Below are 41199 nucleotides of genomic sequence, written 5' to 3' on the forward strand. Positions count from 1 at the left end.
ATAAACAAGTACCAGTAGTACAAAAAACAGAACCTTTAAAGTCATTATTTTTAACGATGGCCGTTTTACATTATTCATGTAGAATTGCATCGTCTTACGACATCGCTCCAGAAAGGAGGTGTTCCAGCCGCACCTTCCGGTACGGCTACCTTGTTACGACTTAGCCCCAATTACCAGTTTTACCCTAGGACGCTCCTTGCGGTTACGTACTTCAGGTACCCCCGGCTTTCATGGCTTGACGGGCGGTGTGTACAAGGCCCGGGAACGTATTCACCGCGCCATGGCTGATGCGCGATTACTAGCGAATCCAGCTTCACGAAGTCGGGTTGCAGACTTCGATCCGAACTGAGAGAGGTTTTTGGGATTAGCATCCTGTCGCCAGGTAGCTGCCTTCTGTACCCCCCATTGTAACACGTGTGTAGCCCCGGACGTAAGGGCCGTGCTGATTTGACGTCATCCCCACCTTCCTCACATCTTACGACGGCAGTCTCTCTAGAGTCCTCAGCATCACCTGTTAGTAACTAAAGATAAGGGTTGCGCTCGTTATGGCACTTAAGCCGACACCTCACGGCACGAGCTGACGACAACCATGCAGCACCTTCACATTTGCCTTGCGGCTAACCTGTTTCCAGATTATTCAAATGCAATTTAAGCCCGGGTAAGGTTCCTCGCGTATCATCGAATTAAACCACATGTTCCTCCGCTTGTGCGGGCCCCCGTCAATTCCTTTGAGTTTCACCGTTGCCGGCGTACTCCCCAGGTGGAATACTTAATGCTTTCGCTTGGCCGCTTACTGTATATCGCAAACAGCGAGTATTCATCGTTTACTGTGTGGACTACCAGGGTATCTAATCCTGTTTGATACCCACACTTTCGAGCATCAGTGTCAGTTGCAGTCTAGTGAGCTGCCTTCGCAATCGGAGTTCTTCGTGATATCTAAGCATTTCACCGCTACACCACGAATTCCGCCCACCTCTACTGTACTCAAGACTGCCAGTTTCAACTGCAATTTTACGGTTGAGCCGCAAACTTTCACAACTGACTTAACAATCCACCTACGCTCCCTTTAAACCCAATAAATCCGGATAACGCTCGGATCCTCCGTATTACCGCGGCTGCTGGCACGGAGTTAGCCGATCCTTATTCATATGGTACATACAAAATTCCACACGTGGAATACTTTATTCCCATATAAAAGAAGTTTACAACCCATAGGGCAGTCATCCTTCACGCTACTTGGCTGGTTCAGACTCTCGTCCATTGACCAATATTCCTCACTGCTGCCTCCCGTAGGAGTTTGGACCGTGTCTCAGTTCCAATGTGGGGGACCTTCCTCTCAGAACCCCTATCCATCGTAGTCTTGGTGGGCCGTTACCCCGCCAACAAACTAATGGAACGCATCCCCATCGATAACCGAAATTCTTTAATAGTAAAACCATGCGGTTTTAATATACTATCGGATATTAATCTTTCTTTCGAAAGGCTATCCCCGAGTTATCGGCAGGTTGGATACGTGTTACTCACCCGTGCGCCGGTCGCCATCTTTAGTTTGCAAGCAAACTAAAATGCTGCCCCTCGACTTGCATGTGTTAAGCCTGTAGCTAGCGTTCATCCTGAGCCAGGATCAAACTCTTCATTGTAAAAGTATCTTTTTCATCTGTTAAGATGATTTTTTTGCTCTGTTCAGGATGCCGTAAATTTATTGACCTTATTCAAATACCTATCGTTTCTTCGAACATTGCTGCTCTAAAAAACAAGTATTGACGGTTCTATTTTTTTACTTGTACTACTTGTATTGTTTATCAATATTTCAAAGAACTAACGTGGCTTCCGCCGCGCCTGCTTTCTTTGCGAAAGCGGATGCAAAGATAAGGACTTTTTCAGATAACTTCCAAACTTTTTCGAGGTTTTTTTGTTTTTATTTTCTGATGCCTTAATCTTGTAGCAGAATGTCAACCATTAGGCTCTGTCTCTCTAGCAAAGCGGGTGCAAAAGTAGACAACTTATCAATAACATCCAAATATATCTGACTATTTTTCGGCTCTTTCTTGAAACTTTTTTGTAACTCATTGATTGATAACGATGTCATAGAGTATGTTTTTTCAGATAGACACATCCTTATATGGAACACCTATACATTATTATATAGCGTACCCAAATGTAAGTTCTATTTTCCTATACCTAACAGAAATTCTATATACATTTAAGATTCCACGATCCACTTTTCGATATTACGAGTTTCTGCGCTGAAATTTACTCCTATTTTAAAAAGTTTTCGCCCATCCGTCTCGAAAGGTAAAGCATAATGCTTATCGTTAATCTGTTGCAAAGCCTCTTCTGCCGTGCCATTCAGTTTAAATTCCATTATATAAATAAATTTATCAGTCTGCAAGACAAGATCAATGCGCCCTTCACTCGTATGATACTCTACCTTGGTGTAGAAACCTAGCAGTTTAAAAACGATAAAAAGAACATTTTCGTAATGTAGTTCCTGTTCCCGAATCACTTCGTAAGTAGTGTCTGCAAAGAAACTTTGCAGGCGGTGGAAGAAAGAGTTATAATCACCCGCCTCCACTTCACGGACAAACTTCTGAATTTCAAACGGGGACTCGACCTTATTTACATTTGCATAATAGGGAAGCAAAAAACGGACAAACCCTTCTTCTACTTCACGGTTGGGAAAGCCTAAGCGATACATGCCAAAACGTTCATCATATCCCTTAATGGTTAGGTATCCACTCTGATAAATTACCGGGATGGGATTGGTGGATTCAGAATCTATACTGTTCAACACTTGGACATCGGTCTCTTCATGTGCCATCCGCTCCAGGTCATAATGATGTTTTTTTAGCAATTTCACCAAATAGGTAGGCGTGCCCGTTTCAAACCAATAACTACCAAACTCTTTACGCTTGAAAGCGTTCAGCAGACTGAACGGGTTGTACATGCCGATTGAATTGTGCGTAAAATGATAGCCGTCATAACACTCTCTCAAATCTTCACAGAGTTTGTCATACGTTATTCCACGTGCTGCAGCAAACTCATGTAGTTCTGTTTCCAGATTTTCATGGATTTCACGCTCGCTGACACCACAAATTTCGACGTACTCATTCCACATTGAAATATCATCCAAATTGTTCAAGTCACTGAATACACTGACTTTGCCAAACTTTGTCACGCCAGTGAGCAGAGCGAACTTTATATACCCGTCCTTCGTTTTCAAAGCGCCATAAAATGGCTTTAGGGTATTTCGGAATTGCTTTTGAAGTTCTTCATTGCCGATGGCTTGCAGCATAGGTTTGTCATACTCATCTACCAGAATAACTACACGTTGCCCCGTCTTTTCGCAAGCACGCTGAATGATACCGGCAAAGCGCAGGGAAAAGGATGTTTCAGACGGACGGGTGCCGTATTGACTTTCCCAATATTCAAGATTATCATTCAATATTTTATCCAGACTTTCCGGCGTGTCATACTTCTCGATATTCAGGTCGAGATGCAATATAGGATGCTTTATCCAATCCTTTTCCAACTTTTCCACAGCCAATCCTTCAAACAGTTCCTTTTTCCCTTGGAAATAAGCCTCCAAGGTAGAAATAAGCAGACTCTTTCCAAAACGGCGCGGACGACTCAAGAAGTAATAACTTCCGGTCTTGACCATTTGATACATCAATGCCGTCTTATCAATATAGAAATAACCGTCATTACGAATCTTTTCGAAATTCTGAATGCCGATAGGATAAATTTTATTGCTCATAATCTCTGCTTTTATAAATTAACGCCAGTCACCTGTCTTGCAAAGATATATATTTTTAATAGAACTCCTTCTCACGCAAGGTTAAAAGATTCTTTTCCTCAAGCCACTATTACCTCTAATTTTCCCTACAATAAAGTTTGAAAAATAAAAAAACATCTGCCACCTGCAACAAAATCGAAATAACAAACTGACTGATAAACAATTATAGCGTTGCAGATACCGTTGCAGATACGTTGCAGATAAAAACATCTGCAACACAGCGGTAAGAAGAAATGTTGCACACCAAGCATCAAAGTTTATTTTCCTATCATTGAAGCGCTCGTTTCCTGCGTCAGAACTCCGGTTCCCAGGCGGGAAACTACAGTTTCCGCGCATGGAAACGAGAGTTTCCAGCCAGAGATACTAGCGTTTCCCGCTAGAGACACTGGAGTTTCCATATAGAGAAACGACAGCGAAACCGTAGCTAAAGATTTTCAGAGAAGGAGATATACAAGACTAACCCCAGTTATAATCCTCCACGTAACCGTCGAAATACTCATCCAGACTAACGCCAAGCTCCTTGGCTACGGCAATAATCCGCCGTTGTTCGACCGGACTAAGGTTCATGTCTCCCCTACGTTTCAAATAATAGTTCTTTCTACCCATATATTCAATCATACGATAGCGAAAGGTATCTGCCACACGAACCGTAAGAGCACTAATCGTACGCATAAAGCCGCGTGCATAACGCACTTTCTCATTGGAACGGTAATAATCACAAGCACTTTTCATCGCTTTCAGCCGGTTGGGATTCATTATTGACAGGAAAACCCGCTCCGCCGGAGCATACTCTAAGGCGATATGCCGCAGACAAGTCGTGGCACGCGGACATTCTTCGGCTGCACACAAGCCGAAAGTATAAGGAACGATGGAATAATCGAATGGTTCTTTCATTGCTGTTTATCGGTTTTATTGTTATTAAATTCTACAAATGTACGGATAAAAAGGATAAACAGATAAAATATCCATGTTTATTTGCAAGAACGGGCAAATATGACTAACTTAGCAGAATATTATTAACAAAACAAAAGATGAAAATCACTCAATTAAGAGACAAGGACAAAACTACTGCGCTGACTACAATGGATATGGAAACGTGGATAGGAAAAACACGGACAGAAACAAAGACACAGCCTGTGTCCGCCTTCAGAGAAGTGTTGCGATATTCCCTGCCCGACTCACGCTGCTACGAAGCAGACAAGCTGCCGAAGATTCTTCCGGCTGCGGAATTCCGCAGGACGGAAGGTGGAAAACAAATGAAAAGTTATAACGGAATAGTTGAACTGACCGTCGGACCGTTGTCAGGCGGCCCGGAGATTACATTGGTAAAACAATTGGCATGGGAACAGCCGCAGACTCACTGCGTCTTTACCGGTTCGAGCGGACGGACAGTGAAAATATGGGCGAAATTTACACGCCCTGACAATTCGCTTCCACAGAAAAGAGAAGAAGCGGAGATATTTCATGCGCATGCCTATCGTTTGGCCGTGAAATGCTATCAGCCGCAAATTCCGTTCAGCATTTTACCCAAAGAGCCTAGTCTGGAACAGTACTCACGGCTATCACACGACCCGGAACTTATGTACAGACCGGATTCCGTTCCGTTTTATCTGTCGCAACCGTCAGGGATGCCCGAAGAACTGACTTATCGGGAAGCGGTACGCTCGGAAAAGTCACCGTTGACACGGGCCGTACCGGGATATGACACGGAGCGCGCTGTATTCATGCTTTTCGAAGCGGCTTTGAGAAAGACCCATGAAGAAATCTACGAAGCGGAAGATGAAGGTGCCCCCGAAAGAGGGGAAGACTTTCAGGCTATGGTGACACAACTGGCTGTCAACTGCTTCCATTCGGGCATTCCCGAAGAGGAAACGGTGAAACGTACTATTTTCCACTATTACCTGCGCCGTCAAGAGGTGCTCATCCGCCAGTTGGTTAAGAATGTATATGAAGAACAAAAAGGGTTCGGAAAGAAGAGTAGCTTAGGGAAAGAACAGTACCTGTCACTCCAGACAGAGGAGTTTATGAACAGGCGCTACGAATTCCGTTACAACACCCAAGTGGGAGAAGTGGAATACCGCGAGCGGAACTCATTCCATTTTTACTTCAATCCTATCAACAAACGGGTGCTGAACAGTATCGCACTAGATGCGCAAGCAGAGGGTATTCCACTATGGGACAGGGACATAAGCCGGTATATCTACTCCAACCGCATCCCCGTATTCAATCCGTTGGAAGATTTCCTCTACCATCTCCCCGTCTGGGACGGCAAAGACCGTATCCGCGGACTGGCGCAAACCGTTCCCTGCGAAAACAAGCATTGGGTCGACTTGTTTCACCGCTGGTTTCTCAACATGGTCATGCATTGGCGTGGGACGGATAAGAAATATGCGAATAATGTTTCGCCCCTGCTGGTAGGCCCGCAAGGTTGCCGTAAATCGACATTCTGCCGCAGCCTCATCCCGCCCGCCATGCGTGCATACTATACGGACAGCATCGATTTCTCACGAAAGACGGATGCCGAATTGTATCTCAATCGTTTTGCGCTCATCAACATTGACGAGTTCGACCAGATCAGCGCCACCCAACAAGGATACCTGAAACATATCCTGCAAAAACCGATTGTAAATATGCGCAAACCTTATGGAAACGCCGTACTTGAAATGCGCCGTTATGCTTCATTCATCGCAACGAGCAACCAAAAGGATTTGCTGACCGACCCTACGGGCAGCCGTCGCTTTATCTGTATCGAAGTAATCGGAACGATAGATACAAACAAGGCGATAGATTATGAACAGCTTTACGCGCAGGCCATGTATGAGCTCGACCACGGCGAACGTTACTGGTTCGACCAGTCCGAAGAACAGATTATGACCAAAAGCAACCGTGAATTTGAACAAGTTTCACTCGAAGAACAGTTGTTTTACCGTTATTTCCGTCCGGCCAAAGAGAAAGAGGACGGTGAATGGCTCTCACCGGCGGAGATTTTGGAAGATATAAAGAAAAACAGTGCCATACCGTTGTCAAACAAGCGGGTAAGTGTGTTCGGGCGAGTTCTCCGTAAACATGAAATCCCGTCGAAACGTGTACACAGAGGTACTGTCTACCATGTTGTACGAGTTTTATAAGACCAACAGATGCGTTGCAGATACTACATCTGCAACGTATCTGCAGCAGGTATCTGCAACGATGTAATACGTTTATTTTCAATAAGATAATTCAATTTCGTTGCAGGTGGCAGATAAAACAGCACTTTACAAACTTATGTGTAGGTAAAGCTATCTTTCTGTTAAATTCTCAATGAGCCATAAACAAAAATCTCCCCTGCCTGTTACATAGGCAACTTAAACATAGTAACCTAAACATAAAAATTATGGCTAGAGAAAGTGTAAAAATTCTACAAGGGAAACTAGATGTAGAAAGTTTGATCGCACAGTTGAACGCAGCATTAGCTGAAGAATGGTTGGCATACTATCAATATTGGGTAGGTGCATTAGTAGTGGAAGGTGCCATGCGCGCCGATGTACAGGGTGAATTTGAGGAACATGCCGAAGAAGAGCGCAGACATGCGCAACTGCTCGCTGACCGTATCATCGAGTTGGAAGGAGTTCCGGTGCTTGACCCTAAGCAATGGTTTGAGTTGGCAAGATGCAAATATGATGCTCCGCAGGGGTTCGACTCTGTCAGTTTGCTGAAAGACAATGTAGCTTCCGAACGCTGCGCAATCCTTCGTTATCAGGAAATTGCAGATTTTACCAATGGGAAAGATTTCACTACCTGCGACATCGCCAAACATATTCTTGCCGAAGAGGAAGAACATGAACAGGATTTACAAGATTATCTGACGGACATCGCCAGAATGAAGAAATCATTCCTCGACAAGTAAATTCTAATATAATAATTAGGCAAAAGAGGGTGTATCCTGCAGGGGATATTCCCTCTTTTATCTATTATAGTACGATAAAAACAAAACTATTTTAGAGTAAATCAAGAAGAAATCTTTCTTTTTTCGTATTTTTGTCCCAATATGCACGTTTAATCCAAGTAGATAACGAACATTAGCAAAAAAAGAATGAAAGTAATTGATTTAATACATAGCAACAAGAAAACTGCTTTTTCTTTCGAGATACTTCCACCGCTGAAAGGAACGGGAATAGAAAAGTTATATCAAACAATCGATACGCTTCGGGAATTTGACCCGAAATATATCAATATCACTACTCACCGCAGCGAATATGTGTATAAAGACCTCGGTAACGGATTGTTTCAGAGAAACCGCTTGAGAAGGCGTCCAGGAACGGTTGCCGTGGCTGCCGCCATCCAGAACAAATACAATATTACGGTAGTCCCGCATATTTTGTGCAGCGGATTCACACGTGAAGAAACCGAGTATGTGTTGCTCGACCTGCAATTTCTGAATATCACGGAATTACTGGTATTGCGTGGTGACAAAGCGAAACATGAGTCGGTATTTACACCGGAAGGTGACGGTTATCATCATGCTATCGAGTTGCAGGAACAAATCAATAATTTCAATAAAGGTATTTTTGTGGATGGTTCGGAGATGAAAGTCAGCAGTACGCCATTTTCTTACGGGGTGGCTTGTTATCCGGAGAAGCACGAAGAAGCGCCTAATATCGAGACTGACCTTTACTGGCTGAAGAAAAAAGTGGAGAACGGGGCGGAATATGCCGTGACACAGTTGTTCTACGATAACAGGAAATATTTTGAATTTGTGGAGCAGGCGAAGGCGGCAGGTATCAATATACCTATAATTCCGGGAATCAAACCGTTCAAGAAGCTGTCTCAATTGAGCATGATTCCAAAGACTTTCAAAGTGGACTTGCCGGAAGACTTGGTGAAAGAGGCTTTGAAATGCAAGAATGACGCGGAAGCCGAGCAGGTAGGTATCGAATGGTGTGTAGCCCAGTGCAAGGAGTTGATGGCTCACGGAGTGCCGAGTATTCATTTCTACTCTATCGGAGCAGTAGACAGTATCAAAGAAGTAGCCAAAATCATTTATTGATATGTTTTTCAGAGACGTAATCGGACAGGAAGAAATCAAGCAACGGCTCATTCAGGAAGTGAATGAGGGGCGTATTCCACATGCCCAGCTTATTTGCGGCCCGGAAGGGGTCGGGAAAATGCCGTTGGCTATTGCATACGCACGTTACATCAGTTGCACTAATCGGGGGGAGACTGATGCCTGCGGAACGTGTCCGTCCTGCGTGAAATTCAATAAACTGGTGCATCCCGACGTACATTTCGTATTCCCTATCGTGAAAAGCGCAAAGGGGAAAAAGGAAGTATGCGATGATTATATAGCCGACTGGCGACCGTTTGTTATCAATCATCCTTACTTTAATCTCAATCACTGGTTGGGAGAGATGGATGCGGAGAACTCACAAGCATTGATCTATGCCAAAGAGAGTGACGAGATTCTGAAAAAACTTAGTTTGAAATCCAGTGAAGGGGGATTTAAGATTACGATTGTATGGCTGCCGGAAAAAATGCATCCGGTGTGTGCCAACAAACTGCTGAAGTTGCTTGAGGAACCGCCCGAAAAAACGGTTTTCTTATTGGTATCGGAAGCGCCGGACATGATTCTGCCCACTATCCTAAGCCGTACCCAGCGCATGAATGTACGGAAGATTGATGAAGCCAGCATCGACCGGGTATTACAGACGAAATATAACATTTTGCCTGCCGACAGTATTTCCATTGCCCATCTGGCAAACGGGAATTTTATCAAGGCACTCGAAACAATTCATTTGAATGAAGAGAACCAGTTGTTTTTTGACTTGTTTGTCAGCCTGATGCGGTTGTCTTACCAACGGAAAATCAAGGAAATGAAAATGTGGAGCGAGCAAGTGGCGGGCATGGGACGTGAACGTCAGAAGAACTTCCTGGAATATTGCCAGCGCATGATTCGGGAGAATTTTATCTTCAACCTGCACCAGCGCAATTTGACGTATATGACGATTAATGAACAGAATTTTGCAACCCGCTTTGCGCCTTTTGTCAACGAACGGAATGTGATGGGTATCATGGACGAATTAAGCGAAGCGCAACTACATATAGAACAGAATGTAAATGCTAAAATGGTATTCTTCGACTTCTCGCTGAAGATGATTGTACTGTTGAAGCAATAATAAATATATAAACTTATGGAATATAAACTTCATAATGGAAGCGGTGGCCTTTGCTGCAAAGGATGCTCCCGACAAGATAAAAAGCTGAACACCTACGATTGGCTGGCGGACATTCCGGGCAATGCGGAAGAGAGTGACATGGTGGAAGTGCAATTCAAAAATACCCGGAAGGGATATTTTCGAAACAGCAACAAGATTAAACTGGAAAAAGGAGATGTAGTTGCCGTTGAAGCGGCTCCCGGCCATGACATCGGCGTGGTTACATTGACCGGCCGGCTCGTTCCCCTGCAAATGAAGAAAGCAAACTTCAAAGCAGATACGGAAATCAAACGTGTCTATCGGAAAGCTAAGCCGGTAGATATGGAAAAATTCAACGAAGCCAAAGCCAAAGAACATGCAACGATGATTCGTGCGCGTCAGATTGCGTTGAATCTCAATCTGGATATGAAAATCGGTGATGTGGAGTATCAGGGAGATGGCAACAAAGCTATTTTCTACTATATCGCCGATGAGCGGGTAGACTTCCGGCAACTGATTAAAGTATTGGCCGAAGCATTCCGCGTACGTATCGAAATGAAACAAATCGGTGCCCGTCAGGAAGCAGGACGTATCGGCGGGATCGGCCCTTGCGGACGCGAACTTTGCTGCGCTACATGGATGACGAGCTTCGTCTCTGTTTCTACCAGTGCAGCCCGTTTTCAGGACATCTCATTGAATCCGCAGAAACTTGCCGGACAGTGCGCTAAGCTGAAATGCTGTCTGAACTACGAAGTGGACTGTTATGTGGAAGCTCAAAAACGTCTCCCATCGAGAGAGATAGAGTTGGAAACGAAAGATGGTACTTTCTATTTCTTCAAAGCGGATATTCTAAGCAATCAAGTTTCTTATTCTACGGATAAAAACTTCCCAGCCAACCTGGTCACCATCAGCGGAAAACGTGCGTTTGAAGTAATCTCCATGAATAAGAAAGGGATGAAACCGGACAGCTTGCTCGAAGAAGAAAAGAAACCGGAACCGAGAAAACCAGTTGACTTGCTGGAACAGGAAAGTGTTACCCGTTTCGACCGCAGCCGGAATAATAAAGAGGGCGGCAATAACGCTAACCGGAATAATAAAAAGAAGAAAAAAGGAAACAATAATAACGGAAACCGCCCGCAACAGCAAGCAGAAGGCGGCAATCGTCCGCAACAACCTCAACGGGAAAATGAAAACCGCCCGCAACAGTCAGAAAACGGCAACAGAGGGGAAAGAGACAACCGCCCGAGAAATAACAATAACAACAACCGGAACAGAGGACAGAACCAGGGACGGAACAACGAAAACAGACGTCCGGAAAGAGGATCAAATCAGGAACGTCCGCAAGGTCAGGAACGTCCGCAACAGCAAGACCGTCAACGCGAACAGCAAGGACAGGAACGTCAAGAACGTCGTCCCAACCACGAGCGTCCTTCCAGACCGGAAAGAAATCAGAATCAGGAGAAACAGTCAACTAATGAAAAGCCTACTCAAGAATAGTATATTGAGTCTATTCAGCGCTTGCTTACTGACAGCCTGCAATGAACATACAGTGTATCACTCTTATCAATCCCTTCCCAACAAGGGATGGGGAAAGAGTGATACACTCTCTTTTCATATTCCCATAACTGACAGCGTTCCCACTACTCTCCGGCTTTTTGCGGAAGTCCGCAACAGTATCGAATATCCTTATCATGACCTCCATTTATTTATCAGTCAGAATCTACAGGATTCTACGGTATGGCGCACTGATACTATTGCTTTCTGCCTGGCTGACTCTACCGGAAGATGGACGGGACACGGATGGGGAAGCATTTACCAATCGGAAACTTTTATTACATCTGTCCGCCCTTTACATCCTGCAAATTATACTATTAAAATTATGAGCGGAATGAAAGATGAAAAGTTACAAGGATTGAGCGATGTAGGTATCCGTATTGAGAAGCAGTAAGATTAAAGTCTTCTGCCACGTCCTGCATCAATGCGCAGGAAGATAAACAGCAATATCGTAAATCCCCATAAAGAAGAACCTCCATAGCTGAAGAAAGGCAATGGAATACCGATAACCGGGGTTAACCCCAGCACCATACCGATATTAATAAATAAGTGGAAAAGGAAAATACTGACGACCGAATATCCATAAACCCGCCCAAAGTTGGAAGTCTGCCGTTCGGACAGGAAGATTAATCGTAAGATCAAAATCAGGAAAGCCAACAGGACAGCAGCCGAACCGACAAATCCTTGCTCCTCACCCACTGTACAGAATATAAAGTCGGTATCCTGTTCGGGCACGTACTTTAATTTTGTTTGCGTACCATTCAGGAACCCTTTTCCTGTCAACCCACCGGAACCGATGGCAATCTTGGACTGATTCACGTTGTATCCGGCACCGGTCAAATCTTCTTCCAAACCGAGCACTACTTTGATACGGACTTGCTGGTGAGGTTCGAGCACATTATCAAATACATAGTTACTGGAATACAGGAAGCCGACAGAACCGATTGTAAACAGGGCAATCAGGAAATAAGTACGCTGCCGCTCACTTAATGCCAAATAAATCAGATAGCCTATCACCACAATACAAAGCGTCCATTGCACCCAAACGAGGCTAAAATGCACCCAATATTCGGATATTAAATAAGCAATCAGTAATATAGCCAAACTTCCACCAATGATATTGCGGGTAGCAGACCATTTCTTACGATATACCCACACCATACCACCGGCAAATAATAAGATCAATAGTAATACGATAAATTCTCCCAGTGGTGTAGGAGTATCGGCGATAAAGACTTCATCAAAACGAATGCCGACCACAAAGTAGATTACCGCACATACGCCCGCAAAAAGCACTACTCCCGGCATTCCTTCACGATAAAGCACCAGAAAAAAAGCAAGATAAACCAATGCAGACCCTGTCTCCCGCTGCCCGATAATCAATAACATCGGGAGAAGAATGATGAATCCCAGGATAAAGGCACACTTTTCTTTCTTGATACTGAATGAATAAGAATTCATGTATTTGGCCAACGCCAAAGCCGTAGCGAACTTGGCAAACTCGGCGGGTTGCAGGCTCACAGGCCCCATGACAAGCCAGGAGCGTGATCCTTTGGTGTCCGGCGCTATGAAGATGGTAACAATGAGCAAGAGAATCATCCCCACATATATAATGTACGCGAACATATCATACATACGGTCTTCCAGCATCAACAGCACGAATCCGAGTCCGAAGGAACAGATAATCCATACAAACTGCTTGCCGGCACGGGTCGAGAAGTCGAGGAAGTCGCGTTCGCCATAGTCATAGCTGGCTCCGCAGACGCTAAACCATCCGCCAACAATCAGGAGCAGGTAAATAAAAATCGTTACCCAGTCCAGCGTTTTCCACAAACTATCGTTCCTCGTTACCATATAATATCACTCTGTTACTAAATTCTTCCGCCCTCAACTCGTTCTCCGGCGAGAGCTTGCCTTTCAAATACTGTTCCATCATCAGTGCGCCGAAAGGAACTCCGTAAGTAGCCCCCCATCCGCCGTTCTCTACATAGACGGCAATAGCTATCTTCGGTTTGTTCATCGGAGCAAAGCCCATAAATACCGAGTGGTCGTGTCCGCGGTTCTGCGCAGTACCCGTTTTTCCACAGGCTTCCAAATCCGGAACCATCACTGACAGCATACGACAAGTTCCTCCGGTGGCTGCGCCACGCATCCCTTCTACGACTGATTCATAATGTCTTTTCTCAATAGTGGTATAACGTGGTACGCGATAGATGCTGTCCAACTGATTATCTTGGATTTCCTTTACAATATGCGGTGTCACAAAGTATCCTCTGTTAGCAATCGTTGCTCCCAGGTTAGCAATCTGAAGGGGAGTGGATAGAATTTCCCCCTGTCCGATAGAGATACTGATTACTGTCAGTCCGTTCCAATGTCCGCGATAGGCTTTATCGTAGAACTGCGCATTCGGAATCAAGCCCCGTTTCTCTCCCGGCAAATCAACTCCCAGTTTGTAGCCAAATCCTTGCGAAACCATGTGGTCTTTCCAGACCGTAATGGCGTTTTGTGGCGAACCGTATTTACGATCGCCAAACATACGGAACAATCCCCAACAGAAATAGGAGTTGCACGATGTAGCAATAGCCGGAATCAATGGCAAGGGAGATCCGTGAGCATGACAGCCTACTGTCAATCTTCCGTAATGGAATCCATGTGAGCAAGGGAATGCCGGACTTTGTTCGGTGATAATTCCTTCTTGCAGAAACGTCAGTCCTTGCGCTGTTTTGAACGTAGATCCCGGAGGATACACTCCCATCAGGGCACGATTCAAAAGCGGTTTGGTCATATCACGTTGCAAGGCCAGATGGTTCTTGCCACGCTGGCGCCCAATCATCAAATGCGGGTCATAATTGGGAGAGGATACCAGACAAAGGATTTCTCCGGTCTCCGGTTCAATAGCCACAATGCTTCCAATCTTATTCTTTAATAAACGTTCGCCCAGCATCTGTAAGTCAATATCCAAACTCAATGTCAGGTTCTTGCCGGGAACGGAAGGACGGTCATATTCACCATCCATATAATGTCCCTGGATACGACCGTGCGCATCGCGAAGCAGAATCTCAATTCCTTTCTCGCCACGCAGATACTTTTCATACGATTTCTCGACTCCTAACTTGCCGACATAATCCCCACGGATGTAATATCCTTCTTCATCCGCTTCCATTTCTTTTGCGGAGACTTCTCCGATATCTCCCAAAGCATGGGCGGCAGCATTGTACGAATATTGGCGGATGGTACGCCGTTGGATATAAAAACCACGAAACTTAAACAGCTTTTCTTGAAAGACACCACATTCTTCCGCCGAAAGTTGCGACATAAACAACTGGTTGGTATAGCGGGAATAGCCCGGATTGCGACGACGGTCTTTCATGTCGCTCATTATTTTGAGAAACTGCGCACGGGTGATATTCAACGATTGGCATAAATCGAGTGTGTCCAGATTCTCTATTTCCTTTGGCACGATCGTTATGTCGTATGCCGGCTGGTTGAATACCAGCAATTTACCGGTCCGGTCATAAATAGCACCACGCGAGGGGTATTGGATCTTATTCAAAAAAGCGTTACTGTCAGCATTCTTCTTGTAGTCATCGGTCGTGATCTGCAATACAAAAAGACGTATCAGATAAATCAAAACAATGGAGATAGCAATGCCTCCGATTACAAATTTGCGCTTCTCTAAGATATAATCTTTTGCCATCGTTACTTCTTAATCCCTTCTATAGCTATGATACAGGTTACAGTCAGAATAGTGCAAAGAAGCACTCGCAACAGTAACAGCCAAATGCTGGTAAATGAGAAGAACTCAATGGAGAGTAATGCCAGACTGTGCACAAAAACACTTGCAGTGGTATATTTTAAGAAAGGACTGATTCCCATCGTCTTAAAAGAGGGAATAAAGCTATCCGGATTATCACGGGGCGTGAACAGACGAAGTAAAGAGGGACGAAGAAAGGCAAGCAATACGGTAGCTGCCGCATTCATTCCCGGAGTATCGGAGAATATATCAATGGTCAGCCCGAAGAAAAAAGCCCACAACATCAGTTCATTCCGGGAAGTGCCGGAGCTGAATTTCAGAATAAAATAGATATAGAGAAAAGGAGTAGCATAGCCGGCAATATGTACACTATTAAGGATTAGCACCTGAAGAAGTACCAAGCCGATAAACCATCCGATTCTATGTATATAAGTAATAATCATTCTTTCATCACCTTGTTTTCAAGTTTCTTCTGTTCTTCCTGACCTGTCCGGGCTACCACCCGAACGTCACTCAACTTACCGAAATCAGTAGCCAGCTTGATTTTCAACAGATAGGAAAGTCCGTCATTAGAGTCGGACATATCATCTACCGTTCCCACCATTATACCTTCGGGAAAGACGGTGGAGAAACCACTGGTAACGACTGTATCTCCCAAATTAAACTCTGCATGACGAGGCAAGTCTTTCAGATAAGCATAGCGCGAATCTCCATGTTCCCATTTCAGGTAGCCGAAATAATCACTGCCGATAATCTTGCAACTGATATTCGACTTGCTGTTCAGTACCGAAATCACCACCGAGTAGGAAGGAGAGGTTTCATAAACAATCCCTACAATCCCATTACCATCCACCACTCCCATTTCGGAGCGAATACCGGAAGAGGAACCTTTATCGAGCGTGATATAATTATCAACCAGATTCAAACTGTTCTTTATCACATGCGCTTTAAACAACTGATAATCCGCTTGCGGCACCTGCCGGATGCTGTTGATGGCCATAGAATCGAGCTGCTGCTCTCTCAATGCTTTTTCCAGATTAGTGATCTGTTGTTCGAGCACCATGTTGCGATCCAACAGATCTTCATTGACCGATTTCAGATGAAAATAAGAGGAAATCCCTCCCGAAACTTCATAAACCGCCCCCACAACCGTATTGGCAGAAGTGAAGAATGCACTCTGCTGATAACGGTTGAACCGAAATAACAAAACAAAACTGGCTACCTCCAATAAGATGAAGAGGAACCAGTAATTGTATTTCAGAAGGAAGTTTAATAAATTCCTCATCCCCGGTTTATCTCATTAAGAAAGAGAAACGGTCTACGTTCTTCAATGCCACTCCTGTACCTTTGGCAACTGCATGCAAAGGATCTTCCGCAATATGGAAAGGAATATTGATCTTATCGGTCAATCTCTTATCCAGTCCACGAAGCAATGCACCACCTCCGGAGAGATAGATACCATTGTGCACAATATCAGCATACAGTTCAGGAGGTGTATTTTCCAATGCACTCAAGATAGCAGTTTCGATCTTTGAAATTGATTTCTCCAGACAGTGAGCTACTTCCTGGTAACATACAGGCACTTCCATCGGAAGAGCTGTGATACGGTTCGGACCATGAACGATATAATCTTCCGGAGCATCATCACCCAGTTCGGTTAAAGCAGCACCTACATTGATTTTGATACGTTCTGCCATACGCTCGCTGACTTTCACATTGTGCTGACGGCTCATATATTCGCGAATATCCTCTGTCAGGTCATCACCGGCTGTGCGGATGGAGTTGTTGGAAACGATACCTCCCAAAGAGATAACGGCAATTTCCGTAGATCCACCACCTATATCGACAATCATGTTTCCTTCCGGAGCTTCTACGTCGATGCCGATACCGATTGCCGCAGCCATCGGCTCGAAAATCAAATAAACATCACGACCGCCGGCATGTTCCGCAGAGTCACGGACAGCACGGAGTTCAACTTCCGTACTTCCCGAAGGAACGCCAATCACCATGCGAAGAGAAGGTGAAAACAAATGGTTGCGAGTATTCACCTGCTTTATCAAACCGCGCATCATCTGCTCGCAAGCATAGAAGTCGGCAATCACTCCGTCTCTCAACGGACGGATGGTACGTATGTTTTCGTGGGTTTTTTCATGCATCAACTTCGCCTTTTCCCCCACGGCAATCATCTTTTCTGTACGGCGATCCAGAGCTACAACCGAAGGCTCATCCACCACGATTTTTCCGTTCGTGATGATGATAGTATTGGCTGTGCCCAAGTCCATTGCTATCTCTTGTGTAAAAGAAAATAATCCCATTCTTAATTCTTGTTTTTAGTGTTTAAAATGACGGATACCGGTAGTCACCATCGCCATACCGTGCTCATTGCAATAAGCAAATGATAAATCGTCTTTTACCGAACCTCCCGGTTGGATAACAGCCGTAATACCTTCTTTATCTGCAATTTCCACACAGTCGGGGAACGGGAAGAAGGCATCGGAAGCCATGACTGCACCATTCAGGTCGAAACCGAATGATTTGGCTTTTTCAATTGCTTGTTTCAATGCGTCTACACGTGAAGTCTGTCCTACACCGCTTGCAAGAAGTTGTTTATCCTTTGCCAATACGATGGCGTTGGATTTGCTGTTCTTTACAATTTTGTTGGCAAACAACATATCTTCCACTTCTTCCGGAGTAGGAGCTTTGTCTGTCACGGTTTTCAGGTCGGCTACCGTTTCAATATTAGTATCTTTATCCTGCACCAATACGCCATTCAGCAAAGCACGGAATTGTTTCTTAGGCAATTTAGCTTCCTTACGAACGAGGATGATGCGGTTCTTTTTCTGTCCCAGGATTTCGAGTGCATCCACATCATAATCCGGCGCGATAACCACTTCGAAGAAAATCTTGTTGATTTCTTCCGCAGCTTCTTTGTCGATGACACCATTCGTAATCAATACACCTCCGAAAGCAGAAACCGGATCACCGGCCAATGCGTCTTTCCAAGCTTCCAAAACTGTAGCACGGGAAGCTAATCCGCAAGCGTTGTTGTGTTTCAGGATAGCGAAAGTGAGGTCATCGAATTCGTCGATCAAGTCAACGGCTGCATTGATGTCGAGAAGATTGTTATAAGAGATTTCTTTTCCGTGAATCTGGTCGAACATTGCTTCCAGATTTCCGTAGAAATAACCTTTCTGATGTGGGTTCTCACCGTAACGAAGTTGCTTCTGGCTATTAACAGAGCAACGGAAAGCAGAACCTTCGCCGGCATCGAAATAGTTGAAAATAGCCGAATCGTAGTGAGAAGAAACGGCAAATGCTTCTTTAGCCATCCAGCGACGTTCTTCGAGTGAAGAAGTAGCGCCGTGCTCCATCAACATATCCAATAATGGTTTGTATTGAGCTTGAGAAGCTACGATGATTACATCGTTGTAGTTCTTGGCTGCGGCACGAATCAGTGAGATTCCGCCTATATCGATTTTTTCAATAATGTCTGCTTCAGATGCACCGGAAGCTACGGTAGCTTCGAACGGATACAAATCAACAATAACCAGATCTATCTCGGGAATTTCATATTTCTCAATCTGTTGCATATCCTGTTCCAGACCACGACGACAAAGAATACCTCCGAAAATTTTCGGATGTAATGTCTTTACTCTACCACCGAGAATAGAAGGATAAGTGGTCAAATCTTCCACTGCCTTGCAAGGATATCCCAATGATTCAATAAACTGACGAGTTCCGCCTGTCGACAAAAACTCTACTCCCTCTTCATAAAGTTTGGTAATAATTTCATCCAAACCTTCTTTATGGTATACAGATACCAATGCAGTTTTTATTCTTTTAGACTCTGACATTGAATTGCTTATTAAGTATTTGGTGTGCAAAGTTACGAAATATTGTTTATCGTACGTAATAAATAAGGTGTGAATTAATAAAAAAAAGCGTTGACTCTCCTCAACGGAAAATCAACGCCTCTTCGCATATATGTTCTCTATTCAAAAACTATTACCAGATAGATACTCGTTTTTCTTTAGGTACGAACATCGAATCCTGTTCGGTGATTTTGAATGCTTCATACCAATTCTGGATATGAGGAAGAGCACCGTCCACACGCCATTTGCCTAATGAGTGAGGATCAAGTTTGGTTAATCGGAGAATTTCTTCCGGACGGATATTTCCTGCCCACACATTAGCGTAAGCCAGGAAGAAACGTTGTTCCGGAGTAAATCCGTCAACAATTTCCAGTGGTGCGGCTTCTGTTGCATTCTTGAATGCCTGGAAAGAAACTTGCAAACCTCCGTGGTCGGCAATGTTCTCTCCAAGTGTCAGGCTACCGTTTGCGTGTACGCCCGGAGCTACTTCAATGCTGTCAAAGAAGTTAACCATCACCTGTGCCCGTTCTTCGAACTTTTTAGCATCTTCTTCTGTCCACCAGTCTTTCAGGTTTCCGTCTTTGTCATATTGACGTCCCTGATCGTCAAATCCATGAGTCATCTCATGGCCGATTACCACGCCGATTGCACCGTAGTTCATAGCATCGTCCGCATTCATATCGAAGAACGGAGGTTGCAGGATAGCTGCCGGGAAACAGATTTCATTAGTAGTCGGGTTATAATAAGCGTTCACAGTTTGAGGAGTCATCAACCATTCATCCTTGTCTACCGGTTTGCCGGCTTTGGCAATCATTTCGTTATAATCCCATTCGTTGGCACGCTCGATATTTGCCCAGTAAGAATCATCTTTGATCTCCAGTGCGGAGTAATCTTTCCATTTATCAGGATAACCTATTTTTACATGGAAGGTTGCCAGTTTCTCCAACGCTTTTTCCTTGGTCGGTTCACTCATCCATTCCAAACCTTTGATACGTTCTCCCAAAGAAGTTTGCAGGTTCTTCACCAGTGTAACCATACGTTCTTTGGCAGCAGCCGGGAAGTACTTCTCTACATACATCTGTCCTACCACTTCGCCAAGTACACCATCTACGGTGCTCACGGAACGTTTCCAGCGAGGTTGCATTTCTTTCTTACCAGACATTGTCCTACTGTAGAAGTCGAAGTTTTGTGCTTCAAAATCATCGCTTAGATAAGAAGCGGCAGCATCTATCAATCCCCATTGGAGGTACAGTTTCTGATCGTCCAGTGATACGGTGTTTATCACATCGGCTACTTCCTTCATGGCAGCAGGCTGACCTACGTTCACTTCTTCCAAATCTTTCAAACCGGAAACGGTGAAATAAGTATCCCAGTCAAAAGTCGGGAAGTTCTTTTTCAGCGTCGCCCTATCCATCTTGTTATAATTAGCATGAGGATCACGCAATTCCACTTGTGAACGAGCCGCTTTCGCCAGGCGAGTTTCGATGTTCATCACTGCTTTCACAGCTTTCTGTGCAGTAGCCTCATCATAACCTGCCAACTGGAACATTTTGGCGATATGTTCCTGATATTTATTACGGATATTTTTAGTCTGCTCGTCATTCTCCAGATAATAGTCACGCTGTCCCATTCCGATACCACCTTGATAGGTCTGTACGATATTCATGGAACTGTTCATATCATCTGCACTTACGAACATGGTGAAGTAAGGACGGATGCCTTTCTTCTGGCTCTCGGCGATATATGCATAGATTTCTCCTTTATCCTTGAGAGCGTCAATGGCTGCCAGTTCTGCTTTGATCGGAGCTACACCTTCCTGGTTCAGCTTCACGCTATCCATTGCGATATTATAAAGATCGCCTACTTTCTGCGCAGCACTGCCCGGTGCGTTATCTTTCTTCGCTGCCAATTCGGCAATCAATGCTTTCAGTTGTTCACGACTGTTTTCGCGCAACATGTCGAATGTACCGAAACGTGAATACTCGTCTGTCAGCGGATGATCTTTCACCCAACCTCCACAGGCATATTGATAAAAACTTGTACCCGGCATAGCCGTGGTATCCAGATTAGCAAGGTCGATACCGGACGTCAGCACGGCCTCTTTCTTACTGTTACATCCTGTTGTCATAAGGCATACGGCAAGAATTGGTAAATACTTGGTTACTTTCATATTGTATAAATAATTAAATAGTCTCTCTAATCAACAATCATCCTACCCGCAGTCCGGCACCGAGGAAGAAGGTGACCGACACCGAGGAACGCCTCGTTCCTCAACGAGAAACACCTGTTTCGACACCGAGAAACAGATACCCGCCAGGAATACCTTCTACCGAGGTATAACGTTTCTCTCACATAGTGCCCGGAAATATGCATTTTGTTCTAATTTTTCGTTTCTTCCAGTTCCATCGAAACCCGTTCCCACTCTTCAACAATGCCATCCAACTGTTGCTTCAGTTTTTGATGCCGTTCATAGAGCTGCATATCCGAAGCTCCTTCGGGAGTTGCCATCTTCGCTTCTACGATAGCAATCGCGGATTCGGTTTCCTCTATTGAGGCTTCGCAGTCCGCCACCTGGCGTTCGAGTTTCTTAATCTTCTTATTAAGTTCTTTCTGGGCTTCGTAAGAGAGCTTATTCTCCGAAGGCTGACCGGTTTCAGGTTCATTACCTTTAGCTGAAGCCGTAGGAGAAGCCGACAGTCCCGCTCCTTTCTGAAGCTCGTTCAAGCTATCTATCTTTTTCTTTTGCAAGAATTCATAGATACCTCCAAGGTGTTCTTTTACAAGTCCACCACCAAACTCATATACTTTAGTCGCAAGTCCATCCAGAAAATCACGGTCGTGGCTGACAAGAATCACTGTTCCGTCAAATTCGCGGATAGCTTCCTTCAAAACATCTTTCGAACGCATATCCAAATGATTGGTCGGTTCGTCCAGAATCAGTAGATTTACGGGTTCCAGCAGAAGTTTAATCATCGCCAATCGCGTACGTTCTCCTCCGGAAAGGACTTTCACCTTTTTATCCGAAGCTTCGCCTCCAAACATGAAAGCTCCCAGTATATCACGTATCTTCAGACGGATATCTCCTGTCGCTACCCGGTCAATCGTATCGAATACAGTCAGGTTCTCATCCAACATTTGTGCCTGATTCTGCGCAAAATAACCGATTTGTACATTATGTCCGATCGTTAGTTTGCCTTCGAAATCAATTTCGTCCATGATACATTTCACCAAGGTAGACTTACCCTCTCCGTTCTTTCCGACGAAAGCCACTTTCTCTCCCCTGTTGATAGTCAGGTTGACATCATGGAAAACGACATGGGTGCCATACGCTTTGCGCACATCCTCGCAAATCACGGGATAGTTTCCGCTACGACTGGCTGGAGGGAATTTTAAACGCAAGGCGGAATTATCTTCCTCGTCCACTTCGATGCGATCTATCTTTTCCAGTTGCTTGATACGGCTTTGCACCTGTACGGCCTTCGTTGCTTTATAACGGAAGCGTTCAATAAAATCTTCCGTATCTTGTATTTGTTTCTGCTGATTTTCGTAAGCACGGAGCTGTTGCTCACGGCGTTCTTTACGCAAGACTACAAATTCATCGTACTTCACTTTGTAGTCGTAAATCTGACCGCAAGTAATTTCGATGGTGCGGGTAGTTACGTTATTCAGGAAAGCACGGTCATGGCTGACTAATACGACTGCATTGGCACGTGTAGACAAAAAGTTTTCCAACCATTGGATACTTTCAATATCAAGGTGATTGGTCGGCTCATCGAGCAAAAGCACGTCCGGGCGTCGTAAAAGCAGTTTTGCCAATTCGATACGCATACGCCATCCACCGGAAAACTCCGAAGTAGGGCGCTCAAAATCTTCCCGGCTGAATCCCAATCCAAGAAGTGTCCGTTCGATTTCCGCCTGAAAGTTCGTACCGCCCATCATCAGGAAGCGGTCGTTTTCATGCGTGAAACGGTCTATCAACTGATGATATTCTTCCGAATCATAGTCTGTCCGTTCCGCCAGTTCCTGATTCATCCGTTCCAACTTCGCCTGAAGCTCAAATATATGTTCGAATGCCAGTTCTGCCTCTCCCATCACCGTCCGGTTGTCGGAGAGAATCATGACCTGTGGCAAATATCCGATGGTTACATCTTTCGGAGTGGCTACAATGCCATGTGTCGGCGACTGCAAGCCGGCTAATATTTTCAGCATGGTCGATTTGCCGGCACCGTTCTTGCCAACCAACGCAATGCGGTCTTTCTTATTAATTACATAGCTGACGTCCTCAAAAAGCGGCGTCGCATTAAATTCTACTGATAATCCTTCTACTGAAATCACTTCTGCTTCTGATTTATAACATTTTGGACTGCAAAGATACTGAATATTTATTAGATACTACTTAGTATGATACGTTATGAAAAACAAAAAAAGCAGTCATTCTTATGAATGACTGCTCTCTATCTTAATCAATGGCTCTTCTTTAGAACAACTTAGCAGGATATTCACCGGCATCTACCAATGCCTGAATCTTGTCTACTACGCTCTGACGGTCTTCCGGATAAGTGACGCCAAACCATTTGCTGGTAGTATCCAGTACTTCAACAGTAGCAGTTCCGTCATTAATTAATTTATCTACCATCAATGGGATGAAGAACTCGCTCTTCAGATTTTCCATATTCTTCGGATCGCTTAGGAAAGTCTTGAAGAATTCCTGGCTGTAAGCGAAGTAATCAGGAGTGAATCCCCAGAAGTTCATACTTACCGGAGTCGTGTCGGGAGTAGCCGTCCATTCACCATTATCATCAATATATTTCACTTCACCGTCCAGACGCTGAATCTTCGTACGTTCTACTACAGATGTCAACAATCCTTTAGCATCTGTACTACAGATACCACGAGATACCGTACCGCTTTCGCTCAATGTATTTCCTACACGGAAACCTACCATCGAATAAACGTTCTTTGAATTTTCAGGAAGAGCAGAAAGGAATTTTCCCATTACCTGGAAAGAATCGCGACCATAGAAGTCATCACAGTTTATCACTGCAAACGGTTCTTTAATCACATCAGCACCCATCATTACTGCATGGTTAGTACCCCAAGGTTTGGTACGGTCTGCCGGGCAAGTAAAGCCTTCCGGAAGATCGTCGATTGATTGAAATACCAGTTCGCAAGGAATGTGACCTTCGTATTTGGAAATAATTTTATCACGGAAATCTTGTTCAAAATCTTTGCGGATTACAAATACAAGTTTGCCAAATCCGGCATTGATAGCATCATAGATTGAGTAATCCATAATAGTTTCGCCATTAGGACCCAGTCCGTCTAATTGCTTCAAGCCTCCATAACGGCTACCCATACCGGCCGCCAATAAGAATAAAGTTGGTTTCATAAATTGTGTAATATTAAAAGGTTAGTGATGTCAACGGCATCAGATTTCGTTGCAAATTTACAAAAACTTTCTTTCTTTTGTCTTGAAACAAAAGAAAGAAACAAAGAAAAATTCAAGACTGACTTTTTTCTCCTACTCACACCCTTCACTACGCTAAAGGGCAGAAACTCGCTTCGCTCAAACAATCTGCCCTTTTAACACTTCGTTACGGGTGTTCGCTTAACGGAGAAAAAAGTAGGTCGGAAAACCTTTCGGCATGTAAACCTATGCAGAATCAAAAGTACATCAATGACAAATCTAGAAATCCGGTAATTCATTAACCTATGCAGCAAACACGCCGAAAGGGGATCGGCCTCGTTTTTCCGGCGTTAAGCGCAGGCGTTTTCTCCAGCGTTAAAAAGGGCAGACTGTTTGAGCGAAGCGAGTTTCTGCCCTTTAGCCGGAGAGAACACCGGAGTAGCCGGAAAAACGCAGCCTTGAATTTTCTTTGGTTCTTTCTTTGTTTCAAGACAAAGAAAGAACGTTAGAAGGGATAACCGATAGCAAAATGTATTCCCAGATTCTTCATAAAGGATCCTGTGACATTGTAATATCCGCTTCGTTCTGTATCGTAAGGCAGATGCAAAGGAATACCGAAATCAAGACGGAACACAAGAATATCCATATCATAACGAATACCGACACCGGTGCCCAAAGCGATCTGTTTCGGGAACGTTTTCAGTTCGAGTTGTGAATTGGGACGGGCCTCATCCTTGCGCATCAACCAGACGTTTCCTGCATCCAGGAAAGTGGCTCCCCAAATGCTCTTAAAGATACGGAAACGATATTCTACATTTGCCTCAAAACGGAAAGTACCCGTCTGGTCGAGGTAAGAGTAGCGGCTTTCTGCCGGATGGTATCCGCCCGGGCCGATGCTACGTACCGTAAAAGCGCGGATGCTGTTGGCACCACCCACATAGAATTGTTCGCTGTAAGGGGCTATCGTTGCATTACCGTAGGCGAAGAGAGCACCCAAAGCTACACGGGAAGCAATCTTATTATTCTTGTCCATATTCCACAAATGGCGGAATTCCGTATTCAGTTTCACAAACTGCGCGAAAGGGACGTTCAGCAAACGTTTGTCCTCTTTGCTGAAAGACTGACCGAAAGCACGGTAAATCACCGAGGTCAGGTTACCGGCAGAGGTTACAGTCGATTGCCACCAAATCGGATTTTTAATACCGCGTGCGGAAGCATTATCATAGGTATAGGTATATTCCATAGCAGGAATAAACTGGTCTTTCAAACTGATATATAATGCAGGATTAGCATCGGCAATTTCCCTGAATTCTTCCGATTGGTGTTGAAGGACGTTGAATGTCAGTTTGAAAGGGGTAATACTATGACGGCTTGTACGTGTCGGTTGGAAATCGTAGGTAGCATTTCCGCCGAATGACAACAGTTTATAATACCTGGCACGGTTCAACTGGTCGATGTATAAACGGAATGTAGTGGTAGCCGGGAAGTCAAACTCCCTTTTCCCCCAATGCGGGAAAACCACGCGCGGGAAAGTCAGAGAGGTAGAAACTCCCATCTCCCAGCTGTTCATTAAAGAGCTTTTTTCTCCTCCGCCGGTTTGCCATTCATAAGAGCCTTTCAGCTTCACGTTCCAGCTTTCGCCACCTCCGAATACATTGTTCCGGGTGACGCCGAATGATGCCCCGGGACCGGTTTGGTCGTTACTTTTGGTTACGACATTCAATTCCAGTTCGGCGTCCAGCGGCTTAGCAAACGTGGCCTGCATGGTTACGTTCAGCGTATCACAAACGGCTGTCGTATCTTTCGGAGCATATTGTAAATCCAGATAACTGAAGATTCCCAACTGGCTAAGTTTCTCCTGCACCTGCTCCTGTCGATACTGACTGTAAAGACGAGTGCGATTGGAAGCCCGCATCTGTGCATTCCGCACAAACTGTTGATAGTTCAACCAACGATAAAGCATATTCGGACGTACCTGCAATTTCTTATAATAATGTATATTCAGATTCTTATACATCATGCTGTCATTGGGCGCCTCACCATTCTTGCCAAACAGGTAAACAGAAGCATCTCCTACATAGTAAGGACGTTGTGCCGCAGCGGGTAATCCCGGAACGGGAATCAGACGAAGGCTGATATGTCCACCGGGAACCAATGTCGTATCTGCCTGATAAGTCATATAATCGGGACGGAAGTAAAAATATCCCCGGTTACGCAACAGCGTACTGATACGGGTACGCTCTTCATCCAGATCGACCACGTTAAACTGCTCGCCGGGACTTATATAAGACATTCGACGTCCCCGTTCCATAATGCGCAACGTTTGGGGAGTGAAACGCTGATAATAGACCGTATCTATAAAATAAGGATTCTTCATGTCTACCGTATACAGGATACTTGCTTTCAGGCTGTCTTTCTTATCGACCAATGTTTCATAAGTCACTTTCCCATTGAAGTAACCATAATCACGGAGCAAGTTTGTAGCCACCTTGATGCGGACCTCCGGATTGACAGTGGAAATAAATACCGGAGGGTTAGCAGCCAGACGGTTGAACATCCACTTTCCAAATCCTTTTTTATATTTCACAAAGTCATTGTACATCCACATCTTAAAAGGAATAGGCAGAAGCCCTCCCAACATCTTCGTACTGGGAGTTTTATCAAGGGCCGCCTCAATCTCTGTCAGAGCCGTCCCTCCTACCGGTGTTGTCGACTTATTCTGTATGACAGTTTTTCCTCCTGTATAAAGTACCTCCCCTTCGGGCAGATGCTTTGTCACCGAACAACCCGAGAATAAGATGATACCCATCAGGCAACTTATTAATATGTTACTATATATACCTTTCATGTTTACTTCTTTTTCTTAAAGATGAACAGTTCGCTAAGTTTATCCAGCTTCTTGCGAAGTACCAAACCGACTCCGGTTTCCGTAATCTCGCCTTCGAGTACACTTTCGTAATTTTTATCGTAGAACAGACGGACATAACGGGTTCCGGTTCTATCCAAACGATATTCCAGAGAGATGTTATCGATGAAAGATTCTGCGTCATTGGTCGCATTCTCACCCGTAGAAACTTTACCTCCGATTACAATCTGGAAACGGTTATTGAAGAGACGTTGTGAATAACGGAAACTGTAATCCGTACGCTTACCACCCGTATCCGACAGATCGTGGTCTTCGATACCGACAGAAACACTGGCATTTTTCAGGTTCCCCATCAATGAGTTGATTTGGCTACTTAATACGGAGTTCAATGCAGAACCCATATTCAGTTTACCCAGTCCACCACCTCCGCCACCAATCGGTCCGGTGCCAAGGTAGGTTTTCATAACCATGATATATAGAGCCTGTTTACCTCTCTCTTCCGCTCCCATAGCCGTCAATTCATTTTGTATGGTTGCGTCTTCGGGGGCAGATACGTCAAAGGCGAAAGACAGATTATCCAGTCGGTTCTTGACGACGATGGACACATCGAAATTAACCATACGTGTTCCGCCATTCTCTCCTTCGGAGACAGAAGCACGGATACGGTCGGTTGCTTTGAAGTTCAGCATCGGGTCCATAGGATTTCCCGTCCATTCCACATAGCTGCCGTTGTCGATAGCAAATTCTTTGGCAGCGATGACAGGCAAAGCATATTTCATCAAACCGCCGCTCAACGTATAGCGTCCGGTCAATGTCAGATCTCCTTGCGGAGTGTATTTCATTGAGAGATCACCTCCTCCCTCCAATTCAACACGATTGTCATTGCTTGCGTCCAAATCGACTTTCAAACGAACGGACGGATCGATGTGCACCATCATCACCATATCCAGCCCGCCTAAAGAAACGGTCGGAACTTCTTGCTGAACAACCGTCGTGGTGTCACTAAATGAAGTAAAGGTTACCAAACTTCCCAAACGGTCCTGCACAGTCAACGGTGAATCGGTCAATATATAAGAAACATCTGTATTGCCCAGCAAACTCATGTTTCCACGCATATTCAATCCGTCTAACGGCCCTTTCACCGTTGCCCGGAAATCAGCATATACTTTTCCGTAAACCAGACTTTCACGGGTACGTTTGGCATCCAGAAGCGTATAGTTCTGCGCCAGCAGATTCAGATTTGCCATCGGCCGGGACATATCTCTGAAATCAACAGATCCGTCAATCGTAAATGGATTCTTTCCTGTTGTATAAATAGCGAACTTATCAAATTCCAAACGATTATTCTTTATCTGCACCGGGCGGTTATCGAACCGGAAGTTAGCACCATACTGCCGGGAAAGGACAGTAACACTATCCAATATCAGTTCGCCATTAATCAAAGGTTGTTCGGTGCTACCGGTAATGTTCAGATTACCATCCATATCACCGGCTAATGTAACCATCTGATCGGGAATGAATACGTTCGCTACACGGAGTGGGAAGTGTTCCAGAGTAGCATTTACTTCCAAACTATCTTTTCCTGTCCGGGTTGGAACCAATTTGCCATCTGCCACCATCACTTCCACATTGTCATGATTCAGATAAGCGTTAAGATATTGTTTTCCTTGTTCACCCGGCAACCAGGTAGCTCCTAATGTCACATCACCAATTCGTTGACGTTCATAAGTCAGCTCGTCAATAGATGATTCAACCGAGAGTTGAAGATCTTTTTCAGTCTGCACGTAGTGTGCTTCCGCAGAGAATAAACCGGTTATTTCCGGGAAGTAAGGCAGTACTTTGCTCAATTCGGCTAAACTGATTCTTCGGATTTCGACATCAATATTCTGTAAAGAAACAGTGTCCCCCCGCACCGAATGTACACGGAATCCCATTCCTTCATCATCCCACATATCTACATTAGCGTATACACGCATATTCTTATGCACATAAATCCAGTTGTGATTCTCATTAAAATGGAATTTCTGGAAGGCGATAATCGGTTCTTCCGGGATTAATGTGAAAGCTAATCCATCGCCTTTTCCTTGCCCTTCAAACAAAGGACGCGCATTGACACCGAGCAGTACGCCCGTTTCTCCTTTTCCATTCTTAAAATCTACCAGCAGTTCCGCATCCCGGTCACGAATCTCTCCTGTCAGTGTAGTAGAGAAGGAGAATTGCGGATTCTTCGGTCCGTTAATAACACCGGCACGCAATTTCATGAGTGTGGTATCTTGTTTGACTGTAAAGAAAATCGTGTCCAGTTGCAAGGTGTCTACTTTCAAAGCATGAATAGCGGCTTTTCCATTAATTCCCCAATTAGGAGCTGCTCCGAATTTCACAGAAGCATCATGGTAAGCTATCTTTTTAGTAGCCAGAAAATATGCCAAAGGGTTTTCTTGTCCTGCAGAGAAAGAGAAAACTGCCGTCGGTAACGCCTTACGCAGTTCAGCGTGATTCAATGCTTTCTCATCAATCTGCTTCATCAATACATCCACAAAGTGAGTAGATTGGCGAATTAAAGGATTAACGCCGGAACGTGCGTTCAAGTCGAGTTTCATATCTCCGGAAACGAAATGTGCCGAGACTAAATCCCGACGAGCTTCGGCAGCTAAATTAAAAGTAAGCGGACGCTTCATTGGCTGTGGCATGATTCCTAATTCATGTAAATCCAGTTGAGTGACATTAACCGTTATCTTACCATCAGGATAACTGTGCGCCAAATTATATTCCGCATCGGTTGTCATTTTCAATAAAGCATTGTCACTTGTCAGATGTGCGGTGACCAGTGCGCCTTTAAGGTCTCCTGTCAAATTAAGATTGGAGAGATGATATTTTGCATAATGAAGCTGATCTAATGAAAGATTCAGTTTGGCAAAAGAATGATAAGACATGACATCCAGTCCACGACCATTAGCCGCAGCCGAAAGAGACAGTTCGTAGATAGAATCTTTCGGAAGGAAGTTATGGAGTTGCAGATTGTCTATCTTCAGATCAGCTTTGTAAACTTCGGTAGATGTATTTAATGCTGCATTCACGTCCATAGCTCCTTTCCCCTCTTTCAGACGGAGGCCTGCTTTGTATTCAGGACCTTTGATATCAACTTTCGCCACCAGATTCATGCTGTCAGGGACTACAATCGTACCATTGGGAGCCTCTCCTGACAGAGCGGTCAGGAAGTTCAAATTTTGAGTTGTCATTTTCAGCCCAATGGTTCCGGTACGAGTCAGGCTGTCAGCCAGGTTTTCTATCATACCGCCGCCTTCTAAAGCAAAAGCACCCGGCAAGTCTACCGTAAAACGGGAAATCTGCATTTGTTTCAAGTTACCGTCCGTACCGGCACGAATGACAAGCGGACGAAATGGATAGGCTTCTTTAAAGCTATCAGGCAATCCTCCTGCAAATAACATAACATCTTCTTTGCCGATATAGGCATTGAGATTGGCGGACAAACGTCCTGTAGTCGGGATGTTGACAAGTTCCCAATAAGTATGGGCAGATAAATCGATTTCAGAATGAGGGGTTTTTAGTTTTAAACCGGGAACACTAATGATTGAATCGTTAGAGTATGCTCTACCTGTCAGTGAAACAACACTTAATCCGGAACGTTCATTCATTGTAAACTCACGAATGACCGCATTCATGTCCCTGCCTTTATACAACAGGGAATCCAAAGCGATGCGAACATCACGAACGGCAATATGGGAAGCATCAAAACCTTCTATTGGTTGCGCAGTTCCTGTATCATAACTGGCGGAAGTTCCCGACAACAGAAACTTCTTCAAACCATAAAACTGATTTTTCAAATCAGCCTGTGCATCATCAATAGCAGCCTCCCCGATATGAGCTGCCATCCGCATGGAATCAACAGGAAGTTGCATACTGAATGATACATTCTTTAATTTCAACTGATGAAGATCCACTTTCCAGTTTACAGGAGCAGAGGCTGTGGTATCTTTAGGAGTGGTGGTAGTATCATTCATCAGCAACTGCACATGGGTATCAGACAGTTCGGCCTGATTGATAATCGCTATTTCATTGGACAAGTCAACACCATGGCTTTGCAGGAAGAAACGTCCTAAAACGCCTTTAATCTTCATTCCTTCCATCAAATTGGCTGAATTAACGGCTACCCGGCTCAAAGTGACTTCATCCACTTCGACTTTTCCTTTTATTAACGGCCATGCCTGCACACGGACATTCAGGCTTTCCAAAGACAAAAGAGTATCCGGCTGTTGAATAACCTCTACGCCACGAACCAACAGATTAAGCGGGAAACGAAGGTCTATCCGTTCCACCTGAATCTGCATACCGGTTGCCTTAGAGGCGTATGCAGTAACCTCCCGACGCAAAAGATTCTGAACGGGAGGAACATAAAGCAATACCATTAGTATTACAAAGAGTATTATAGGAGTAAGCAGTATCCAGCTTACCCAGCGTATCCATTTTCGTTTCATGTAAAATGTGTCAGTGTAAATAAGGTGACACAAAGTAAACAAATTATTTTGAAAAAAGGTTTGGCTAATAGTAAGAAAGATACAGATACTAGCCAAGGAGTAGAAGAAAATAGCTTATCGGGTATTTTTCATCACTATCAAATAGCGCTCTGCCTCACTTATTATTTTATGGACAGCCTCTAATATATTAAGTGTTGTTTCTTCTATTTTTTCCGAGAATTTTTCTCCACGACAAGCTTCCAGCCATTTTAATGGAGTTATGGTTTCATCCGCTCCAATCATTGTAAAGAGAGGGAGGAGCTTATGCGCCATAGCAGCTATCCCGTCCACCTCTTTATCGTTCAGCGCTTGTTGCATCCGTTCGATATTCTTACCTGTTTCTTCAATAAAAGTCTGAATAATGGAGGATGCTGCTTCCGGATCGTCTTCAGAATAAGCAGTAAGTGCAGAGAAATTTATTCCGGCTGTTGCCATATCTTCTGTGATATGCGCTTCATCAGCGGAGAGTTGCCCTTCATTTACCGTCATCAATAATTCTTTTACTGTAAACGGTTTATGCAGACAACCGGCAAAGCCATGTTCATGTAAAGCTGCCTTATCCATTTCGCTACGGGCGGTCACAGCAATGACGGGGATTGTTTTTGCTTGTGGTATATTAGAAGCCCGCAATAATTTTACCAAATCAAAACCGTTAATAGCAGGCATTTGTATATCTGTCAGCAATACATCGAAGACGGAAGAGCGAAGCTGTTCGATCAACTGCTCCAGCTGTTCACAACATACCGCATCGATACCATGTTGTTTCAACATGGCAGCAGTCAGATTCAACTGAATCTTATCGTCATCGATCAAAAGAACACGGATGACTTTCATCGGAGGAATCGCGGCCGACTCCTCTGTTATATCCACATTTTCGCTTTCGGGAGATTCACTTTCCGCAATGGATTTACCTACCGGATAAAGAGGCAGAGTTACAGTAAAACAGCTTCCTTTTCCTAATGTGCTTTGCACGTCAATGGTTCCTTCAAGCAAGGTTACCAGTTTCTTCACAATAGAGAGTCCGAGTCCGAAACCTTCCTCTCCCTGCGCACCGGAAAGACGTGTAAACTCCTGAAAGATACGTTCACGATCTTCTGATGCCATTCCTTTTCCTGTATCGGCGATAGCAATGGTTAACTTAGAAGAATCATAACCGGCTGTCAGGCTAATCTCTCCTTTTTGAGTAAACTTTACGGCATTAGACAAAAGGTTGTTCACTATTTGCCGGAGTCGCAAAGGATCACTGATATATCTTCCGTTCAGTTCCGGGGCGACGTGACATTGCAAGGCTAAACCTTTGGCAGCGGTCAAAGGTTCGAAACTGACATAAATTTCGTCGAACAGCTGGGAAGGGTTAAAGGTTACACGGTTCACTTCCGCTTTATTGAGATCGAGCCGATGGAAATCGAGCAAGTCACTGACTAGTTTCAACAAATGTTCCGAAGAGCTTTTCATATTGTCGAGGTAGAACCGTTGCCGTTCATCTTCTGTCAGCCGGGACAGAAGTTCGGTATATCCCATGATTGACCCCAGCGGCGCCTTAAAGTCATGGGTAATGGCCAGCATTAATTTCTCACGGGCAACAAGCAAATCTTCCGCGCGTTTATTCGCCACCTCCAATTGCTGACGATAACGGTTGCTGCGAGAGATATCCCGCATAATCAATATCAGGAAAAAAGCAGATAATAGTACGGCACCAACCGCGATACCGCCGATGATACGCGCCGACCGCATTCTTACCTCCTGCTGAAGCTCGGCATCCTGACGGGCACGCAGGGTCATTTCTTCCTCATATTGTTTAATCAGACTATCCATTCGTGCCGTCAACTGTGTATTCATCCGCTGGTACTTCGTACTGGTACGCCGGATGGTTTTCTTCCGTTGCAACCGTTTTTCTTCGGTAGCCATGCGGATTTTCTGCTGAAGAGAATCTTTAGAAGTAGTCGGTTGAAGAATGGTATCAGTGGCTACTTCCAGCGATGTATTAACTAATACGGCACTGTCTTGTTTAGAAGGGGAAAACACTTCGGCGAGCCGTTTGAAGAATCCCTTCTTTTTAGGAGTAGTTATTAACGAGTCACGCTTGGTAATGACCCGATGTTGTACCCGTTGCTGGGTAATGACAGAATCTTGTTCGGAAATGATTTCTTCAATCTCCGAAGCAGAGAGAAGGCTGTCGTTTGCTTCACTTAACACCCGCAACATCTGAATCGTGTTTTGATCTTTCTCGTGGAGAAGGGTCAATAGACTATCAGTTCTTAAGTTCTGCTGATCGTCGGCTGCCGACAATGCTTCCATCTCACGATGTACAAACACCAGCGAGAAAAGGAGGATCGCCAGTAACAAAGTGTAACCGGCGGTTATTTTCAACTTTGTAAAACGGAAGGAAGCCATTGGGATAAAAGTTTTAAGTATTAAGTATTAAGTATTAGGTTTTGGGGTGGGGTTCGGGGAGTTTTGTCATGTAGTGGAAACGCCACCAGAGCATTAGTCCCGCACTCGTCAGACCAAAAGGAAATGCCATCCAGACACCTACTATCCCCCATCCCATTACAAAGCCGCAGAAATATCCTACGGGAAGCGAAATAACGAAATAGGCGATAAAGGCGATAACCATCATTAGTTTTACATCTGAAATTCCACGCAAAGCATTGGCGAAAGTGATTTGAAGCCCGTCGCCAAACTGATAGACAAGGAAAGGAAAAATTAAAGATGTCACCATAGCAACCACTTCCTGGCTGTCGGTAAACCAGCTTCCCAAGTAATTCCGGCAAAGGAAGACAATCAAGGAAAGCACGACACCCAATGTCATCATCAGATGAAAACCGGCATAGGCTGAACGGCGTACATTGACGATGTCATTCTGGCCTTTGAAATTGCTGACACGAACAGCAACAGCAGCCCCCATACCGTAATACATCATAAAGGTAAACTGCGAAATAGCCAACATCACCTGATGAGAAGCCAAAGCGATCGTACCTAGCCAACCGATCATGATAGCACTCAAACTAAAGGAGGCTGTCTCCATTCCCATCTGGAAAGCAATCGGCCATCCTAGTCCATTCAAGCGTCCAAATACTGCACGTGACCATCCCAAACGGAAAAAGCCAATCTTATAACGGACGAAACGCGGACTACGCATAAAGATGATTATAAATACAATCACCATCACAATACGCGAAAACAACGTACTAATACCTGCTCCCAACAAACCTAATTCGGGCAATCCGAGTTTACCGTAAATCAGGATATAGTTTCCTATGATATTCAAGACATTTCCTCCAAGCAATATCCACATGGCGGTTTGGGTATCCGTTATTCCGTCTGTGAATTGCTTGAATCCATTGAAAAGCATGACAAACACTAATGAAGCAAGCAAAACAAGGTAATACGGTTTAATCAGAGGAATCAATTCTTCCGGCTGTCCGAGATGCTCGATATTCAGATAAAGAACAGTCATACATATAGTCAGCAGCAATGCAACCATCAGATTTGCCAACAAGCTGTTGCGCAATGCCTGTCCGGCAGGAGCATACTGATGAGTCCCATACAGCCCTCCTACAATGGGAGTCAGTCCATACGAAAACCCTGTACTGAAAATAATCGCCAGATTAAACACATTATTTACGAAGGAAGCTGCTCCCAGCTCAATCGTACTATGATGTCCGATCATTAACGTATCCGCAAATCCGAGAACGATCACTCCTATTTGCCCGATCACAATCGGTAGTCCGAGAAAAATTAGTGCTTTATAATGCTCTTTATATGTACTATAAATATGTCTCATTTACTTTTCCGTTACCTAAACGTATCTCCATTTTCAGGCAAAGGGACTTTCCCCTTTCACTGATAAATTATAAAAAAGGGAGAATTTAATTTTGTTGTTTCTTATAATATAGTATTACTCCGTTCTCCTTACGGAAAGCAGATTGAGCTACCGCCCGCAATTGTTCAGCCGTGACAGACCGATAACGATCGACCTCTTTTTCCATGTCCTCCGCCCGGCCAAGCAATTCGTACCAAGCCAGGTTGGTTGCCACATTCAAATAATTGATGTTGCCGAATATCTGGGTGGACTCAAATTTGTTCTTCACTTTTTCCAGTTCCTGTTCGTCAACCAATTCTTGCTGCAACAGTTCCAGTTCTTCCCGCACTGCCGCTTCCGCCTGTTCCAGGGTGACACCTGCCGAAGGTTTACCACTAATATGGAATAACCCCGCATCTACACTGCCGGAAATATAAGCATCTATACTCGAAAATAATTGTTTCTGTTGTACCAAACGCTGGTTCAACCGGCTGGAACGTCCGTTGCTCAACACATCCGACAGGATATCAAATGCATAATAATCCGGATGCCGATGGTCGGGCATGTGATAGGCCATAAACAAAGCATCGAGAGGCACATTTCTCTCTACCGTCAACCGCCGTTCTTCTGTCTGTTCCTGTTCTTGTGGCAGGTTCCGCAAAGGAACTTCCCGACGAGGAATAGAAGCGAACCATTTTTCCGTCAAAGCAACTGCCTCTTCGAAAGAGATATTGCCGGTCACAGCCAATATTGCATTATTAGGAGCATAAAAACGGAAAAAGAATGCCTTTACTTCTTCCAGCGTAGCATTGGCAATATGCGACAACTCTTTTCCGATCGTAGGCCATTGATAAGGATGCGTTCGATAAGCCAAAGGGCGCAAAAGATGTCCGACATCTCCATAAGGCTGGTTCAAACAACGCTGCTTGAACTCTTCCATGACCACTCCCCGCTGTACCTCCAGGCTCCGTTCGCTAAAGTCAAGACTCAACATCCGGTCGGATTCCAGCCAAAAGCCGGTTTCTACATTCTGACGAGGTACAGTGAGGTAGTAATTGGTTATATCATTATTCGTCCAGGCATTATTCTCTCCACCCGCCAATTGAAGCGGCATGTCATAATCGGGAATATTCACCGACCCTCCGAACATCAGGTGTTCGAACAGATGGGCAAAGCCGGTATGCTCGGGATCTTCGTCGCGAGCTCCCACATTATATAATATATTAAGGGCAACCATCTGCGTACTCTCGTCCTGCGAATGTACCAGACGTAACCCATTATCAAGAATATGCCTGTTGATTTTCATACGATTCAGTCAAGTATTGTCACCTTTGTTATCTTTACATCTTCTTCGGGACGGTCGCTGCGGTCTGTTTTCACCTGCTGGATCTTATCCACAATGTCCATTCCTTTCACCACTTCGCCAAACACGGTATATTCGCCATCCAAATGCGGAGTACCACCCACCGTGGTGTAGGCTTCAATCTGTTCCGGAGTAAAATGGAATTCCGGTTCTTTGGCAGCCATCTCCTGTGCCTGTGCAAACAGTTTTTCCTGCAAATCATAAAGACCGTTTTCATCGTTTGCTTTCCGCATCTTATAGATTTCCTTCATGTGTTTCTGTGCCAATGTATTGAAAATAACATTTATCTTATTCTCATTCATCTGGCTTTCCATTCCCAGCAGAGTAGAGTCGTTAAACACTTTACCTGTCACGATATAGAACTGGCAACCGGAAGATTCTTTCTTCGGGTTCACGTTATCCCCCTGGCGGGCAGCGGACAGGGCACCTTTCTTATGGAAATATTTAGGATATACAAATTCAGCGGGAACGGTATAACCTACGTCTCCGGTACCCAGCATTTTTCCTTTCGGCGCATTTTTTGAGTCCGGATCACCGGCCTGAATCATAAAATCTTTGATAACACGGTGAAACAGTGTACCTTCATAAACTCCGTCCTTCACCAGTTTGATAAAATTATCACGATGTTTCGGTGTCTCATTGTACAGTTTCACCTCAATGTCTCCTAAAGTTGTTTCAATCTTTACCAACGTTTCTTTATCCATGTCTCCTCCTTTTTTTGTTCCGGTTTTGCAGGCAGTAAGTCCGCAAAACGATATGGTTAATATTATCAATAGAATCTTTTTCATAACACTTTTATTTAATTTAAGTTTGCAAATATACCACTTTCGCCTAAATCCTCTTACCTTTGTGACTTAAAAGAATCAAAACCTGACATGATGAGCTCCATATTGATCGTTGAAGATGATATCACTTTTGGAATGATGCTAAAAACCTGGCTAGGCAAAAAGGGCTTTGAAGTATCATCAGTGAGTAATATTGCCCGCGCCCGAAAACATATCGAAAGCCAAAACGTCGATCTGATTTTATCAGACCTGCGACTACCCGACCACGAAGGTATCGATCTGCTGAAATGGATGAATGAACAAGGCATGGACATTCCTTTAATCATCATGACTGGCTATGCGGATATACAATCCGCCGTACAGGCAATGAAACTGGGAGCACGTGATTATATAGCCAAACCGGTAAATCCGGAAGAATTACTGAAGAAAATTTCTGAATGTCTACAGTCTGAAAAGAGTCCTGCTACTCATAACGTTGCTAAATCTTCTTCTAAAAAAGGTGCTTCTACTTCATCTAAAGATTCAACAGAAAATCATCGTGCTTATCTGGAAGGAGAAAGTGATGCAGCCAAACAACTCTACAATTATGTAGGTCTGGTAGCTCCGACCAATATGTCCGTACTTATCAACGGTTCCAGCGGAACAGGAAAAGAGTATGTGGCGCACCGTATTCATCAACTTAGCAAACGAAACGATAAACCGTTTATTGCCGTAGATTGTGGTTCTATCCCCAAAGAACTGGCTGCTTCCGAATTTTTCGGTCATGTGAAAGGTTCGTTTACAGGTGCTCTGACAGATAAAACGGGTGCTTTCGTTGCAGCCAACGGTGGTACTATCTTTCTGGATGAGATCGGAAACCTTAGTTATGAAGTGCAGATACAACTGCTTCGTGCCTTGCAAGAGAGAAAAATACGTCCGGTAGGTTCTACACAGGAGATATCGGTAGATATTCGTCTGGTATCTGCCACCAATGAGAATCTGGAACAAGCCATTGAAAAAGGTACTTTCCGTGAAGACCTTTATCATCGTATCAATGAATTTACCCTCCGTATGCCCGATCTGAAAGAACGGAAAGAAGATATTCTGCTCTTTGCCAATTTCTTCCTCGATCAGGCAAACAAGGAACTGGATAAACACCTGATTGGTTTCGATGCAAAAGCATCGCAAGCTTTAATGAATTATCATTGGCCGGGAAATTTGCGCCAAATGAAGAACATCGTCAAAAGAGCAACTTTATTGGCACAAAGCAGTTTCATTACTTTATTGGAATTGGGGACCGAGCTTTTAGAAACTCCTGCATCCAGCAATACGAGCATTGCATTACGCAATGAAGAGACTGAAAAAGAGCATATTTTGGAGGCGCTACGCCAAACAGGAAACAATAAGAGTAAAGCAGCGCAATTACTGAATATTGATCGAAAGACTTTATATAATAAATTGAAATTATACAATATTGATTTGTAACAAGTTACATTCTTGCATTTTCTCAAGTGTTCTCATGCCTATGAGAAAATTTTCTCAATGCAATGAGAAAAGATTCTCACTATTATGAGTATTTATTCTCATCACGGTGAGAAATGATTCCTTTTTGTAGTGCTCGAACTTATCTTTAACCGAATCTATCGCATTACCAGATATTATTAATTTTAATGCATATTCCATAGAATAAAATGACCCCCATGAATAAAAAAACATTATTACCCCTTGCATTTGTGCCACTCGCTGCAACCAATCTGCAAGCACAAAGCAATATGCAAATAGAACACGCGGACAAACGTCCGAATATCATTCTCTTTATGGTAGACGATATGGGATGGCAGGATACTTCACTCCCATTCTGGACACAGAAAACACACTATAACGAATTGTACGAGACTCCCAATATGGAGCGGTTAGCCAAACAGGGAATGATGTTTACTCAAGCGTATGCCAACAGTATCAGTTCTCCTACCCGGTGCAGCCTCATCACCGGAACAAACGCCGCACGTCACCGAGTAACTAACTGGACGCTGCAAAAGAATACAATGACAGACCGTAAAGATAGCATTCTGGCAGTCCCTGACTGGAATTACAATGGAGTAAGTCAAGTGTCCGGCACTAATCATACTTTCGTAGGAACCTCCTTCGTGCAACTGCTAAAGAACAGCGGTTATCATACTATACATTGTGGAAAAGCCCATTTCGGAGCGATAGATACTCCAGGGGAAGATCCGCATCATTGGGGATTCGAGGTAAATATTGCCGGACATGCGGCCGGTGGACTTGCCAGTTACCTGGGAGAAGAGAACTACGGACATACCAAAGATGGGAAAGCGGTATCACTGATGTCTGTTCCCGGATTAGAGAAATATTGGGGAACGGAAACCTTTGTAACTGAAGCATTGACGTTGGAAGCCATTAAAGCACTGGATAAAGCGAAAAAGTATAATCAGCCTTTCTATTTGTATATGTCGCAATATGCCATCCACATTCCTTTGAACAAAGATATGCGCTTCTATGAGAAGTACAAGAAAAAAGGAATGACAGACCATGAAGCTGCTTATGCCACACTGATTGAAGGAATGGATAAAAGTTTAGGTGATTTAATGAACTGGCTGGAAAAGAATGGAGAAGCCAACAACACTATTATCATTTTTATGAGTGATAACGGAGGACTTGCATCCGAATCCGGATGGCGTGACGGCAAGCTGCATACACAGAATTATCCATTGAACAGTGGTAAAGGTTCTACTTATGAAGGCGGTATCCGCGAACCGATGATTATCAGCTGGCCGGGAGTAGTAGCTCCGGGAAGCAAATGCAACAACTACTTGTTGATAGAAGACTTCTACCCTACTATTCTTGAAATGGCAGGTGTCAAGAACTACCAGACAGTTCAACCGATAGACGGTATCAGTTTCATCCCTCTGCTGAAACAGACAGGCAACCCAGCTAAGGGTCGGAGTCTTTTCTGGAATATGCCTAACAACTGGGGAAATGACGGTCCCGGAATCAACTTTAATTGTGCCGTTCGAAACGGTGACTGGAAATTGATTTATTACTATGGAACAGGAAAGAAAGAGTTATTCAACATACCTGATGATATAGGAGAAAGCAACGACCTTAGTGCACAGCATCCGGACATCGTGAAGAAACTTTCTAAAGAGCTGGGCAACTTTCTAAGAAAAGTAGATGCACAACGACCGACTTTCAAAGCGACAGGTAAACCTTGTCCCTGGCCGGATGAAATTAAGTAAATAGATTACCTAAATAAAAGAACTGTGGCGGGGAGTGTGGAATAATTCCACACTCC

General features: G+C 44.3%; 25 protein-coding genes and 1 rRNA gene. 8 read left to right on the forward strand and 18 right to left on the reverse strand.

The window, feature by feature from the left end; all coding sequences use genetic code 11:
• Positions 1–111: 111 nt before the first annotated feature.
• From DW862_RS00020 to DW862_RS00035, 3 genes are all read right to left on the reverse strand, one after another.
• A 16S ribosomal RNA gene (locus tag DW862_RS00020) occupies positions 112–1640 on the reverse strand.
• Positions 1641–2203: 563 nt separating this feature from the next.
• Entirely contained in the window at positions 2204–3757 is a 1554-nt protein-coding gene (locus DW862_RS00025) for an ATP-binding protein (protein WP_120067059.1), read from the reverse strand.
• A gap of 495 nt (positions 3758–4252) precedes the next feature.
• A complete protein-coding gene (locus DW862_RS00035) occupies positions 4253–4690 on the reverse strand; it encodes a DUF6078 family protein (RefSeq protein ID WP_004304904.1) in 438 nt (145 codons plus the stop codon).
• 137 nt (positions 4691–4827) lie between these two features.
• Between DW862_RS00035 and DW862_RS00040 the strand changes: the two genes are divergently transcribed.
• The 6 genes from DW862_RS00040 to gldH all read left to right on the forward strand — a co-directional run bounded on the left by DW862_RS00040 (position 4828) and on the right by gldH (position 11914).
• On the forward strand, positions 4828–6924 hold the full coding sequence (locus DW862_RS00040) for a BT4734/BF3469 family protein (protein ID WP_120067060.1): 2097 nt from the start codon (positions 4828–4830) through the stop codon (positions 6922–6924).
• A 245-nt stretch (positions 6925–7169) separates the two neighbouring features.
• Positions 7170–7682 carry a ferritin-like domain-containing protein gene (locus DW862_RS00045; protein WP_004304906.1) on the forward strand — a complete coding sequence of 171 codons (513 nt, stop codon included), beginning with the start codon at positions 7170–7172 and terminating at the stop codon, positions 7680–7682.
• A 186-nt stretch (positions 7683–7868) separates the two neighbouring features.
• Entirely contained in the window at positions 7869–8822 is a 954-nt protein-coding gene (gene metF, locus DW862_RS00050; RefSeq protein WP_004304907.1) for a methylenetetrahydrofolate reductase [NAD(P)H], read from the forward strand.
• 1 nt (position 8823) lies between these two features.
• A complete protein-coding gene (locus tag DW862_RS00055) occupies positions 8824–9948 on the forward strand; it encodes a DNA polymerase III subunit (protein WP_008024625.1) in 1125 nt (374 codons plus the stop codon).
• A 15-nt stretch (positions 9949–9963) separates the two neighbouring features.
• Positions 9964–11463, forward strand: coding sequence for a regulatory iron-sulfur-containing complex subunit RicT (locus DW862_RS00060; RefSeq protein WP_004314398.1), 1500 nt, complete (start codon positions 9964–9966; stop codon positions 11461–11463).
• Positions 11441–11914: a gliding motility lipoprotein GldH gene (gene gldH / locus DW862_RS00065; protein ID WP_008024623.1), complete on the forward strand. Its 474-nt coding sequence runs from the start codon at positions 11441–11443 to the stop codon at positions 11912–11914. The genes DW862_RS00060 and gldH overlap by 23 nt, the downstream gene beginning before the upstream one ends.
• Positions 11915–11916: 2 nt before the next feature.
• Here the strand turns inward: gldH and rodA are convergent, their stop codons facing one another.
• The 15 genes from rodA to DW862_RS00150 all read right to left on the reverse strand — a co-directional run bounded on the left by rodA (position 11917) and on the right by DW862_RS00150 (position 37910).
• Entirely contained in the window at positions 11917–13374 is a 1458-nt protein-coding gene (gene rodA, locus DW862_RS00070) for a rod shape-determining protein RodA (protein WP_008024621.1), read from the reverse strand.
• The gene (gene mrdA, locus DW862_RS00075) at positions 13355–15217 is read right to left on the reverse strand and encodes a penicillin-binding protein 2 (protein ID WP_004324644.1); all 1863 of its coding nucleotides are present in this window, start codon (positions 15215–15217) and stop codon (positions 13355–13357) included. Before mrdA ends, rodA begins: the two co-directional genes overlap by 20 nt.
• A 2-nt stretch (positions 15218–15219) precedes the next feature.
• Positions 15220–15717 (reverse strand): rod shape-determining protein MreD, encoded by a 498-nt coding sequence (mreD, locus tag DW862_RS00080; RefSeq protein WP_004314401.1) that lies wholly within the window; start codon positions 15715–15717, stop codon positions 15220–15222.
• Positions 15714–16559 carry a rod shape-determining protein MreC gene (mreC, locus tag DW862_RS00085; RefSeq protein ID WP_004299942.1) on the reverse strand — a complete coding sequence of 282 codons (846 nt, stop codon included), beginning with the start codon at positions 16557–16559 and terminating at the stop codon, positions 15714–15716. Before mreC ends, mreD begins: the two co-directional genes overlap by 4 nt.
• A 7-nt stretch (positions 16560–16566) precedes the next feature.
• The gene (locus DW862_RS00090; protein ID WP_004299941.1) at positions 16567–17589 is read right to left on the reverse strand and encodes a rod shape-determining protein; all 1023 of its coding nucleotides are present in this window, start codon (positions 17587–17589) and stop codon (positions 16567–16569) included.
• A 15-nt stretch (positions 17590–17604) separates the two neighbouring features.
• Positions 17605–19128, reverse strand: a complete 1524-nt coding sequence (purH, locus tag DW862_RS00095) for a bifunctional phosphoribosylaminoimidazolecarboxamide formyltransferase/IMP cyclohydrolase (RefSeq protein ID WP_087318182.1) — start codon at positions 19126–19128, stop codon at positions 17605–17607.
• A 151-nt stretch (positions 19129–19279) separates the two neighbouring features.
• Complete coding sequence (locus tag DW862_RS00100) at positions 19280–21316, reverse strand: M13 family metallopeptidase (protein ID WP_004299939.1); 2037 nt, start codon at positions 21314–21316, stop codon at positions 19280–19282.
• 209 nt (positions 21317–21525) lie between these two features.
• Positions 21526–23481, reverse strand: a complete 1956-nt coding sequence (gene abc-f / locus DW862_RS00105; protein ID WP_074910620.1) for a ribosomal protection-like ABC-F family protein — start codon at positions 23479–23481, stop codon at positions 21526–21528.
• A 142-nt stretch (positions 23482–23623) separates the two neighbouring features.
• Positions 23624–24535, reverse strand: coding sequence for a nucleotidyltransferase (locus DW862_RS00110; protein WP_004304919.1), 912 nt, complete (start codon positions 24533–24535; stop codon positions 23624–23626).
• Between the two features lie 523 nt (positions 24536–25058).
• Positions 25059–27401: a BamA/TamA family outer membrane protein gene (locus tag DW862_RS00125; protein WP_009040283.1), complete on the reverse strand. Its 2343-nt coding sequence runs from the start codon at positions 27399–27401 to the stop codon at positions 25059–25061.
• A 2-nt stretch (positions 27402–27403) separates the two neighbouring features.
• Positions 27404–31915 (reverse strand): translocation/assembly module TamB domain-containing protein, encoded by a 4512-nt coding sequence (locus DW862_RS00130; RefSeq protein WP_165861860.1) that lies wholly within the window; start codon positions 31913–31915, stop codon positions 27404–27406.
• Between the two features lie 114 nt (positions 31916–32029).
• On the reverse strand, positions 32030–34348 hold the full coding sequence (locus DW862_RS00135) for an ATP-binding protein (protein WP_117809425.1): 2319 nt from the start codon (positions 34346–34348) through the stop codon (positions 32030–32032).
• 34 nt (positions 34349–34382) lie between these two features.
• On the reverse strand, positions 34383–35741 hold the full coding sequence (locus DW862_RS00140; protein WP_004313043.1) for an MATE family efflux transporter: 1359 nt from the start codon (positions 35739–35741) through the stop codon (positions 34383–34385).
• A gap of 85 nt (positions 35742–35826) precedes the next feature.
• Positions 35827–37065, reverse strand: coding sequence for a pitrilysin family protein (locus tag DW862_RS00145; RefSeq protein ID WP_120067062.1), 1239 nt, complete (start codon positions 37063–37065; stop codon positions 35827–35829).
• A 5-nt stretch (positions 37066–37070) separates the two neighbouring features.
• Positions 37071–37910: a peptidylprolyl isomerase gene (locus tag DW862_RS00150; protein WP_008645252.1), complete on the reverse strand. Its 840-nt coding sequence runs from the start codon at positions 37908–37910 to the stop codon at positions 37071–37073.
• A gap of 87 nt (positions 37911–37997) precedes the next feature.
• Between DW862_RS00150 and DW862_RS00155 the strand changes: the two genes are divergently transcribed.
• Both DW862_RS00155 and DW862_RS00160 read left to right on the forward strand, forming a co-directional pair.
• Complete coding sequence (locus tag DW862_RS00155; RefSeq protein ID WP_004304936.1) at positions 37998–39371, forward strand: sigma-54 dependent transcriptional regulator; 1374 nt, start codon at positions 37998–38000, stop codon at positions 39369–39371.
• Between the two features lie 215 nt (positions 39372–39586).
• Positions 39587–41143: a sulfatase gene (locus DW862_RS00160; protein WP_118419219.1), complete on the forward strand. Its 1557-nt coding sequence runs from the start codon at positions 39587–39589 to the stop codon at positions 41141–41143.
• Positions 41144–41199 lie beyond the last annotated feature (56 nt).

It is taken from the genome of Bacteroides sp. AM37-9, from assembly GCF_003603455.1.
In the GTDB taxonomy this organism is placed as follows: domain Bacteria; phylum Bacteroidota; class Bacteroidia; order Bacteroidales; family Bacteroidaceae; genus Bacteroides; species Bacteroides xylanisolvens.

Excerpts from the sequence above, each read along its gene's own strand:
- DW862_RS00025 (WP_120067059.1), bottom strand. The coding sequence starts at position 3,757 with ATGAGCAATAAAATTTATCCTATCGGCATTCAGAATTTCGAAAAGATT.
- DW862_RS00035 (WP_004304904.1), bottom strand. The coding sequence starts at position 4,690 with ATGAAAGAACCATTCGATTATTCCATCGTTCCTTATACTTTCGGCTTG.
- DW862_RS00040 (WP_120067060.1), top strand. The coding sequence starts at position 4,828 with ATGAAAATCACTCAATTAAGAGACAAGGACAAAACTACTGCGCTGACT.
- DW862_RS00045 (WP_004304906.1), top strand. The coding sequence starts at position 7,170 with ATGGCTAGAGAAAGTGTAAAAATTCTACAAGGGAAACTAGATGTAGAA.
- metF (WP_004304907.1), top strand. The coding sequence starts at position 7,869 with ATGAAAGTAATTGATTTAATACATAGCAACAAGAAAACTGCTTTTTCT.
- DW862_RS00055 (WP_008024625.1), top strand. The coding sequence starts at position 8,824 with ATGTTTTTCAGAGACGTAATCGGACAGGAAGAAATCAAGCAACGGCTC.
- DW862_RS00060 (WP_004314398.1), top strand. The coding sequence starts at position 9,964 with ATGGAATATAAACTTCATAATGGAAGCGGTGGCCTTTGCTGCAAAGGA.
- gldH (WP_008024623.1), top strand. The coding sequence starts at position 11,441 with ATGAAAAGCCTACTCAAGAATAGTATATTGAGTCTATTCAGCGCTTGC.
- rodA (WP_008024621.1), bottom strand. The coding sequence starts at position 13,374 with ATGGTAACGAGGAACGATAGTTTGTGGAAAACGCTGGACTGGGTAACG.
- mrdA (WP_004324644.1), bottom strand. The coding sequence starts at position 15,217 with ATGGCAAAAGATTATATCTTAGAGAAGCGCAAATTTGTAATCGGAGGC.
- mreD (WP_004314401.1), bottom strand. The coding sequence starts at position 15,717 with ATGATTATTACTTATATACATAGAATCGGATGGTTTATCGGCTTGGTA.
- mreC (WP_004299942.1), bottom strand. The coding sequence starts at position 16,559 with ATGAGGAATTTATTAAACTTCCTTCTGAAATACAATTACTGGTTCCTC.
- DW862_RS00090 (WP_004299941.1), bottom strand. The coding sequence starts at position 17,589 with ATGGGATTATTTTCTTTTACACAAGAGATAGCAATGGACTTGGGCACA.
- purH (WP_087318182.1), bottom strand. The coding sequence starts at position 19,128 with ATGTCAGAGTCTAAAAGAATAAAAACTGCATTGGTATCTGTATACCAT.
- DW862_RS00100 (WP_004299939.1), bottom strand. The coding sequence starts at position 21,316 with ATGAAAGTAACCAAGTATTTACCAATTCTTGCCGTATGCCTTATGACA.
- DW862_RS00110 (WP_004304919.1), bottom strand. The coding sequence starts at position 24,535 with ATGAAACCAACTTTATTCTTATTGGCGGCCGGTATGGGTAGCCGTTAT.
- DW862_RS00125 (WP_009040283.1), bottom strand. The coding sequence starts at position 27,401 with ATGAAAGGTATATATAGTAACATATTAATAAGTTGCCTGATGGGTATC.
- DW862_RS00130 (WP_165861860.1), bottom strand. The coding sequence starts at position 31,915 with ATGAAACGAAAATGGATACGCTGGGTAAGCTGGATACTGCTTACTCCT.
- DW862_RS00135 (WP_117809425.1), bottom strand. The coding sequence starts at position 34,348 with ATGGCTTCCTTCCGTTTTACAAAGTTGAAAATAACCGCCGGTTACACT.
- DW862_RS00140 (WP_004313043.1), bottom strand. The coding sequence starts at position 35,741 with ATGAGACATATTTATAGTACATATAAAGAGCATTATAAAGCACTAATT.
- DW862_RS00145 (WP_120067062.1), bottom strand. The coding sequence starts at position 37,065 with ATGAAAATCAACAGGCATATTCTTGATAATGGGTTACGTCTGGTACAT.
- DW862_RS00150 (WP_008645252.1), bottom strand. The coding sequence starts at position 37,910 with ATGAAAAAGATTCTATTGATAATATTAACCATATCGTTTTGCGGACTT.
- DW862_RS00155 (WP_004304936.1), top strand. The coding sequence starts at position 37,998 with ATGATGAGCTCCATATTGATCGTTGAAGATGATATCACTTTTGGAATG.
- DW862_RS00160 (WP_118419219.1), top strand. The coding sequence starts at position 39,587 with ATGAATAAAAAAACATTATTACCCCTTGCATTTGTGCCACTCGCTGCA.